The 50,458-nt window shown below is 58.4% G+C and carries 42 protein-coding genes and 1 pseudogene; 28 read left to right on the top strand and 15 right to left on the bottom strand.

The genetic code is table 11. The features are described 5' to 3' along the window. Positions 1–107 precede the first annotated feature (107 nt). Together ACODS3_RS25825 and ACODS3_RS25820 are read left to right on the top strand one after the other, a co-directional pair. Positions 108–2,375, top strand: coding sequence for a xanthine dehydrogenase family protein molybdopterin-binding subunit (locus ACODS3_RS25825; RefSeq protein WP_304575668.1), 2,268 nt, complete (start codon positions 108–110; stop codon positions 2,373–2,375). Between the two features lie 16 nt (positions 2,376–2,391). Beyond that, the gene (locus ACODS3_RS25820; RefSeq protein ID WP_201020283.1) at positions 2,392–3,759 is read left to right on the top strand and encodes a c-type cytochrome; all 1,368 of its coding nucleotides are present in this window, start codon (positions 2,392–2,394) and stop codon (positions 3,757–3,759) included. 91 nt (positions 3,760–3,850) lie between these two features. Here ACODS3_RS25820 and ACODS3_RS25815 read toward each other — a convergent pair whose 3' ends face one another. The 4 genes from ACODS3_RS25815 to ACODS3_RS25800 all read right to left on the bottom strand — a co-directional run bounded on the left by ACODS3_RS25815 (position 3,851) and on the right by ACODS3_RS25800 (position 7,142). Continuing rightward, positions 3,851–5,704 (bottom strand): monovalent cation:proton antiporter-2 (CPA2) family protein, encoded by a 1,854-nt coding sequence (locus ACODS3_RS25815; RefSeq protein ID WP_201020284.1) that lies wholly within the window; start codon positions 5,702–5,704, stop codon positions 3,851–3,853. 90 nt (positions 5,705–5,794) lie between these two features. After that, the gene (locus ACODS3_RS25810) at positions 5,795–6,130 is read right to left on the bottom strand and encodes a putative quinol monooxygenase (RefSeq protein ID WP_489036867.1); all 336 of its coding nucleotides are present in this window, start codon (positions 6,128–6,130) and stop codon (positions 5,795–5,797) included. A 114-nt stretch (positions 6,131–6,244) separates the two neighbouring features. Beyond that, positions 6,245–6,544: a superoxide dismutase gene (locus ACODS3_RS25805; protein WP_201020286.1), complete on the bottom strand. Its 300-nt coding sequence runs from the start codon at positions 6,542–6,544 to the stop codon at positions 6,245–6,247. A 28-nt stretch (positions 6,545–6,572) separates the two neighbouring features. Further along, the gene (locus tag ACODS3_RS25800) at positions 6,573–7,142 is read right to left on the bottom strand and encodes a flavodoxin family protein (RefSeq protein WP_489036865.1); all 570 of its coding nucleotides are present in this window, start codon (positions 7,140–7,142) and stop codon (positions 6,573–6,575) included. A gap of 183 nt (positions 7,143–7,325) precedes the next feature. On the opposite strand from ACODS3_RS25800, the gene ACODS3_RS25795 reads away from it, so the two are divergent. The 3 genes from ACODS3_RS25795 to ACODS3_RS25785 are packed head-to-tail and all read left to right on the top strand — an operon-like array spanning position 7,326 to position 9,089. Beyond that, positions 7,326–8,231, top strand: coding sequence for a LysR family transcriptional regulator (locus ACODS3_RS25795; RefSeq protein WP_489036863.1), 906 nt, complete (start codon positions 7,326–7,328; stop codon positions 8,229–8,231). Between the two features lie 43 nt (positions 8,232–8,274). Then, on the top strand, positions 8,275–8,664 hold the full coding sequence (locus tag ACODS3_RS25790; protein ID WP_025260352.1) for a putative quinol monooxygenase: 390 nt from the start codon (positions 8,275–8,277) through the stop codon (positions 8,662–8,664). Between the two features lie 32 nt (positions 8,665–8,696). After that, complete coding sequence (locus ACODS3_RS25785) at positions 8,697–9,089, top strand: DUF1330 domain-containing protein (protein ID WP_489036861.1); 393 nt, start codon at positions 8,697–8,699, stop codon at positions 9,087–9,089. 101 nt (positions 9,090–9,190) lie between these two features. Here ACODS3_RS25785 and ACODS3_RS25780 read toward each other — a convergent pair whose 3' ends face one another. Then, positions 9,191–10,156: an ABC transporter substrate-binding protein gene (locus ACODS3_RS25780; RefSeq protein WP_025260354.1), complete on the bottom strand. Its 966-nt coding sequence runs from the start codon at positions 10,154–10,156 to the stop codon at positions 9,191–9,193. 255 nt (positions 10,157–10,411) lie between these two features. Between ACODS3_RS25780 and ACODS3_RS25775 the strand changes: the two genes are divergently transcribed. The 4 genes from ACODS3_RS25775 to ACODS3_RS25760 all read left to right on the top strand — a co-directional run bounded on the left by ACODS3_RS25775 (position 10,412) and on the right by ACODS3_RS25760 (position 14,671). Further along, positions 10,412–11,371 (top strand): D-isomer specific 2-hydroxyacid dehydrogenase family protein, encoded by a 960-nt coding sequence (locus ACODS3_RS25775; protein WP_489036859.1) that lies wholly within the window; start codon positions 10,412–10,414, stop codon positions 11,369–11,371. Positions 11,372–11,546: 175 nt separating this feature from the next. Then, positions 11,547–13,694, top strand: a complete 2,148-nt coding sequence (locus tag ACODS3_RS25770) for a TonB-dependent receptor (RefSeq protein WP_489036857.1) — start codon at positions 11,547–11,549, stop codon at positions 13,692–13,694. A 163-nt stretch (positions 13,695–13,857) separates the two neighbouring features. Then, positions 13,858–14,022 (top strand): hypothetical protein, encoded by a 165-nt coding sequence (locus ACODS3_RS25765; protein ID WP_162883744.1) that lies wholly within the window; start codon positions 13,858–13,860, stop codon positions 14,020–14,022. Between the two features lie 4 nt (positions 14,023–14,026). After that, positions 14,027–14,671 (top strand): helix-turn-helix domain-containing protein, encoded by a 645-nt coding sequence (locus ACODS3_RS25760; protein ID WP_025260357.1) that lies wholly within the window; start codon positions 14,027–14,029, stop codon positions 14,669–14,671. Positions 14,672–14,694: 23 nt separating this feature from the next. Here ACODS3_RS25760 and ACODS3_RS25755 read toward each other — a convergent pair whose 3' ends face one another. Next, a complete protein-coding gene (locus ACODS3_RS25755; protein ID WP_236124344.1) occupies positions 14,695–15,201 on the bottom strand; it encodes a hypothetical protein in 507 nt (168 codons plus the stop codon). A 421-nt stretch (positions 15,202–15,622) separates the two neighbouring features. Between ACODS3_RS25755 and ACODS3_RS25750 the strand changes: the two genes are divergently transcribed. Then, entirely contained in the window at positions 15,623–16,408 is a 786-nt protein-coding gene (locus tag ACODS3_RS25750) for an IclR family transcriptional regulator (RefSeq protein ID WP_489036854.1), read from the top strand. On the opposite strand, the gene ACODS3_RS25745 is transcribed toward ACODS3_RS25750, so the two are convergent. Together ACODS3_RS25745 and ACODS3_RS25740 are read right to left on the bottom strand one after the other, a co-directional pair. Beyond that, positions 16,405–17,898, bottom strand: coding sequence for a class I adenylate-forming enzyme family protein (locus tag ACODS3_RS25745; protein WP_489036852.1), 1,494 nt, complete (start codon positions 17,896–17,898; stop codon positions 16,405–16,407). The genes ACODS3_RS25750 and ACODS3_RS25745 overlap by 4 nt on opposite strands. A 2-nt stretch (positions 17,899–17,900) precedes the next feature. Beyond that, entirely contained in the window at positions 17,901–18,923 is a 1,023-nt protein-coding gene (locus tag ACODS3_RS25740) for an alcohol dehydrogenase catalytic domain-containing protein (RefSeq protein ID WP_201020293.1), read from the bottom strand. A 111-nt stretch (positions 18,924–19,034) separates the two neighbouring features. Between ACODS3_RS25740 and ACODS3_RS25735 the strand changes: the two genes are divergently transcribed. From ACODS3_RS25735 to ACODS3_RS25715, 5 genes are all read left to right on the top strand, one after another. Continuing rightward, positions 19,035–19,772, top strand: a complete 738-nt coding sequence (locus tag ACODS3_RS25735) for an enoyl-CoA hydratase/isomerase family protein (RefSeq protein WP_489036850.1) — start codon at positions 19,035–19,037, stop codon at positions 19,770–19,772. Between the two features lie 90 nt (positions 19,773–19,862). After that, positions 19,863–22,376: a TonB-dependent receptor plug domain-containing protein gene (locus tag ACODS3_RS25730; RefSeq protein ID WP_489036848.1), complete on the top strand. Its 2,514-nt coding sequence runs from the start codon at positions 19,863–19,865 to the stop codon at positions 22,374–22,376. A gap of 5 nt (positions 22,377–22,381) precedes the next feature. Further along, positions 22,382–23,728, top strand: a complete 1,347-nt coding sequence (locus ACODS3_RS25725; RefSeq protein WP_236250275.1) for an MFS transporter — start codon at positions 22,382–22,384, stop codon at positions 23,726–23,728. A 20-nt stretch (positions 23,729–23,748) separates the two neighbouring features. Continuing rightward, the gene (locus ACODS3_RS25720; RefSeq protein WP_201020295.1) at positions 23,749–24,933 is read left to right on the top strand and encodes an acyl-CoA dehydrogenase family protein; all 1,185 of its coding nucleotides are present in this window, start codon (positions 23,749–23,751) and stop codon (positions 24,931–24,933) included. A gap of 15 nt (positions 24,934–24,948) precedes the next feature. After that, the gene (locus ACODS3_RS25715; RefSeq protein ID WP_201020296.1) at positions 24,949–26,295 is read left to right on the top strand and encodes an amidohydrolase; all 1,347 of its coding nucleotides are present in this window, start codon (positions 24,949–24,951) and stop codon (positions 26,293–26,295) included. Here the strand turns inward: ACODS3_RS25715 and ACODS3_RS25710 are convergent. Beyond that, positions 26,277–27,533: an MFS transporter gene (locus tag ACODS3_RS25710; protein ID WP_201020297.1), complete on the bottom strand. Its 1,257-nt coding sequence runs from the start codon at positions 27,531–27,533 to the stop codon at positions 26,277–26,279. The two genes, ACODS3_RS25715 and ACODS3_RS25710, sit on opposite strands and share 19 nt — an antisense overlap. Before the next feature lie 344 nt (positions 27,534–27,877). Here ACODS3_RS25710 and ACODS3_RS25705 point away from each other — a divergent pair, with 344 nt between their 5' ends. From ACODS3_RS25705 to ACODS3_RS25685, 5 genes are read left to right on the top strand one after another with little or no spacing between them, the layout of a single operon-like run. Further along, on the top strand, positions 27,878–29,485 hold the full coding sequence (locus ACODS3_RS25705) for an FAD-binding protein (RefSeq protein ID WP_489036845.1): 1,608 nt from the start codon (positions 27,878–27,880) through the stop codon (positions 29,483–29,485). Continuing rightward, positions 29,482–29,835 (top strand): 4Fe-4S dicluster domain-containing protein, encoded by a 354-nt coding sequence (locus ACODS3_RS25700; RefSeq protein WP_201020299.1) that lies wholly within the window; start codon positions 29,482–29,484, stop codon positions 29,833–29,835. Before ACODS3_RS25705 ends, ACODS3_RS25700 begins: the two co-directional genes overlap by 4 nt. A 36-nt stretch (positions 29,836–29,871) precedes the next feature. After that, positions 29,872–30,960, top strand: coding sequence for an alkene reductase (locus tag ACODS3_RS25695; protein WP_201020300.1), 1,089 nt, complete (start codon positions 29,872–29,874; stop codon positions 30,958–30,960). Between the two features lie 25 nt (positions 30,961–30,985). Next, entirely contained in the window at positions 30,986–31,678 is a 693-nt protein-coding gene (locus ACODS3_RS25690; protein WP_489036843.1) for a peroxiredoxin-like family protein, read from the top strand. A gap of 42 nt (positions 31,679–31,720) precedes the next feature. After that, complete coding sequence (locus tag ACODS3_RS25685) at positions 31,721–33,067, top strand: LLM class flavin-dependent oxidoreductase (RefSeq protein ID WP_201020302.1); 1,347 nt, start codon at positions 31,721–31,723, stop codon at positions 33,065–33,067. A gap of 69 nt (positions 33,068–33,136) precedes the next feature. Here the strand turns inward: ACODS3_RS25685 and ACODS3_RS25680 are convergent, their stop codons facing one another. After that, on the bottom strand, positions 33,137–34,042 hold the full coding sequence (locus tag ACODS3_RS25680; protein WP_201020303.1) for a LysR family transcriptional regulator: 906 nt from the start codon (positions 34,040–34,042) through the stop codon (positions 33,137–33,139). 87 nt (positions 34,043–34,129) lie between these two features. Here ACODS3_RS25680 and ACODS3_RS25675 point away from each other — a divergent pair, with 87 nt between their 5' ends. Further along, positions 34,130–35,146 (top strand): zinc-dependent alcohol dehydrogenase family protein, encoded by a 1,017-nt coding sequence (locus ACODS3_RS25675; RefSeq protein WP_489036840.1) that lies wholly within the window; start codon positions 34,130–34,132, stop codon positions 35,144–35,146. 120 nt (positions 35,147–35,266) lie between these two features. Here ACODS3_RS25675 and ACODS3_RS25670 read toward each other — a convergent pair whose 3' ends face one another. Then, a complete protein-coding gene (locus tag ACODS3_RS25670) occupies positions 35,267–36,160 on the bottom strand; it encodes a LysR family transcriptional regulator (protein ID WP_201006822.1) in 894 nt (297 codons plus the stop codon). A 144-nt stretch (positions 36,161–36,304) separates the two neighbouring features. On the opposite strand from ACODS3_RS25670, the gene ACODS3_RS25665 reads away from it, so the two are divergent. The 4 genes from ACODS3_RS25665 (at position 36,305) to ACODS3_RS25650 (ending at position 42,911) form a co-directional block, all read left to right on the top strand. After that, complete coding sequence (locus tag ACODS3_RS25665) at positions 36,305–37,396, top strand: alpha/beta hydrolase (RefSeq protein WP_201006844.1); 1,092 nt, start codon at positions 36,305–36,307, stop codon at positions 37,394–37,396. A gap of 160 nt (positions 37,397–37,556) precedes the next feature. After that, the gene (locus ACODS3_RS25660; protein ID WP_201006824.1) at positions 37,557–38,642 is read left to right on the top strand and encodes an SMP-30/gluconolactonase/LRE family protein; all 1,086 of its coding nucleotides are present in this window, start codon (positions 37,557–37,559) and stop codon (positions 38,640–38,642) included. Positions 38,643–38,879: 237 nt separating this feature from the next. Beyond that, the gene (locus tag ACODS3_RS25655) at positions 38,880–41,330 is read left to right on the top strand and encodes a membrane-bound PQQ-dependent dehydrogenase, glucose/quinate/shikimate family (protein WP_201020305.1); all 2,451 of its coding nucleotides are present in this window, start codon (positions 38,880–38,882) and stop codon (positions 41,328–41,330) included. Between the two features lie 387 nt (positions 41,331–41,717). Beyond that, positions 41,718–42,911, top strand: a complete 1,194-nt coding sequence (locus ACODS3_RS25650; RefSeq protein WP_201006828.1) for a hypothetical protein — start codon at positions 41,718–41,720, stop codon at positions 42,909–42,911. A gap of 51 nt (positions 42,912–42,962) precedes the next feature. Here the strand turns inward: ACODS3_RS25650 and tauD are convergent, their stop codons facing one another. From tauD to ACODS3_RS25630, 4 genes and pseudogenes are all read right to left on the bottom strand, one after another. Then, entirely contained in the window at positions 42,963–43,802 is an 840-nt protein-coding gene (tauD, locus tag ACODS3_RS25645) for a taurine dioxygenase (RefSeq protein WP_201020308.1), read from the bottom strand. A 15-nt stretch (positions 43,803–43,817) separates the two neighbouring features. Next, a complete protein-coding gene (gene tauA / locus ACODS3_RS25640) occupies positions 43,818–44,801 on the bottom strand; it encodes a taurine ABC transporter substrate-binding protein (RefSeq protein ID WP_201020322.1) in 984 nt (327 codons plus the stop codon). Between the two features lie 533 nt (positions 44,802–45,334). Next, complete coding sequence (locus tag ACODS3_RS25635) at positions 45,335–45,484, bottom strand: topoisomerase DNA-binding C4 zinc finger domain-containing protein (protein ID WP_268939682.1); 150 nt, start codon at positions 45,482–45,484, stop codon at positions 45,335–45,337. 513 nt (positions 45,485–45,997) lie between these two features. Continuing rightward, positions 45,998–46,573: pseudogene (locus ACODS3_RS25630) on the bottom strand (response regulator transcription factor). A gap of 550 nt (positions 46,574–47,123) precedes the next feature. On the opposite strand from ACODS3_RS25630, the gene ACODS3_RS25625 reads away from it, so the two are divergent. From ACODS3_RS25625 to ACODS3_RS25615, 3 genes are read left to right on the top strand one after another with little or no spacing between them, the layout of a single operon-like run. Continuing rightward, complete coding sequence (locus ACODS3_RS25625; protein WP_489036837.1) at positions 47,124–48,071, top strand: dialkylresorcinol condensing enzyme; 948 nt, start codon at positions 47,124–47,126, stop codon at positions 48,069–48,071. Further along, the gene (locus tag ACODS3_RS25620; protein ID WP_201020311.1) at positions 48,068–49,225 is read left to right on the top strand and encodes a beta-ketoacyl-ACP synthase III; all 1,158 of its coding nucleotides are present in this window, start codon (positions 48,068–48,070) and stop codon (positions 49,223–49,225) included. Before ACODS3_RS25625 ends, ACODS3_RS25620 begins: the two co-directional genes overlap by 4 nt. A gap of 36 nt (positions 49,226–49,261) precedes the next feature. Then, positions 49,262–50,335, top strand: a complete 1,074-nt coding sequence (locus ACODS3_RS25615; RefSeq protein ID WP_489036834.1) for a methyltransferase — start codon at positions 49,262–49,264, stop codon at positions 50,333–50,335. Positions 50,336–50,458 lie beyond the last annotated feature (123 nt).

Genomic DNA, 50,458 nt, shown 5'->3' with positions numbered 1-50,458 from the left:
AGCCTGTTTTTAACGCAGCATCACCGAGCGCAGCCACTTTTCGTACAAAGCCTAGAACCTGAGCAATGGATGCGTCTTGAAAGAGATGGCAGCCTGAGGAAATCATAATGACAACGTTGGCGAATAGTCCCGACGCAAGCGAGGCGTTTCCGACAGGGGAAGCGATCAATATCTCTCGGCGTCGCTTTCTGATTGCATCGGCCGGCACCATGGCAGGTGCTCTGGTCCTTGGTTTCGGCCTGCCGATGGGCCAGGCACGGGCTCAGGCCCGAGTGGCGGCAGAGGTTCCGGGAACGCGAGTCCCCGCCTTTCTCGAAATCCGCCCGGATAACACCATCCGCCTGCAAAGCCCTTTCATCGAAGGCGGCCAGGGCATTTTTACCGCCATGGCGCAGATTGTCGGTGAAGAACTGGATGCCGACCCGGCCACCTTTATCGTGGAAAACGCCTCTCCCGGCAGTGAATACGTGGTCCTGAGCAACGGCATGCGGATCACCGGCGGCAGCATGTCGGTACGCATGAGCTACCCCACCATGCGTCGTCTCGGAGCCCTGACCCGGGCGATGTTATTGCAGGCGGGTTCGGAACGTCTGGGTGTACCGGTCAGTGAACTCACCACCCAGCCTGGACAGGTCGTTCATGCGGCTTCGGGCAGGACGTTGAGCTACGGCGAACTGGCCTCACGCGCCATGGACCTGCCGGTCCCCGACCCGGACAGCGTCAAGCTCAAGGACCCGAGCCAGTTCCGCTGGATCGGTAAGTCGGTAAAACGTCTGGACGGCTACGAAAAGTCTACGGGCAAGACCGTCTACACCATCGACTGCAAGGTCGATGACATGCTCCACGCGGCCGTACAGCACGCCCCAAGGCTCGGCCTGACGGTCGGCACCATCCGTAACGAAGACCAGATCAAGGCCATGAAAGGCGTTCACTCCGTGCATCGCCTGCCCGGCGCGGTCGCCGTCGTCGCCGAGCGCTGGTGGACGGCCAAACGTGCGGTAGAAGCTGTGCAGGTGGACTGGAAAGAGCCAGGCCCGGATTCGGATCTGCGCTACATGCCGGCGGACTTTTCCAGCGCAGCCTTCAGCGAGCGACTGGCCAACGAACCCGGTGCAGGCAAGGACGACGAGGTTGTAGGCGAAGCCGGCAAGGCCCTGGACAGCGCCCATACCGTTGTCAGCGCTACTTATTACAGCCAGTTTGTCCATCACGCACAGCTGGAGCCGCCTTCTGCGCTGGCGCGTTTCAACCCGGACGGCACACTGGACCTGTGGCTGCCCAATCAGGCACCGGACCTGTTCCTGGCCGACGTGGCCAAGAGAACAGGCCTTGAACCGTCGAAGATCAACCTTCATTCCCCGGTACTTGGCGGCTTCTTCGGCAGACACTTCCTCTACAACAGCGCATCGCCTTACCCTCAGGCTATCCAGCTGGCCAAGGAAGTCGGGCGTCCGATCAAACTGATCTGGAGCCGCGAAGAAGAATTCCTGCGCGATGTACTGCGCCCCATGGCCGTCGTTCGCTTCCGTGGCGGACTCGATGCCAAAGGCATGCCTGTCGCACTGGAAGCCGTAAGCGCCACCGAAGGCCCAACCGAAGCCATCAGCAACAAACAGGGAGAGAAAATTGACCCCACGGCCCTTGAAGGGCTGGCCGGCAAGGTCTATTCGATCCCCAATCGCAGGATTGCCCAGCTGTATGTGAAGAGCCCGGTCATGCTTGGCTACTGGCGCTCGGTCGGCAACTCGATGAATGATTTCCTGTATGAAACCTTCCTCGACGAGCTGGCAGACAAGGGTGGACAAGACCCTTACGAGCTTCGACTGCACTTGCTCAAAGACAATGAGCGGCTGACCAACCTTCTGCGTGCCGTCGGTGATCTGGCTGGCGGCTGGAAACGTGGCCCTTTCACGGCCGAAGACGGCACGCTCCGCGCCCGTGGCGTTGCCATGGCGTCCCCTTTCGGCACCGAGGCAGCGGTCATCGCGGAGGTTTCGATCAAGAATGGTCAGGTCAAGGTACACGACATCTGGCAGGCCATCGATCCGGGCAGCATCGTCAACCCCGGCATCATCGAAGCCCAGGTCAACGGTGCCGTCGCGCTTGGGCTTTCACAGGTATTGCTTGAAGAAGCTGTGTACGAGAACGGCATCCCCGCCGCCCGCAACTACGACATGTATCCGATCCTGCCACCTGATCGCATGCCCCGCGTGCATGTAAAGATCATCGAGAGCGGCGCGAAAATGGGTGGTATCGGTGAGCCGCCGTTGCCCGCCGTTCCGCCAGCCGTGGCCAATGCGGTCGCCAGGCTGACTGGCCAGCGGATTCGCAGCATGCCGCTGTCTCGGTACACCTTCAAAGACCAACAAGCCTGACACCTAGGGATCACAGATGACTACAAGCAGACTCAAGAAAGTTGCTGCCATCCTGGTGCCGGTGAGTGTCGTGGCGGCAGCCGGCGTAGCCTGGTTCGTGACACGCACACCCGCCTCGCCCTTCGACGGCGTGGCCAGCCCTCCGAGTGCGCCCGCGCAGCTGATCCAGCGTGGCGAATACGTTGCCCGGCTCAGCGACTGCGTGGCATGCCATAGCACACCGAGCAGTGCGCCATTTGCCGGCGGCCTGGAGATGGCGACCCCCTTGGGGTCAATCTTTGCCACCAACATCACACCCGACAAGGAAACCGGGATCGGCAACTACAGCCTGGCGGAATTCGACCGGGCATTGCGTCTGGGCGTGGCCCGTGACGGCCACAGGCTTTATCCGGCAATGCCTTATCCCTCCTATGAAAAGCTCAGCGAGGACGACATACGTGCGCTCTATGCGTATTTCATGCAGGGCGTAAAACCCGTCAAGCAGGAAAACCAGCCGAGCGAAATCCCATGGCCACTGAACATGCGTTGGCCGCTGGCCTTGTGGAACGCGGTCTTCACGGATTCGGGAAGCTATATAAAGGCTGAAACCGCAAAAGACCCGCTGTGGCTTCGTGGCGCCTACATTGTGCAAGGTCCGGGGCATTGCGGCAGTTGCCACACCCCGCGCGGCCTCGCCATGAACGAGAAAGCCCTGGACGAACGCAGCCCGGCGTTCGTTTCCGGCGCACTGCTGGATGGCTGGTATGCGCCGAGCCTGCGCAACGATCCAAACACCGGGCTTGGACGCTGGAGCGAGGAAGACATCGCACGCTTCCTCAAGACAGGTCGTAACCAGCATGCCGTTGTTTTCGGCTCGATGACCGACGTATTCAACAACTCCACGCAGTTCATGACGGACGAAGACCTGAAGGCCGTTGCGCACTACCTCAAATCGCTGCCGGGGGACCCCAAGCGTGACGGCGAGCCATGGCAATACGATGCAAAATCCAATGCCAACCTGACGGTCAGCGAACAGTTGAAGGTTCCGGGTGCAAGCACCTACATGGCCAAATGCAGCTCCTGTCACGGGCCGGACGGACGTGGACAGGGAGAATGGGTTCCGCCTCTGGCAGGCGCCTCATCCTCACTGGCGAAGGAACATGCATCGTCGATCAACGTAACCCTGAACGGGTCGGGACGTATCGTTGCGGATGGAGTACCGGATGCCTATCGCATGCCGCCGTTCCGCAATCAGCTCTCGGATCAGGAAACCGCAGACGTCCTGACCTTTATCCGCACCTCCTGGGGTAACAAGGGCGGCCCGGTCACCGTGAAGGATGTGCAGGATCTTCGCGAACGGACCAATCCGGCAAGCAGTAATGTGATCATCTTGCAGATGCGGTAAGCCTCTTCGCGGATGAATCTGCTCCTACCCCAATGAAGGCTGCGTAGGAGCGACTCCGCTCATTCGCGAACAAGGCGAGCATCATCCCGCTTTAAAGAGGTGCTTCGTTTGAAGCCCTGCGCCTGCCCATCATCTGCTCCGTCTCTTCCTGATGAACCTGTTTCACCATTGCCACGTACGGAGGGTTCTCTGCCGGAGGGATCTGCGGGTCGTACAGTTGAGCAAGCATCCATAGCGCATGGCGATCACCCTTGACGAAGGCATCGGCAGTCTTTTGCGCCTCTCCGGGCTCCATACCCAACGCCTCCAGCGAGTTGCGACCTGCACGCACGGCGCTGTCGAAGGTTTCGCGGATAATCTCGTCACACCCGGCCTTGAACAGGTCATAGACATGCAGACGATCATAAGCCCGAGCCACCACATGCAAGTCGGGACGCACCCGCTTGGCATAGCGGACAATGGTCAACGCACGGGCGCGATCATCAATGGCAACCACCAGCAGACGCGCCTTCATCAGGCCCGCCGCCTCCAGAAGATCAGGACGCGACGCATCGCCGAAGAACGTCTTGATGTCAAATCGCGCCAGGGTTTCAACCACCTCGGCGCTGATGTCCAGAACCACCGTGCTATAGCCATTGGCGTTCAGCAGGCGATTGACGATCTGACCAAAACGCCCGCACCCGGCAATGATGACCGCCCCCTCGTCATCGATGGCATCAGCCTCACGGGCCTGTTTTTTTGCCTGACGCGGCAGGATCACCCGTTCCAGAAAAACGAATAACAGCGGCGCACAGAGCATCGAAAGCGCCACGACCAACAGCAGAAGCTCGGCCATGCCTTGCGCCAGCACACCGCTGCCCACGCTGAAAGACAGCAGGACAAAGGCAAACTCACCGCTTTGCGCCAGGCCCAGCGCAAGCAGCCATCGATCCATGCCCCGAAGCCGGAACAGACTGCCAATCGCCCAGAGCACCAGTGCTTTGGTGACAATCAACAGCAAGGTCAAACCGACAACCAGCCCAAGATGTTCAAACAGCAAGGCGAAGTCGATACTTGCGCCGACTGTTATAAAAAACAATCCCAGCAGCAGCCCCTTGAACGGCCCGATATCGCTTTCCAGTTCATGTCGATATTCGCTGTTGGCGAGCACGACACCGGCGAGAAAAGTCCCCAGCGCAGGCGACAGACCAACCAGACTCATGAGCAGCGCCGTGCCGACCACGAGCAGCAGCGCACTGGCCGTGAAGATTTCGCGCATTTGCGCCGTGGCGATAAAACGAAACAAAGGTCGCGTCAGGTAGTGCCCTCCGACCACCACCGACGCAACCGCCAGCAGCGTGACCACCCCGATCATCCAGCCCGGTAAACCGGTGAGTAACGTCGCGCCGGAACCATGAGCGACTTCGGTCTCGTTACCTGCGAGCAAACCGGGAACGGCCAGCAATGGCAGTAACGCCAGCATCGGGATCACTGAGATGTCCTGAAACAGCAACACCGAAAAGCTTGCCCGACCGCCATCGCTGTCAAGCAAGCGCTTCTCATCAAGGGTCTGCAACGCAATGGCCGTGGAGGAAGCCGTCGCAATCAGGCCGATGGCCAGCGCCGTTTTCCACTCCACGTCCATGGCAACAGCGATGCCCCAGACCGCCAGAGTGGTCAACAGTACCTGCAAACCACCAAGCCCCAACAGGCGATGACGCATTTCCCATAACTGTTGCGGTTGCAGTTCAAGGCCGACCAGAAAAAGCATCATCACGACACCGAATTCGGCGAAATGCTGCAAGCGCTCCGCCTCGGCACCCACCAGCCCCAGTAGCGGACCAATGATGATCCCGGCGATCAGATACCCCAATACCGAGCCCAACCCAAGCCGTTTGGCGACAGGTACAGCCAGCACGCCCGCGCACAGATAGAGAAAGGCATGAAACAGTGCATCGACCGTCATGCCTGCGCCCCCTGTCCATCGGGCAGCAGGCAGGTTGCAGAGGCCGGGTTAGCGAACAAAAACAGCATCATGCTATGCATGCCTCGCTTGTCATGAAGAAATGGCCACAACGTCGGTCTCGATCAGTTCAAGAGACTGGACCATGTGAGCCACTGTGGATTTGTAGGTCTTGAAATGAGGAGAATCCAGATGAGCGCAATAGGCTTCGGCATCCTGGTATACCTCGACCACAAAGAACCGGCCTGGCACCTCACGTACTTCAAGGGCATAGAAAGCAATCACTCCAGGCTCCAGCGCACCCGCAGCCTCCACGATTTTTCGGGAGGCTGTCCGATACTCATCGAGCTTTGCGGGATCAACCTCAATCCGCGCAATGCGCACAAGTGGTGAGCGGCCTGGAGGAGCTGGTTGACTTGAATCAATCATGTCCATCTCCTCCTCGATCAAAACTCCTGCCACGTCAGGCGCAAGACGATTTCGTTGATGTCCATTTCTTAAGGCTGACTGATGGCAGGCGCAACGTAACGTGACTGATCCGTATCAGGCATTACCTGGCGCGAAGAGCATTTCCCAGTTGGTGAACGGACCCAGCGGGATGATTTCCCAATCGATGAGCCCGGCCTCGGCCAACGGGAATTCGCGCAGTGCCTGACGTGTAGCTTCAACCGATTCGCACTCGACAATCAGCGCAACACCGGGACGGTCCTGGCGGAAGTAAAAGTCGCGCACGATGCCGTTCTTGTAGAGCTGCCAGGCGTGACGTGCCTCGTCCAGCATATGAGGTTGGTACTTTTCCAGGCTGGCACCGGGCTGTGGAACATCGAGACAAAGTAGTTTCATGGGAGGGCTCGCCTAGTGAAGTTACGGGTCAGACCGGCTGGAATCGGCGCACTGTTTCGGCCACGCGCTGGCCCAGGTAGGCAGCGGTTTGCAGATCACTATTGACAGGAGCGTCATCCGGCCCCTGATCGCCGTTGGATTGCGCCATCGCGCCCAGCCAGCTACCCAGTCGGTTGAGGTCTTGCTCGCTGCCTGTGCTGATGTTGTTACCCGGCTTCAGATCGAGCCCTACCCACAACATCCCGTGCTGGGCGGCAAACAGCGCCATGGAGATCAGCGAATGCAGTTTGTCGCCGTTTTGCGCGCCCGAATTCGTAAAGCCGGCGGCAACCTTGTTGCCCCACTTCAAATCATTCCAGGCAAGCCGGGTGGAGTCCTCGCAGAACTGCTTGAAGCGGGCGCTGGGAGCACCGTTGTAGGTAGGCGAGCCAAAAATGATTGCATCACTGGCCTCAAGAACATCCCAGGCTATCGAGCCTTCGGATAGCGCGATCAACCGAGCCTCGGCACCGTCAACCCGGCGAACGCCCTCGGCCACGCTCTGAGCCTGCCTGGCGGTGTGGCCCCAGCCACTGTCATAAATGATGGAAATCAACATGCTTCATGAATCCTTCTTAAGCCATGGAGAGAAAGAAAAACGACGATGACAAGTCGCTGTACTGGCTCCGTGCAGGCACCAATAGCCACGGGAAGGAAGTTTATAGTAGAGTAATAATCACCATTTCCGATATTTATTCCTCTTTAAGTAGAACCACAGGCACCAATTGAGAGCCGAGAATTTATGAGAGATCCTCTGGATGGCATTGCCCTGTTCGTTGAAGTGGTCAATGCAGGCGGTTTTTCGCGTGCTGCGGAGCAGTTAGCGCTGACACGCTCTGCGGTGGGCAAAGCGATTGCCCGTGTGGAAGAACGGCTGGGTGTGCGTCTGTTCCATCGCACCACCCGCACCCAGAGCCTGACCGAGGATGGGCAGCTCTATTACGAACATTGCCTGCGCGCACTGGAAGAAGTCCGCTCAGCCCAGTCTCTGATCGAATCCGGCATGCACGAGATTGCCGGCCGCATGCGCGTGACCATGCCCGCCCTGTTCGGCCAATACTGTGCGACCCCGCTGCTGATGGAGCAGGCACGCGAACATCCAAAACTGGAACTTGATCTGCACCTGTCCGACCAGTCGGTTGACCTGATCGCCGAAGGTTTCGACCTGGCAATACGTTTTGGCCCACTGTCACAGTTGAACGGCCTGCAAGCCCAGCACCTGGCCGTACAACAGAAACTGTTGTGTGCATCGCCGGCTTATCTGGCAGAAAAGGGGCATCCACGCACCATCGCGCAGTTGATGGATCACAAAGCGGTTCTGTATCACCGGCGCGATTACACCCAGACCTGGCCGGTTTTCGACATGGATGGCCAACTCAAGAACCTGCCCCTTGCGCCGCGCATCCGGCTGAATGATCTGTCTTCAATCGCCGATGCAGTCGAAGCCGGAATGGGGGTCGGCTGGCTGCCTTCCTGGCTGATACGTGATCGTCTGCGCTCGGGCGCAATCGTCCAGCTTCTGGAAAACCACCCGCCTACAACCATGGATTGCCACGCCGTCTGGCCGCAGATGCGGCAGATGCCCAAGCGACTGCGCCATCTCATCGACGTGCTCGCGACACGATTACCGGAGGTGATGCTCCTTTGAATCACCCAAGCCAGAACCCCACCCATGACATCAAGGACCGACCATGAAACTTCGCCGTTTGTTTTCCACCTGCTCCATGACGCTTTGCCTGCTTGCATCAGGCTGGGCCAATGCACAACAGTTCCCGCCTTCGGTGGTGGTGCGTGTCGCACAGCTTGAGATCGATCCGCAGCAACTGGAACGCTACTCACAGATCGTCAAGGAAGAGATGGAAATTTCCGCACGGGACGAACCGGGCGTGCTCGCCATTTACTCCGTGGCCGAGAAGGATCAGCCCCACAAGCTCCACTTCTTTGAAATCTATGCCGACGAGCAGGCCTACAAGTCCCATATCGCCTCTGCGCATTTCAAACACTATGTAGAAGCAACCAAGGCAATGATTGTCTCGCGCAAGCTGATCGAGACGACACCGGTGCAATTGAGCGCGAAATAAACCATCAAGCGGTTTATCACCTGGAGAACCACATGAAGAAACTTGCCTGTCTGACGCTGCTGGCCGTTACCAGCCTTGCAATGGGTGCGGCATTCGCACAAACGCCTGCACCGGCCAAACCCATGGCGTATTACGTCGCCGAGTTCAAGCCCACCACGCCGGGGGCCATCAAACCTTATAGCGACCGGGTCGAAGACACCTTCAAACCGTTTGGCGGGCGCTTCATCGTACGCGGTGGAGAAGTCGATGCTCTGGAGGGTGAAAAACCCATGGGAAGAATGGTAGTCATTGCGTTCGACACTATCGAACAGGCCCGAGCGTGGTACCGCTCGCCAGCGTATGAAGCGATCAGGCCGATCCGCCACAAGGCAGGCAAAACCAACGTTTACATCGTGCAGGGAATACAAGCGCCACTACCCCAGTAAGAGCGAATTCATTCGCGAGAGGCCGGTACATCCCAAGAAAATGTATCGTCTGGAATACCGTCTCGCGAATGAATTCGCTCCTACGCGGGAGGTTTAACAGATCAAGGATTCTGCGTCACCGCATCAGCCGCAGGCAGTACGAAACCTGTGGCGAAGGTTGGTTTGACGTCCAGTGGCTTGGCGATCAGGCCATGGGCCTGGTAGAAGTCGGCCGTTTCCTGTTGCTCGGTGATGGTCTTGGCATCCACGGCCTGCCAGCGCAGTTTCCGGCGCTCGAATTGCAGGCGTGCAGCCTCCTGAGGGAAGCCGATGATCTGCGCCAGGGTTTTTGAATAGCTGTCGAGGTTCTGGTAAGCCCAGATCTGCGCATTGGCCAGCCGTACCAGATAATCCTGCAACGCTTCGCGACGGGCCGGGTCAGCCAGTGCCTTGTCGGTGGCGGCCAGGAAACTGTTGCCGCTGGACAGCCCGCGACCATTGACCAGCACCCTGCCCTGACCGCTGAGTTCAGCCAGCGCGGTGTAGGGTTCCCATGTAGCCCAGGCATCCACCGAACCATTGGCCAGTGCGACCTTGGCGTCCACCGGCCCGAGGAAACGGAACTCCACGTCCTTCTCGCTCAAACCGGCAGTAGCCAAGGCCTTGAGCGCGATATGGTGACCAATCGAGCCGCGCCCGGTGGCAATACGCTTGCCTTTCAGGTCCGCCGCCGTTTGCAGTGATGACTTGGGCTCGACCAGCACCGCCGTGCCGTAAGCGTCGGACTTGTCCACGGCAATGGCCTTGACCTGCGCCCCGGACGCCAGCGCGAACAGCAATGGCGCATCACCGATGATGCCCGCGTCAACGGCCCCGGCATTCAAGGCTTCGGCCAGCGGTGCAGCGGCCGGAAACTCCGCCCAGCGAATGTCGTAAGGCAGATCACGCAGAGCATCAGCGGCTTCAAGCTGGGCGCGCATATTGCCCTTCTGATCACCGATTCGCAGTTCGATACGTTGTTCGGCGAGGGTCGGGCCTGCCAGCAGCAGGGCGGCGCCAAGCGCCAGGATTCTTGCAAAAGGGGGCATCGCGGACATTCTCCGTGGCTGAGGTAGCCTGTGGTCAGGTTCTGGAGGATGACTGTACCGACAAGTTAATAATCAGTGAAATGCATTTTAGTCATATCCTAATATGCACATTATTTTAATTATTGCGATTAGCTTATATCAAAAAAGAATTTTACAGCGTAAACCACCAAGAATACGGTCATAAGCATCGCCCAACCTGGGCGGGATAACAGCGCCTGAAACGGGCGTTCCCGTGTTTCCTGTGATGAGTGCCTGATGAACCAGTCTTCTGCTACCACTGTTAGCGTGATCGCCAGCCAACTGGATGCCCAGACCAACGAATTGATCCGTCGGCAACTGCCTGAGCACCGGGTTCTGGACCTGACGCCCGATCAGTTCAATGCCGAACGTGCAGACGTGGTGATCCTGCGCCCGGTCAACGTACGCGGCCGTCGGGTGGATGAACCACCGCGCGGCTGGCCCTGGTCGCTGCGCTGGGTGCAACTGGTGTCCTCGGGCATCGATTTCTATCCAGACTGGCTGTTCCAGGGGCCACCGGTCACCAGCGGCAAGGGCAGCAATGCCGAGCAGGTCGCCGAGTTCGCGCTGGCAGCCGTATTTTCCGCAGCCAAACGCTTGCCGGACATATGGGTCAAGGATGACGACTGGAGCTTCAGCCAGTTACAACCGGTACGTGGCCGTACCTTGGGTATTCTGGGGTTAGGCAGCATCGGCCGCAGCCTGGCGACCAAGGCCACGGCGCTGGGTATGCGCGTGATCGCCCTTGGCCGACCAGAGCAACCGATGACCGAGTTGCCGCAGGTCGAAGTGGCTGAAAACCTCCATCACCTGTTTGCCGAATCCGACCATCTGGTGCTGGCTGCGCCCCTGACCTCGCAGACCCGCGGCCTGATCAGTCGTGAAGTACTGGCCAGCTCCAAGCCCGGTCTGCATTTGATCAATATTGCCCGTGGCGGGTTGCTTGATCAGCAGGCCCTGCTCGAAGCACTTGAAGCCGGCTGGATTGGCCGCGCCACACTGGATGTAACCGAACCCGAGCCACTGCCGGCAGGCCACCCGCTGTACAGCGACCCACGGGTATTTATCTCGCCACACACCTGTGCGCTGTCCACCGATGGCATTCAAGGCTTCGTCAACGATTTCGTCGAGAACTTCAAGCGCTATCGTCAGGGCCTGCCCCTGAACAACCTGGTGGATCACCAGCGCGGTTACTGAAGCTCGCGACAAACCAGACCACCCCATAAAAAAATACTGCCCATTTACAGACTGACCGACCCCGACCCGGCGGAGGCACAGGATTCCTGCACCCTCCCCGGCTCTCGTGCGTTTCCGTGGACGGTTGCAGGTTGCACACACCAACCGAGCATGTTGACCGTCAGGAACTCCGTCCATGGCCAAACCTACCTTGCGCTACAGCATTTCCCCGTTACTGCTGTCATTGCCTCTGAGTACCTTCGCCGCCAGCGACCCGCTGCCGGAAGAACGTCTGCCCAGCGTTACCGTCACCGCCGAACACCGTCAGGAAAACCTGCAGAAAACCCCACTGGCAATCAGCGCCTTCGATGAAAACACCCTGCGCGACCAGCAGATCAACAATATCCGCGACCTCTCCGGGCGGGTGCCGAACCTGACACTCAGCCGTCAGTCGATCTCCTACAGCGCACAGACCTATGGCATTCGCGGCATTGGCGAAACCGATCCGATCCAGGAAGCCGCTGTCGCGGTGTACGCCGACGATCTGTACATCCCCCGGGCGATTTCCTCGATGCTCGACTTCAACGATGTCGAGCGCGTCGAAGTATTGCGCGGTCCGCAAGGCACGCTGTATGGCCGTAACAGTGCGGCTGGTGCGATTCGGGTGATCACCCATGATCCGACCCAGGAAACCCGTGGCTTCGTCGAACTGGGTGCCGGGACTTACAACGCGCAAAGCAGCCGCCTGTTGATCAGCGGGCCGTTGGTGGACAACACCCTGTTCGGCAGTTTTTCTGCGCTGCGCCTGAGTCGCGACGGCACGGTGCGCAACCGCACTCGCGATACCGATGTGAACAATGTCGATATCCAGTCCTATCGCGGCAAGCTGCGCCTGGCACCGCTGGATTCGCCTTGGGACACGCAACTGACCCTGGCAGGCACCTTCGACCGTGGTGACACCACCAGCTACACGCCATTCGACCCGGCCACCGGCCGCTTCGACAAGTTCAAGACCTACAGCAGCCTCGATCCGAAGAACCGCCTCGATCAGGGCAGCGCCGTGCTGCGAGCCATCTACACCTTCGACGATCACCTGAACTTCAAGTCAGTCACCGGCTGGTCGGCCTTCGACCAACCCGTGGACTATGACAACTCCGGCGAAGCCAACAGCGGCAATGCCTCGCCGGTACAAAACAACCTGATCCGCTACAAACAGCGCTACGCCACTCAGGAATTCCAGCTCAATGGCGACTACGAACGCTTCAACTACACCCTCGGCGTCTACCTGTACAAAGAGCGCTTCCGTGCCGAACGCGACAGCCTCACTTATTCGGTAGCGGCTGATCGGGTCAATGCCAGCGGCCAGTACAGCACCACCGACACAGAAAGTTACGCGCTCTACGGCCAGGGTAACTACAAGCTGACCTCGCGCCTGTCGCTGACCGCTGGTCTGCGCTACACCAGCGAACACAAGAACTTCGATTACAAGAACTACAGGATCACCACCGCTCGGGAGATCACCGGGCTCAACTTCAGCGCAGAAACCAGCGACAGCTGGGCCTCCGTAAGCCCGAAAGTGGGTCTGGAATATGCCTGGAGCGAGAACCTGACCCAATACGGCTACGTGGCCAAGGGCTTCAAGGCCGGTGGCTTCGACAACCGGGCACCGACCCTCGCCGCCGCCCAGCAGGGCTTCGAGCCGGAAAACGTGATCACCTATGAAACCGGCTTCAAGGGCGATTACCTCGGTGGCCGTCTGCGCAGCAACGTCGCGGTGTTCTACAACGACTACCGCGACCTGCAGACCAATGCCTGGGACCCGGCCATCAGCGCCAACCTGCGAACCAACGTCGGCAGCGCACACAGTTACGGCGTCGAGCTGGAAAATACCGCACTGCTCAACCGCGACCTGACCCTGACCGCCAACCTGGGTTACCTCAAGGCCCAGTACGACGACTTCAAGAACGCCGCAGGTGCGGGAGTGGATGCCGATGGCAACTGGATGGTCTTCGCCCCGCGCTGGAACGCATCACTGGGCCTGAACTGGACCGTACCGGTGAATGTGCCCGGCGCTCTGGTGGCTGGCACCGACTGGCAGTTCCAGACCAAGTCCTACGCCAACGCCGTGAATGGCGATATCTACGAAGTCCCTCAGCAGAGCTTCTGGAACGCCAACACCAGCTACAGCAGCGGCGACGGTCACTGGACCACCACCCTGGCAGTGAAGAACCTGCTCAACCGCGCCTACCCGCAAAGCATCGCCTATTCAGCGGCAAGCAGCACGGCGTACTACGCGGTCAACGACCCACGCACCATCACTCTGAGCGTGCGCTACGACCTGTAACCGAGAACGTGATCAGCCTGCATCGACACCCAGAGGCGGTGCAGGCAGTTCCTGAATTACATATTCCAGAATCGAATCAATACATGAAAACAAATTATTTATCGTTCTATAAAAAAACCCTTAGTCTCAACCCATGCCCAGCTTCGCAAACAAGGATTCCTTCATGAGCCACTCCGCACAGATCATCGACCTAGGCCTGTTTCGCAAACGCAAGCACGCACAGCAGTTGGGCCGTCTGATGTGGGCGATGTACGCTCATCAGGCAGGAATCGTGACGCAACCGGGAAGCGATGGCCTCGCGTCACCGAAAACACCTCGTCAAGCGTAACGCCATGACGACATCGGAGCGTTTCCTGGCAACATCGATTGACACCCCACTTGACCTTGGACAAGAGGCGGCCACCAACGAAGACGACCTGATCGGCTCTCGCGTCGCACAGAACCTGCAACGCCTGCGCAGCAAACGCCAGTTATCGCTGGATGCCCTGGCAAGATTGAGCGGGGTGAGCCGGGCGATGCTGGCACAGATCGAGTCCGGGCGCAGCGTGCCGTCGATCAAGGTACTGTTCAAGATCGCCAAGGCTGTCAGGGTTTCGGTTGCAGCCTTTCTGGAAAACCGCGAATGCGAAGGTGTGACCGTGATGCCGGCACGCGACAGCAAGCGCCTGGTCAGTGCCAGCGGCGACTTTATCAGCCGGGCGCTCTACCCGTACGACACATCGCGTCATGTTGAATTCTATGAGTTGCGGATCAGCCCGCTGGGGGAAGAACATTCCGCCGAGCATGGGCCGGGCGTGCAGGAGAATCTGGTAGTCGCGCAGGGTGCGCTGGAGATCAGTGTGAACGAAGAGCGTTTCCTGCTCTCAACGGGGGATTCGATCATGTTCTATGCAGACCAGCCCCACCGCTACCGAAACCCGGTAGACAGCGAGGCGGTGGCTTATCTGGTGGTCACCCACCCCGAGCGCCGCGACTGAGGTTCGCGACGTCCCGCATCAGATCAGCAGGTGCAGCACATCATCGGCATGCCGTTGCAGCTCATCATCATCGGCATGCTGCAATCGTTCATCATTTTCATCATCAGCATGCAGCAGTTGTTCATCATGTCCATGCTCATGCCAGCCATCGGCATCATCTTGCAGGTCATGCCGTCAGCCATCATGGTGCATTCCATCATGCACTTCATCATTGGCATGCCCATACCCATCGGCATCGACATCCCCATCATCGGCATGTTCATGGACATCGCCATGGCCGCTTCGGACATGCACATCATCGACATGTTGGCGCACTGCATCATGACCGGCATGCCGCAGTTCATCATCATCTGCATCATTTCGGCGTTGTTCTTGAACATGGCCATGTCCATGCCAGCCGCCGGCTTCATGGTGCACATCATGCCGTCTTCGACCATTTTGCAGGTCATGGTCGCCATCATCATCGGCATGCCCATCATTGGCATCATCGGCATGTTGGCGCTCATTGGCATCTGCATCGCGTTCATCATGGTGAAATCCTCTTCAATTTTGACGATAGGGTGTGGAGCTGATGGGGCCGATTCTAGGCTCAAGCGTGAGCACGGCAAGATGCTGGCAAAACAGCACCGGATGCTGCCAAGGCAAACGGTTTCATGCCAATTACCAGTGCATGAACTGTAGCAGCAGATAAATGGATGCCATTGCATCCATAGAGCACCACTTAACGACCGATACCACGCAATGGATATCGCCATTGGTTCCATGCTCATAACTCAAATGCATATTTGTTCTAAACACGATGCAAATAAATGCTCAAGCTGCGCTTTCCAATAAAGCCGATACAACGTCAGTTGGCTCTTCACCCGGCATCCGATCACGGCTAACCTTGGCGACCGGTCAGGCCAGCATTCGAGCCTGCCGATCAAAATGCTCTCGGAAAACACTGCCACGATGGATATCTCTTCGACTCACCCCGCACTCAATAGCAGCAAGGAAAACGCTGGCGGCGGGCGCGTTCAGGTCATTGACCGTTCGATTGTTCTGCTGCGCACCCTGGCTGGCCTCAAGAACGGTGCCAGCGCGCTGGACCTGGCGCGGCTGACCGGCATCGATCGCTCCACCATCCATCGTCTGCTCAAGACCCTGACCTACTGGAGCCTGATCGAATCCCAGGGCGCGACCTACCGGATCGGGCCTGAGAGCCTGATCTACTCGGCGGCCTATCTGAACCGCATGAACCTGCGCAAGATTGCCCTGCCCTACGCCATCGAACTGCAACGGGTGATCGGCGAACGCCAGGCAATCGTCTCGCTGTCGGTTCCAGTGGGTGATCAAGTGGTGTTGATCGAGAGGATGTGGACACCGACCACGCCACTCAACGTCATCGTCGATCTGGCCGATCAGTACCCCATCGATGGCAGCCCCAGCGGCCGCGCCGTGCTGTCCACCTACAGTGAAGATGCGGCGCTGAACATTCTGGGCCAGGAGCGCTACGCCAGAGTGTTGCCCGCACTGGAGAAGATCCGCAGCCAGCAGGACTTCGCCTTCGGTCATGGCGAGTTCAAGCCGGGCCTGTCGTCCGTGGCCTTTCCGATCCGCCTTGAGGCCGGCCTGGCTCTGGGCGCCGTGGTGGTGGCAGGCTTGGCAATGGAGGATGAAACCCATCCAGCCTCGTCACTGGCCAGCCATGTGCGCCGCGCCTGCGAGGGCATCGCGGCGCAACTCGGCAATCTTTAAGCCGGCAACTGTGGCCCAAGCGCCTCAAGCAGACGGTTTTTCTGCACCTTGCCGTAATGCGAACGCGGCAATTCGTCGATGAAGTAGATCTGTCGCGGGACCTTGTGCCGCGACAGGCTGGCGCGACAATGCTCGGCCAGTTGCTGGAACGACGGCGGGCTTGCCGGGTCAACCACCACTGCCGCACACACCTGCTCACCCCACTCGATATCCGCCAGACCGAACACATGGGCCTCCTTGACGCCCGGACAGCTCAGCAGGCTCTGCTCGACTTCGCCAGGTTGTACCGACTTGCCGCCACTGCGAATGATGTCCTTGCAGCGCCCTAGCACGACCAGTTGCCCATCGTCACGAATCCGTCCCAGGTCGCCACTGCGCAGCCAGCCGTTATCCAGCGCTTCGGCACTCTTGGCCTCCTGCTGCCAGTAGCCGCTCATCAATTGCGGCCCGCCCAGCAGAATCTCGCCCATGCCATTGGCGTCCGGCTGGTTAATGCGGATGGCCGCAGAAAACAATGGCCGCCCTACCACGCCTTCGGCACTTTCTCCGGCACGGCGTAACGCTGCCATTTGCGCGGCAGCGAGATAACAACTCCAGGGAGCCTCGGTCATGCCGTAAAGCACACTGATTCGCCCACTGAACAACTTGAAAGAGCCTTCCAGCACTTCACCGTTCAAGGCTGCTGCGCCGATATCCAGGCTCTTGAAGGCGGGCAATTTTGCGGGCTCGCTGCCATTCTCACGCAGCAACCGCAACAGCTGAGTCGGCACCAGAGAGCTGAAGGCAACCTGATGTTCACTCAACTGCGACAGGAAATTCCTGCTGTCGAAACGCCCACCCAGCACCACCTGCCCGCCGCTCAGCAGATGCGCCAGCACCGCTACCGCCGCAATCGGCCACAACGGACGGACATTGAGCAATACATCGCCCAGAATCGCACCACGGCCCATCACGATGTTCTGCAACACGGCACAGAGGCTGGCATGCCGGTGCATGACCGCCTTGGGCACACCTGTGGTGCCGCCGGTGTAGTTCAGTGAAGCCAGGGCCTGGGCCGGTTGTGCGGCGCGCGGCCCGATCTCGGCAGGCGCTGTTTCGGTAACCGAATCCAGCGAGCGGCAGGCAATGCCCGCCTGCGTCAGACCCTCGGCAACCGCCGCGTACTGCCCGGAAAACAACAGCAAGGCAGCACCTGCATCACGCAACTGGGCCAGCAGTTCATCAGGCGACAGTGCCGGATCAAGGGGTACGCGGACACGTCCATTGGCCATGCAGCCATAGTCGGCGATCAGATAATCGATACTGGCATCGGCCAGCAACGCCACCCGCGAACCGGGTGCGATATCGAGCCGGTCCAGCACCTGGCCGAATGCGGTAAGAGCACGGTCGAGTTCAAGAAAACTCAGGCTGCGAGCACTGGCCGGCTCGCTCAACGCTGGCAGATCAGGCCATTTAGAAGCGGCCTGCCCCAGCAAGGTACTGATATCCATATCTACCACCCACTCAAAACGATACGCCCATTGACCTGACGCGACTCCAGCAGCGCATGGGCTTCGCTCACTTGCTGAAACGGCAACACCCGGTCGATCAATGGCCGCACCTGACCGCTATGGATCAGCGCCAGCGCGACCCGCAGCTCTTCCACAGTGGCACTGCCCGATCCCTGAACCTTGAGCCGCCGACCGATCAGCAAGCCCGGGGGAATCGGCACACTCCCCGGCTGGACATTACCGAGCACCACAACGCGACCACCCAGGGTCATGCTGCGCAAGGTGTCTTCAAGGGTGTGCCCGAGGTTTTCCATCGCCACATCCACGCCGCGCTTGCCGGTCAGCTTCCAGACTTCGGCACTGTAGCTGCCGTCTGAAACCACCACTTCATGGGCACCCAGTTCGTGGAGAAAATCGCGCTTCGCGGCGCTGCCGGTCACGGCAATCACCCGCGCGCCCAGCGCCCGGGCCAACTGGATCTGATGCGCGCCCAGGCCACCACTGGCGCCGTTGATCAATACGGTCTCGCCCGGTTTGAGCGCCGCCTCGCCGTGCAATGCCCGCACGCTGGTAGCAATCGGGCAGGACGCCAGCGCCGCCAGGCTGTAATCCAGGCCGTCAGGCAATTCGATTGCAGAGATCGCCGGAATACGCAGGTATTGGGCGTAGGCACCTTCGGTATCCACCGACGGCAGGCCCAGCGCCCGACACAAATCCTGGCGCCCGCGCAGGCAATCGCGGCACTGGCCACAGAAACGTCGCTGATAGACCACAACCCTTGAGCCGACCACCAGTTGCAGAACGCCCGCGCCGACCTCAACCACCTCGCCAGCCACTTCATGGCCCAGCACCACGCCGGTATGCGCCCCGGGAAGATGCCCGGCACGGTGCAGCAAATCGTGATGGCAGACGCCTGCAGCGTGAACCTTGACCAGTACTTCACCCGGACCGATCTGTGGCGTAGGCACCTCTTCGACTTGCAGTTGCTCAGGCCCGCCGAAGGCTTTCAGGACTATCGCTTTCATTTTTTATAACCATTAGTGACCCACTAAGAATATGTTCATATAACAAACATGTTGTTTGCATTATGAACATCAATTAAGTTTTCCTCACTTTGGCGCGGACCTCAAGAGGCAATGCGTCTTTCTTTCACACTCAGCGAAATCGAAGTCATGACAGTCGAGTATCAACACCTTGGGGAAGGCGTTCTGCAGGTCACTCTCAACCGCCCCGAGCGTCTGAACGCCCTGGACAGCCAGGCCAAACGCGAACTGGGCGAAATCTGGCAGCGCGCCGGGGACGATCAGGCCGTACGCGCAATCGTTCTGCGCGGCGCTGGCGAGCGAGCGTTCTGCGCAGGCTCCGACCTCAAGGAAATCGAAGCCACTGGCGAAGCCGTGAGCAGCGAATTGCTCGCCCGCGCCCTGCCCGGCGTCGGCTTCGACCTGAACAAGCCGGTGATTGTCGCACTGCACGGCCACACTCTGGGCCTGGGCATCAGCCTGGCGATTCATTGCGACTTTCGCATTGCCCGACATGACACTCGTTTCAGCTTTCCGGAAGTGCAGCACGGCATGTTGTCGGGGTTCAGCGCCATCACCCTGCCAGGGCTGATCGGCGAAGCCGCGGCGCTGGACATCATGCTCAGTGCTCGCCCGTTCGATGCCTCGCAGGCGCTGGCCATGGGACTGGTCAACCAGCTCGCGGACGACGCCCATGCCAGCGCGCTGGAACTGGCCTCACGCCTGGCGGCTCATTCGCCCAAGGCGGTGGAGTGGACCAAGACCCTGCTGCTGGCCCAGCGAAAAGACCGTCTCAAGCAGTACATGGCCCTGGTCGACCAGGCCCGCCAGGACGTCATGCTCTACCGATAACCACAATAACCAACACTTTTCGCCTCGCCAGTACTGTCAGGAACACACACCACCAGGAATGGAAAGCGGCACCAGAATCGGAGCCTCACCATGTCTCGCCCCAATACTTTCCAGCCCAGGCTCAACCTGCTGACCGCAGCGACCCTCGGCCTTTGCGCCAACCAGCTGGCATTCGCCGCCGAAAGCACAATCGGCAGCACTGATACCGCTCTGCAGACTGTCGTTGTAACCGGTGCCCGCGATGAGGGCCGCACCGTGGCCAAGAGCCTGGCCCCAATCGACGTGATCAGCGCCGACGACCTGGCACGCTCGGGCAAACAGAACCTGCGCGATGCCCTGGCCGCCAGCGTGCCGTCCTATACCAATGCCGCCGGTTTTACCGGCGGCACCGGGCTTTCGGTGAAGTCCGCAACGTTGCGTGGCCTGGGCGGTAACCACGTGCTGGTGCTGGTCAACGGCAAACGCCGCCACAACACCTCGCTGATCTTCGTGCAGACCGCTGCTACCTCCAGCGGCCAGTCACCCGCCGACCTGGACCTGATCCCGGTCAGCGCAGTGGACCATATCGAAGTGCTGCGTGACGGTGCCGCTGCGCAATACGGCTCGGACGCCATCGCCGGGGTGATCAACATCATCCTCAAGACCAACCGCTCCGGCGGCAGCGCCAGCGCGCTGTACGGGCAATATAAAGAACGGGTCGGCGGCAAGGGCAACTTCGGCGCTCGTGGCCAGGGCCAGATCAATCAGGGTTTCGAGCTGCCCAATGACGGCTTCTTCAGCCTCAGCGCCGATATCGGCATTCAGGAAAGCTCCAACGTCGCGGGCGCAGTACCTGACCGCACCCGCATCTATTTCCCGCAGAACGGCAGTGCCGACCCACGGGAAACCAGCGAAAGCCGCTATCGCCAACAACTCGGCCAGCCTCGCTCACAAACCTATAACTTCGGCTACAACGCCGAGTTGCCGCTCAACGATGACGTCAGCCTCTACTCGTTCTCCACCCTCAGCCATCGCAACTCCACCAGTTGGGGGACTTACCGTACCGCCAACTCGCCGCAGAACATCGTCTCGGTATACCCGGACGGTTTCTCGCCGCGCTTTGTGGTGGAAGAGGACGACTTCCAGACAGTGTTCGGCGCACGCCATGAAAACCTGCTCGGCTGGCGCTGGGACCTGAGCACCAGCTATGGCCGCAACGATGCCAACACCCGCAACGAGCGTTCGCTGAACCCGTCGCTGGGCCCGGACAGCCCTCGCGACATGGATGGCGGCCATCTGATTGCCAGCCAGTGGACCAATAACCTGGACCTGACCCGTGGTTTCGATACCGGGCTGTTCGCCAAGCCCCTGAACGTTTCCACCGGGCTGGAATTCCGCCGCGACGGCTTCGCCATCGAAGCGGGCGAATACGCTTCATACGCCGATGGCGGCTACATCTTCCCCGTCGGTCATCCATTGGCCGGGCAACGCCCGAACCCTGGCGCACCGGGGCTGGTCGGTTTCACGCCGCAGGATGCACACAACTATTCACGCACCAACACCGCTGGCTACATCGACCTCAGCCAAAGCCTGACCGAGCAATGGGATGTCAGCCTGGCCGGACGTTTCGAGCATTACAGCGACTTTGGCGATACCGGCAGCGGCAAGTTCTCGACGCGCTATGCCTTTACGCCGCAGTTCGCCGTACGCGGCACCGTCAGCAACGGTTTCCGGGCGCCGTCGCTGCAACAACAGTATTACTCCTCGTCGCTCACCGCCTGGCGCACCAGCCCGCTGACCGGCCAACTGGAACAGGCAGTCACTCGCTATGTGACGGTGGATGATGCTGCCGGTCAGGCACTCGGCGCCAAGGAGCTGAAACCCGAACGTTCGATGAACTACAGCCTGGGCTTTGTCGCCACGCCGACGGAAAACCTCAATGTGACAGTCGATCTGTATCAGATCGATATCAAGGACCGCATCCTGCAGACCAGCAACCTGCAAGGCACCGCAGTCTCCAACCTGCTGGCGGCCAATGGCCTGGACCCGAACCAGATCGTGTCCTACTTCGGCAACCTGGCCGACACCCGCACCCGTGGTATCGACCTGGTGGCCGATTACCGCTATGACCTGGGTCGCTACGGCAAGACCAAATGGACTCTGCTGAGCAACCAGAGCCTGCAGACCATCGAGAAAATCAAGGAGCCCGAATCACTGGCCGGCACCGGCGTCAGCGCCGTGGGCCGTGATCGCCAGGGCAACCTGACCACGGCTTACCCGAAGAACGTCACGTCCCTGACCGCCGCCTGGCAACTGGGCGATTTCGACGTAACGCTCAAAGGCACCCGCTACTCGAAAGTCACCGGACGCAATCAGGTTTCCGCCAGCCGCGACGAGGAAATCCGCCCGGCACTCATCACCGACCTGAGTTTGGGTTACTGGCTGAGCGATGCCATAAAAGTGACCGTCGGCGGCGAGAACATCTTTGATCGCAGGCCACAACAGCTCAACGAAGAGGCCAAGCGTTTCTACTTCTTCCCCACCGACAACCCGACCTATAGCTGGTACTCGCCCTACGGACTGGAAGGTGCCTACTACTTCGCCAAACTTGACGTGAGCTGGTAACACCCATGAGCACTCCCGGCGCTTTACCCGCTAGCACACAACCTGCCACAGAAAACAATGAGGTGGTTTTCGACCAACGCCTGTACCGCAAGCTGGCGTGGCGAATCATGCCGTTCCTGTTTCTGTGTTTTGTCCTGAACTGGCTGGACAGGGTCAACATCAGTTTTGCCCACCTGCAATTCAAGACCGACCTGAACATCAGCGACGCCACCTTCGGCATCATCGTCGGGGTGTTCTCCATCGGCTATCTGCTGTTCGAGATCCCCAGCAACCTGCTGCTGGAGAAGTTCGGCGCGAAGAAAACCATGACCCGGATCATGATCCTCTGGGGCCTGGTGACCATTGCCACCGCCTTCGCCCAGACGCCCGCGCAATTCTATGTGTTGCGCATACTGCTGGGCGCGGCCGAGGCCGGGTTCTTCCCTGGCGTGATCCTGTACCTGACCTACTGGTTTCCGGCCAGCCATCGGGCGCGGATCACCTCGCGTTTCATCATGGCGATTGCCGTTTGCGGGATTATCGGCGGCCCGTTGTCGACCTGGATCATGAGCCACTTCGGTGGCCTTGGCGGCTTTACCGGCTGGCAATGGCTGTTTGTCGTCACCGGCATTCCACCGGTGCTGGCCGGGCTGTTCGCCTGGTACTGGCTGGACGATAAACCGGCCAATGCAAAATGGTTGAGCAGCGCCGAAAAGCAGGCCATCGCCAACGCCCTTGCCCATGAACGCAAGCAGCGTCAGCCAAGCGGCCATCAGCGCTTCGTCGAGGCGTTGAAAGACCGCAAGGTCTGGTTCATCACCCTGGCCTACTGCCTGACCATCATGTGTACCGGCAACGTCACCAATATCTGGGCGCCGTCGATCATCCGCGATTCGGGGGTCACCAACCTCGGGCATCTGGGACTGCTCTCGGCACTACCCTATGTCGTCGGTGTGTGCATGATGCTCTGGGCCTGCCGCCATTCGGACCTGCATCAGGAACGTCGCTGGCACTTCGCACTGGGCGGGCTGACCGCCGCACTGGCGATGGCGATCCTGCCGCAAATGCTGTTCAGCCCATGGTCGGCGATTGCCGTACTGACCGTGATGACCAGCGGCTATCTGGTGGCCACGTCGATTTTCTGGACCATCCCCACTTATTACCTGTCGGACGGTGCCAAGGCAGCCGGCCTGGCACTGGTCAACTGCTGCGGACAAGTCAGCAGCCTGCTGACGCCGATCATGATCGGCTCGATCAAGACCAACACAGGCAGTATCAGCCTGGCGCTCTACATAGTCGCAGCCCTGGTGGCCTGCGGCACCCTGATCCTTTTGCTCGGCGTTTCACGCCAGTCCTTGCGCGATGCAACCTGAACCCTTTTCGAGAGTTACACATGACTGATTACCTGGCACTGGCCCATGAACTGGCCACCCACATCCAACCCGGCGCAGCGGAACGCGATGCCAACCGCACCCTGCCCTACGCCCAGCTCGACCTGATCCGCGAGTCGGGGCTGGGGGCCGCTCGCGTGCCCACCGAACTGGGCGGCGGCGATATCAGCCAGTTGCAGGTGGCGCAGATCTTCATCGCCCTGGGCAAGGCCGACCCTTGCGTAGCCCAGGCACTGTTTCCGCATTTCGCCACCGTCGAACACCTGCGCCTGATCGCCAACCCCGAACAACAGCGCCGCTATCTCAGCGCCTTTGCCGACCGGCAATTATCCTCTGGCGCAGTCGCCGAGCGCAGCGGCACCTTTCGCGGCGAAATCCATACCCGCCTTGAGCGCCGTGGCGAACAGCTGATTCTCAATGGCAGCAAGTTCTACAGCACCGGCTGCCTGTTCGCCGATCTACTGAAGATCCAGGCGGTGGACGAGGAAGGCAACGCGCTTTACGTGATCCTGCCCGCCAACACGCCAGGCATCACCATGCTCGATGACTGGGACGGCATGGGCCAGCGCAGCACCGCCAGCGGCAGCACCTTGCTGGAGAATGTCATCGTGCAACCGGAACAGGTGATTCCTCTGGCCCAGTGGTATCAGCGGCGCAACTACGTCGGGGCCAGCGCGCAACTCATCCACTGCTCCATCGATATCGGCATTGGCCTGGCGGCGCTGGACGACGCCGTACACTGGGCACGCAACGGTTCGCGCCCGGTTCGCGAAAGCGGTGTCGACAAAGCTCGTAACGATCCGTACATCCTGCACACCATCGGCGACCTTTCGGCTGCGATCCATGGTGCCGAAGCGCTGGTTGAAAAGGCTGCGCTGAGTGTCGATCTCGCGGCCCGCACTCAATTGCAGGGCCTGCTGGCCGGCGAAGAACTGGACGCTCTGCTGGCGCGTTCCTCGATTGCCGTGGCCGAGGCCAAGATCGCCTCGACCCGCGCATCGCTGCATGTCTGCGAGCGGCTGTACGAAGTGGGCGGTGCTGCCACCACGCAATCGAGATACAACTTCGATCGTCACTGGCGCAATGCCCGGACCCACACCACACACGATGCCGTGGCCTACAAGTACAAGGCCATCGGTGATTACCTGCTCAACGGTAACTACCCGCCGATTGCCTTCACCTACTGACAGAGCAGGTTTCCCATGCAGCCGAATCGCAAGCCCTGTGCGCCCCTGATAGCAGGCGCCTCATTGTTGTTGACCTTGCTGTCGAGCCAGGTCCGGGCCGCTGAGCCGGCTGCCTGGGCTGATCTGGATGCGCAGATCGCCCGCGCCCTGCCCGGCGTGATCGAACTTCGCCATGGCATTCACCAACACCCGGAACTGGGCAACCGCGAATTCAACACCAGCAAACGCATTGCCCAAAGGCTGCGTGAGCTGGGTCTTGAGGTGCAGACCGGCATCGCCCATACCGGCGTGGTCGGCATACTTCGTGGCGGCAAGCCGGGACCGGTGGTTGCAATCAGAGCCGAACTGGATGCCCTGCCGCTGATCGAGCAGACCGGCCTGCCCTACGCCTCGACCGTGCGCGTTCAGGACCAGAGCGGCGACTTTCGCACCCGTGGCAAGGAAGTCAGCGTAATGCATGCCTGCGGCCACGACGCTCATATGGCCATGGCCCTGGGCGTAGCCGAAGTACTTGCCGCCCATCGCAGTGAACTGCCTGGCACCCTCAAGCTGATATTCCAGCCTGCCGAAGAAGGTCCGCCACTGGGCGAAAAAGGCGGTGCGCAATTGATGATCGAACAAGGTGTCCTGACCAACCCTGCACCTGCCGTGATCTTCGGCCTGCATGTCACTGCCGGCACTGCTGGCACCTTCACCCTGAGCCGTAACCGCACCACGGCGGCGGCCGATACCTTCGTCGCCCGTATCAAGGGCCGCCAGACCCACGCCGCATTCCCCTGGACCGGCATCGACCCGGTCCCCGTCGCCGCCCAGACCATCCTCGCCTGGCAGACCATTCCCAGCCGCCAGTCGAACCTGAGCCTGCTGCCCGCGCCGGTGATTTCGGTAGGCCGGATCGAAGCCGGAGACCGCCACAACATCATCCCTGCCGAAGTGCGCCTGGAAGGCTCGATCCGCACCGTCAGCGACGAACAGCGCGAAGACGTGCTGATGCGCATGCGCCGAAGCGCAGAGAAAATCGCCGAAGCTTCCGGCGCCACGGCAGAGATCGACTACCTGCCGGGCAACTACCGCGCAGGCCACAACGACACCGCACTGGTCGACCGATTGCTGCCAGTGCTGCAAGAAGTCTCCACCACACCCGTAAAAATCGACAACGGCACCTACGGCGCCGACGACTTCGCCGAGTATGCACGGCAGATTCCGGGGATCTTCATGCGCATGGGCGTCACGCCACCAGCACTGGAAGGCAAAGCCGTCTGGCCGACTCATTCACCGGGGTTTACCGTGGATGATCCAAGCCTTGCCGTGGGGATTCGGGCGCTGAGCCGGATGACGTTGAGTTATATGGTGGGCGGATAATCTCCATCCGCTGTTGTGGTGGGCAACTTGCTGGCACCAAGTGTTTCAGGCACCGCCACCCACAGCAGGACCAACGCTGCCGCAGCCACCGCAGCAAGGGTCAGAAACGCAGCGCTGTAACCGGCCTCCTGAACCACAAAGCCCGCCAGGCTGTTACTCAATGCCGCGCCAAGGCCAAAGACCGTCGAGAGCGCGCCAAGGCTGATATTGAAGTGCCCGGTGCCATAAGTGAGGTCTTTCACGATTACCGGAAACAGGGCACCGAAAATACCGGCGCCGATACCGTCCAGCAATTGCACGGCGACCAGCCAGTAAGGGTCGTCTGACAGGGTATAAAGCGCACCACGCAACGGCAGGATCAGGAAGCCGATCAGCAGCAACGGTTTACGCCCCCACACATCGGCTTTGGCTCCCACCAGCAAGGCGGCAGGTACCATGACCAGTTGCGCGGCAACGATGCAGGCTGACGTCAATGGCGTTGCCATCTGCAGATTGACCTGCGCCAGTTTCTGGCTCACCAGCGGCAGCATCGCGGCATTCGCCAGATGGAACAGCGCGCAGCAAATGCCGAACAGCAGCAATGGCCTGTTGGTGAGCAGCACGGAAAATCCCGAAGGCGGCTCAACGTGTCGCGCATCGCTTGTATCCAGGCCTCGGGCGAGGTCATGGTCAATGGCATCGGCCGAAACGAAGCTGATCGCAATCACACTGCCCAGCGCCATGACGGCCATCAGATAGAAGACTGCAACAGGCCCGAACAGGTAGGCGAAACCGCCAGCCAACAAAGCCGCGCAGGCATTACCGGCATGGTTGAAGGTTTCGTTGCGCCCGGTACGGCGGGTGAAAGCACGAGGCCCAGTGATGCCCAGAGTAATCGCGGCAATGGCCGGGGCAAAGACCGATGCAGCCACGGCACTCAGGGCCTGGGTCAGTGCGACCAGAGTGAATGAAGTCACGAAAGGCAGCAGCAGACAACTGCCGGTTACCAGCAATGCCGCAACCGCAATGATCGTCCGCTTGCCGCGAGCACTATCGACCAGTGCTCCAGCAGGAGTCTGCGTGATCAGCCCGGCTATACCGGCAATCGTCATCACCACACCAATGCTGGCGGGCTCCCAATGATGAACAGCCAACAGGTAAATCGCCAGGTAAGGCCCAAGCCCGTCGCGTACGTCCGCAAGGAAGAAATTGAGGCTATCGAGGGAGAGATTGTTGCGGCGTTCAGAATGACTGGCCAAGGCTGGCATCTTCAATATTGGAGGTTTTGCGACATGACCAACCTCTGCGAGGTTAATGACCAATCGCCTCCGGTTTTAGTTTCATGAAACCTCTCAAGACTCGGTAGGAGCCAATTCATTCGCGAACGCAGCTTTTTCGCGAATGAATTCGCTCCTGCCAAGACGCGCTTAAAATATATAAAACTGATCTTATAAACTGTCAACATAACGAAAATACATAATTAGCTTAGACCTAAAAAGACTTTCACAGACGTTTCTCAGGGGCCTATCGTCTATACCAGTCCGACCCCTTTCCTGGCGGAGGCCGTCTCCCCAACGACCTTCGCCAGGAGCTTTTTTCGTCCATGACTCCCCTGTTTCATAACGGCCCTGCCCCTTTGCACATCGACGCCGATGTGTTGGTGATAGGCGGTGGGCTGGCCGGTACCTGGGCTGCGGTGGCCGCTGCCCGTGAAGGTGCGCGGGTGGTCCTTGCAGAAAAGGGTTACTGCGGCACAAGTGGCGTAACAGCCAGTGCGGGGCCCGGCCATTGGTGGGTGCCTCCAGAGCAGCGCCAGGCTGCCATCGACAAACGTGTTGCCAGCGCTGCCGGGCTCGGTGACAGCCAGTGGATGGCGCGTATTCTCGATACCACCTGGCAGAGCCTGCCAGGCCTTGACCGGCTTTACGGATTCCCCCGCGACGAACGCGGCGACAAACAATATCGCGCCCTGCGCGGCCCGGAATACATGCGCGCCATGCGCCAGCTGGCGCTGGAGCACAATGTCACCCTGCTGGACCAGAGCCCGGCCCTTGAACTGCTCAAGGGCGATAACGGCGCACTGGCCGGTGCCCGTGGCTGGCAACGTCAGCAGCAGCGTGAATGGCAAGTGCAGGCGCCGGCCGTGGTGCTGGCTACTGGCGGCTGCGGTTTTCTTTCACGCCTGCTGGGCAGTCACACCAATACCGGCGACGGCTATCTGCTGGGTGTCGAAGCGGGTGCCGAACTGTCCGGCATGGAGTTCTCCAACTATTACTGCATCGCCCCGGCCGGCAGCACCATGACCCGCTCGATGGTCTACACCTTTGGCCGCTACTTCGATGCCGGTGGCCGAGAACTGGAGATCACTCAAGGGCCAGGTTTCAACGAAGCTCTGGCCCGCGCCCTGCTGCAAGGCCCGGTCTATTGCCGACTGGACCGGATTCCCGAAGACATCCGCGCACGTCTGCCCTACGTGCAGCCCAACCTGATGCTGCCCTTCGACCGTCTGGGCATTGATCCTTATCGCGACAAATTCCCGGTGACACTGCACGGCGAAGGCACCATTCGCGGGGTCGGCGGCCTTCGGGTGATCGATGAACACTGCCAGACCCGCGTACCCGGACTTTTTGCCGCTGGCGATGCAGCCAGTCGCGAGGCAGTGACCGGTGCGATTTCCGGGGGCGGCGCGGTGAATTCCTCCTGGGCTCTGTCCAGCGGTCAGTGGGCTGGCAGCGGCGCAGCGCATCATGCACTGACCCAGCCTTACCGCCCGACAACAAGCCAGGGCAGTGCCGAAGCCGGCTTGCTGAGCCTGGGTGCAAGCGGCGCCGATCACGCTGAAATAGTGCGAGCGGTGCAGAACGAATTGCACCCCTACGACAAGAATCTGTTTCGCAGCGGCACTCAGTTGCAGCGCTCGTTACAGGTGCTGGAAAACCAGTGGGACCAGTTGCGCGCCCAGCACAGCGTCGAAACTCCGGCAGCACTGCTGCGCTGGCGTGAAACCGCAGCGCTACTGGCCAGTGCCCGCTGGTGCTACAGCAGTGCTCTGGCGCGCAAGGAAAGCCGAGGCATGCATCAGCGCAGCGACACACCCGAACGCCTCGCCAGTTTCGATGCCCACCTGCGCAGCGGCGGCCTGGATACGCCGTGGGTTCGCAGAGATACGGTCGCTATGCAAGCCCGTGCCAGCCACGAGGTCCCGGCATGATCGAACTGATCTTCAGCGACCGTTGCAACGGCTGCAATCAATGCGTAACGGCGTGCCCCACCAATGTGCTGGCCAGCGGCAGCGACGGCAAACCCTATATCGCCGAACAGTCGGCCTGCCAGACCTGCTTCATGTGCGAGCTGTATTGCAGCAGCGATGCGCTCTACGTCCACCCCGACTGCGAACAGCCCGTGAGCCTCGACCCGCAACAGATACTGGCCAGCGGACTGCCCGGCCAGTACCGCCGCGACTCCGGCTGGGACGAATGGGCCAGCGACCCGCGCTACGCCAACCAGCACTGGCGCATGGAAGAGATTTTCGGCCTGGCCCGCAAGCTGGCCAGTATTTGAACCCCACAGGATCGATACCCTATTGAGGAAGCACCCATGAGTCTTTTCCAGAGCGCCTCTCTCGGCAACCTGACCTTGGCCAATCGCGTGATCATGGCACCTCTCGGTCGCGCTCGCGCCGATGAGCACAACCGCCAGCCGCTGCCACGAGTCGTGACGTACTATCGCCAGCGTGCCAGTGCAGGGCTGATCATTTCCGAGGCCACCCATGTATCTGCCGAAAGCGTCAGCCGTCCCGGTTGCTCGGCGATCCACGACGACGCTCAGGTAGAAGCCTGGAAGCCCGTCACCGCTGCCGTGCATGCCGAAGGCGGACGAATTTTCCAGCAATTGTTCCATCTTGGGCGCAAGGCACACCCTTCTCGCCTGCCAGGCAATGCCCAGCCCATTGCCCCTTCGGCAATTGCCGCCAAGGGTGAACTACAGACGCCTGATGGCCCTCAACCTTTCCCGGTTCCGAGGGCGCTGGACCGCGAAGAGATTCCGAAGCGTGTCGAGGACTTCCGCAGCGCCGTCCGCAACTCCGCACGGGCCGGTTTCGACGGAGTGGAGATTCACGCCGCCAACGGCTACCTGATCGATCAGTTTTTGCGTAATGGCGCCAACCAGCGCGACGATGATTACGGCGGTAGCGTGGAGAACCGGGCGCGCTTCCTGCTGGAGATCGTCGATGCTGCCATCGAAGAACTGGGGCCAGACCGCGTTGGGGTGCGTATTTCGCCCAATGCCGAGTACGACGGCATCCGAGACACTGATCCGCTCGCCCTATACAGCTATGTAGCCCTGGAGTTGCAAACTCGCGGGATTGTCTATCTGCATCTGATCGAGCCGGATTCGACACCTGAAGCCCGTAGGCTGGCACCACGCCTGCGCGAGCTATTCAAAGGCCCGCTGATCCTCGCGGGTGAGTTCGACCGCGACAGCGCACGCCAGGCACTGGAGCAAGGCCGGGCCGACTTCGTCTCCTTTGGCCGTCTGTTTATCGCCAACCCGGATCTGGTTGAGCGCTTTCGCCAGGGCGCACCGCTCAACACGCCGGATGAAGCCAGCTTCTACAGCGGTGGCGATCAGGGCTACATCGATTACCCCTTTCTTGAAACCCGCAGCGCAGCAGTTGCCAGCTGACTCTCATCGTTAACAGGAGCCTGTCATGAGCGAATCCCTCAACCATCTTTTGGCCGAACTGCATGCCGAGCGCGTGCGAACCTGGGCTCCCGAAGCCCTGAAGGTCAATATCGACCAGCGCCAGCGCCTGCTCGATGAAGCGCGACCGGACACCTTCGTCAAGGCTGGCGACAGCGTCGCGCCCTTTGAACTGCTCAAGGCCGAAGGCGGCACGCTCACCCTCGATCAACTGGTGGCTGACGGCCCGGCAGTCTTGGTGTTCTTCCGCTTTGCCGGTTGCCCTGCCTGCAACATTGCCATCCCTTACTACGAGCGCAATCTGCAGCCGGCACTGCGCCAGCGCGGCGTGCCGTTGGTGGCGGTCAGCCCTCAGGTGCCGGAGCGTCTGGTGGAGATCAAGGACAAACACCAATTGAGCCTGCAAGTGGCCAGCGACAAGGACAACCAGTTGGGGCAGCGCCTGGGCATTCTCTACAGCTTCGACGAAGCATCGCGCCAGGCCTCTCTGGCCAAAGGCCAGGGAATCGGCGCAATCACCGGCACCGGAACCTGGGAGCTGCCACAACCGACCGTGGTAGTGATTGGCCATGACCACAGCGTCCACTTCGCCGAAGTCAGCCCAGACTGGCTGGTGCGAAGCGAGGCGCAAGTCATCATCGATGCCGTGGACGCAGTACTGGATGCCGACAGCCAACCGGCCCGACAGGCACGGGCATGACAGCCACGAATCCCCCCTATTCCATCGAAAGGACTTGAACCCATGAGCAAACGCCAGCTGCACTTTGGCGCCATTCTGACCGGCGTCGGTACTGACCAGCAGGAATGGTTGCACCCGGATATTCCCGGCAATGCCAGCATCGATATCGACTGGTACAAACAGCAGGCCCGAGCGGCCGAGGCTGCGCATTTCGACTTTGTATTCATCGTCGACAGCCCCTACATCACCCCGGACTCGGCACCGCACTTTCTCAACCGCCTGGAACCGCTGACACTGCTCTCGGCGCTCGCCGGTGCCACCGACAAGATCGGACTGGTCGCGACCCTGACCACCTCCTATACCGAGCCATTCAACGTGGCCCGGCAGTTCGCCTCGCTGGATCAGATCAGCCACGGTCGTGCTGGCTGGAACGTGGTCACCACCGGGCTTGAAGGCGCGGCCGGCAACTTCGGTCGCGAACAGCACATCGACCACACCGAGCGTTATCGTCGGGCCAGCGAGCATGTCGCGGTGGTTCAAGGGTTATGGGACTCCTATGAAGATGACGCCTTCCCTCGCGACAAGGCCAGCAAGCGCTTTCTCGACCCCAGCAAGCAACACCGACTGGACCACCGTGGCGAGTTCTTTTCGGTCACCGGGCCGCTGAACATTTCCCGCTCACCACAGGGCCAGCCGGTGATCTTTCAGGCCGGGGTTTCCGAGTCCGGGCGCAAGCTGGCAGCGGAAATCGCCGAAGGCATCTTTGCCGGCGTCGATAATTTCGAGGACGCCCGGGAGTACTACGCCGATATCAAGCACCGTGCAGCAGCGGCAGGCCGTGATCCGGCGCAGGTGCTGCTGTTCCCCGGCATTACGCCGATCATTGCCGACACCGATGAACAGGCTCAGGCGATTCTGCTGGAACGCGAAGGCGAGCTAGATCTGAACAAGGCACTGGTGCAACTGGGCCGCCCGTTCAACTACCACGACTTCAGCCAGTACGACCTCGACGCACCGTTCCCCGAACTGGGCGAACTGGGCAGCAACGGCTATCGCGGCCATGCGGAGAAGATCAAACGAGTCGCCAGGGAAAAAGGCCTGACCCTGCGCGAAACCGCTCTTCGTTTTGCCCGTCCATTTACCGGGTTCGCAGGCTCAGCACTGACCGTCGCCAACGAGATCGAACGCTGGTTCAACGAAGGCGCCGTGGACGGCTTCAATATCCACGTCGGCGCACCGGCCAGCTTCGCCAGGTTTACCGACGAAGTACTGCCGATCCTGCGCGAACGCGGATTGTTCCGCAGCGAATACGAAACCAGCACCCTGCGCGGCCATCTGGGCATTGATGTGCCCCAGAATCGTTATACCCAACAGGTTGAGCAGGTTTCGGCGGTGGCAGAACCGGCGTGAGGCATTGAGAGTGATTCTTGTCGATGCCCGGGTTCACAAGGCCCGGGCGTCATTTTGAGGCAAAGAAGGCTAAATGGATTTGGAAAGCAGGTAATCAATAAAAACCCGCAACTTCGGTAAAACCGTTCGCCGACTGGGGAAGTACAGTGCCAGGCCCGGGAATGCTATGGAGTAAGCATCGAGAATGACTTCAAGTGTTCCCGCGTGAATGTTGCGAGCTACGAGGGAGCGCGGCAATTTGAACAGACCGACACCTTGTTCCGCCGCATGTATGCAGGCCGCTATGTCGTCAAGTATCAAAGGCCCGCTGACGGGAATGACACGCCTCTCTGCACCGACGTTGAAAACCCACTCATCAAGCAGAGTGCTGGCCTGACGAAAAACGATGCAGGGTATTTTCCCGATTTCATCCGGTGATGAGGGTCGCCCATAGCGCGCAAACAAGGCAGGTGAACCCACAACCACTTGTGGCTCTTCGGCGGTAATGGGAACTGCGACCATATCTGCCTGTACAAAACTCCTGGGCCGCACACCGGCATCACAGCCTTCAGCGACAATATCGACCATTCGGTCATCACCAATGAATTCGACCTGAACACCAGGATGCGCCTGCAGAAACTCTGTCAGAAAGCGCTCGGTCAGCATGAGCACGCTCGCCTTGGGCACACTGACTCGCAGCAAGCCGGTCACGGAGTTACCCAGGCTGCGAGCGGACTCTATACCTTGAAGCACTTGTTGAGCAGCAGGACCGACTTGAAGCAGCAACCGCTCGCCCGCCTCGGTCAAGCCGACGCTTCGTGTTGTGCGCAGCAACAAGGCGGCACCCACACGGTCCTCAAAGGCGCGGATCGCCTGGCTGACTGCAGATGGAGTAATACCGAGACGACGCGCAGCCGCCCGAAATCCTCTCTCCTCGGCGACAGCCAGGAAAACCACCACGCCATCCAGATCGCCACGCTTTATTGTGTAGTTCATCTACACAGTATGATCAGCTGAAGCTGGCTTCTCAAGCATACCCCAATAGACAAAGATAGCTTTCCTACCCCTTCACCAGGAAAGCTCATGAGCTCTGAAGCCAATAAATCCCGTGCCTTTACCTTCGACAAAATCGGCAGTGCCGATGCCTTGAAGCGCGGCGAAGCTCCGATCCCCACACCAGGCCCGGGGGAAGTGCTTGTCCGGGTTCGAGCTTCTTCACTTAACTATCGGGATGTCATCATTCTGGATGGCCATTATTTCTTGCCCGCACCTGCAGGCCGAATCCCTGTCTCGGACGGAGCTGGCGAGATCGTGGCCGTCGCGCCCGACGTGACGCGATTCAGCGTCGCAGATCGCGTCACCAATTCATTCTTCCCGGACCGGATCGACGGGCCTTATACCGGCAAGCACCTCCACTACAACATTGATTTGGACGGCTGGCTGACCGACTACCGTGCGATAGACGCAGAGTACCTGACCCACATCACCGACAGCCTGAGCTTTGAAGAAGCCGCGACTTTGCCCTGCGCGGGCGTTACCGCCTGGGTAGCACTCAAGGGCGTAAAACCGGGCGACACGGTGTTGACCCAGGGCACCGGCGGCGTTTCGCTATTTGCCATTCAGATAGCCAAGGCGCTGGGCGCACGGGTAATCGCGACAACCTCAAGTGACGCCAAGGCAGAACGCCTGAAGGCACTCGGCGCCGACGAAACCATCAATTACAAGGCCCAGCCAGAATGGTCGCAACAGGTTCGGATGCTGACTGACGGCAACGGAGCAGACCGCATCGTGGAAGTCGGCGGAGCCGGTACGCTGGAGCAGTCCGCAAAATCAATCGCTGTGGGCGGCCAGGTCACACTGGTAGGTGCCCTGTCCGGCTTGCAGGGTGGTGTCGAGTTCATGACCCTGTTCATGAGCCAGGCACGTTACCAGCCAATTGCCATTGGCAGCCGCAGTGACCTTGATGACCTTATACGGTTCATCACGCAACATGACATCCACCCCATCATCGACAGCACTTGGGATTTCGACGATGCAAAACTGGGGATTGAACGCCTGGTTACCCGCGATATCTTCGGGAAAGTAGTCATACGAAACTGATTGCTGACAGAGGTTGGTGCTACGGAAGTCAATCGTGCAACCGCAACGCTGAACAATCGCCTGAACGGTTGCCAGACCCTGCCCGGGAAACAGCCTGTTCGACATTGGCACTGGCTACCGTCAGCGAAGCACTCGAAGAGCGTTGACCACCAACGAGAATGCATGTGACGGTTGTCGGCGACTGGGGTAATACAGGTAATAGCCAGGAAAAGAAGGACACCAGTCGTCCAGCACCCGTACCAGATCACCTTGTTCGAGATACGGAGCAAACTCTTGCTCAGGTAGAAATGCGATACCCAGGCCCGCCAGCGCAGCATCTACCATGCCCGGCGAGGTATTGAAGGTCAGTTGCCCGCCTACCCTGACATTCAATGCCCGTCCTCGACGAGCGAATCCCCATACATAAAGACCGCCTGCCGTCTGCAGGCGCTGATTTATGCAGTTGTGCTTGATCAGGTCACTGGGCGTCCCGGGGATCGAATTGCGATCAAAGTATCCCGGCGACGCCACAACAGCCATGCGTAAAGGCGGTCCGATCGGTACGGCGATCATGTCCTTGTCAATGGTATCCCCCAGACGTACGCCCGCGTCATAGCGATCGGCGACAATGTCTCGGAATCCATAGTTGACGTCGAATTCAACCTCGATATCAGGGTACTCATGCAGTAACGCCGTGATCTTGGGCAATAGTGTTGTACGCAAGATATGTTCGCCACACGTGATACGAACCGTGCCAGCGGGCTTGTCACGCAAGTCCGACAGTTCATTCAACTCGGATTCGATCTCATCAAACCGGTGCCCGATTGAGTGGAGCAGGCGCTCGCCAGCAGCGGTAGGCGAGACACTGCGCGTCGTGCGTGTGAGCAAGCGAATATCCAGCCGCACTTCAAGACCACTGATGGCCTGGCTCAATGCCGACTGGCTTACCCCCAGAAGCGAAGCCGCGCGAGTAAAGCTGCCCTCACGCGCAACCATAACAAAGTAGAGGAGATCATTGAGGTTACGTCTGATCATTGGGCAAGTCTCACACGAAAATTGATTAGCAATACTTATAGCCTCTTTAAGTATTCATTAGCTAGTCACACCCCTGCACATGCGCGACGATGACAGCGACCTCAACCATCTGCCGGAAAAGCCATGAACGTATCCGCCCTGCCTATGCCCCCCAAAAAGCCACGTGTTTCCCTCAAAGGCTTTCTACAGAGTTCGATGTTCATTGCCCTGACGGCCATTCTGGGTGAACAGACGGTTCAGGCAGCAACAACATCCGGCACACGCGATACCAGCGGCCTGCAACTGACTCAGGAATGGGACAAGGTCTTTGCCAGGAGCGGCAAGGTCGATCACCAGAAAGTCACCTTCAAGAACCGCTACGGCATTACCCTGGCGGCCGATCTGTACTTGCCGAAAAATCGCACCGGCAGGAAATTGCCGGCGATTGTCATTAGCGGCCCATTCGGCGCGGTAAAGGAGCAGTCATCGGGCCTGTATGCACAAACCATGGCAGAACGTGGATTCGTAACATTGGCCTTTGATCCCTCGTATACAGGGGAAAGTGGGGGTGAGCCGCGCAACGTCGCCTCACCGGATATCAATACCGAAGACTTCAGTGCCGCAGTGGACTTCATCGGACTGCAAGGCTACGTCGATCGCGAACGCATTGGTGTCATCGGCATCTGCGGCTGGGGCGGCATGGCACTCAATGCCGTGGCAGTAGACAAGCGTGTCAAAGCCGTCGTCGCCAGCACCATGTATGACATGACCCGAGTCATGTCCAAGGGCTACAACGACAGCGTGACCGCCAAGCAACGCACGCAGGCTCTGGAGCAACTGAGCCGGCAGCGCTGGGATGACGCAGCGAACGGGAAGCCGGCCTATCAGCCTGCCTACAACAAGCTGAAAGGTGGCGAAGCTCAGTTTATGGTCGATTACGCCAGCTATTACATGACACCACGCGGCTACCACGCGCGAGCTGTCAACTCTGGCAACGCCTGGACGGTCACCACGCCACTGTCGTTCATGAACATGCCGATCCTGACCTACATAAAGGAGATTTCGCCGCGCCCCATCCTGTTCATCCACGGTGAAAACGCTCATTCGCGTTACTTCGCCGAGACAGCCTATGCGGCAGCCGAGCAGCCGAAGGAGCTTGTGATCATCAAGGGAGCCAATCACGTTGATCTGTACGACCAGGTAGACAAGATTCCGTTTGACAAAATAGCCGAGTTCTTCGTCTCAAACCTCAAGTGAGCGAAACCCATGTGAACGCTTCGTCGTCAGCAGGTACATCACTCCCTCAGCTCAGCGGGGCTTTCCCCTACTGAATCTGCTGGCCCTGCCCTGCAGACGACGACATTCAGCAACAACATCGTTGCTTTCGTGCTCGATCAACCCTGACAAGGATCTTGTCATGATCTCAGCATTTACCTGTTCGCCGGTCGGTCAGTATTACGGCCGTCCGGGCATCAAGACTCGAACGGTTCTTTTCGTTACCTGCCTGATCATGGGCGCGGGTTTCATATCTGAGTCTTCAGCCCGGCAAGGAAACGTTACAGGGCTGGCCTACGACGAGCAGACGCGCAGCGTTGTGCCCGTGCCACCAGCCGAGCGTGCCTTGCAGAGCGCGCTGGCCGAGCCATGGTTCAAAGTCTCGGACGAGGGCCGGATACTCGAAGGCGCAATCTTCGACCACAACGGCAACCTGCTGTTCTGCGATGTCAGTGGACGCCGTGTTTTGCGCCTGACGCCAGACAGGCAGTTGTCCACCGTCGTTACACTAGATGCACTCTCGCCGGGCGGCCTGGCCTTGCACCCTGACGGGCGCCTGTTTATCGCGGCACTGGATATTCCCAATAACCGCGGCGCGATAATAGCGGTGAACCAGGACGGCCTGAAGCAGCAGCCGATCATACCGCCAGAGGCGGGATATATGCCCAATGACCTGAGGTTTGATACGCACGGAGGCTTCTACTTCACCGATTTCAAGGGCAACTCGACCGAGCCAACGGGTGGCGTCTACTACACCGCTCCCGACTTGACCACTATCACTCCGGTACTACCCAACCTGTCGATGGCCAACGGCCTGGAGCTTAGCCCCGACGGCAAAACGCTATGGGCAACGGAGTTTGGCCGGAATCTGCTGCACCGCATCAAACTTACAGACGCCACTACCATTGCGCCGATCGGTTCGGCCATCGCCTACCACTTCACTGGCCCGGCACCAGACTCGATGCGCGCCGATGCCGACGGCAATGTGTACGTGGCGATCTACGGACAAGGCCGCGTGATGGCCTTCAACCGCAATGGCATCCCTATTGGACAAGTGTTACTGCCTGGGCGCGATAGCGGCCACAACCTGGCATCTACCAGCCTCGCCATCCACCCGGACAAAAACGACTTGTACGTCGTGACCAGCGACAACGACAAAGGCCAAGGCGCAACGATTTTTCACACCAAGGCGTTCAACAAAGGGCTGCCGCCCTCTTCATCTGACTGAACATCGCCGATCACGTAATTCGTCACCAGCGCAGCCGACGGCCTCGGCCATGCCACGGCGAAGACCCTGCTCAGCCACATGCACAGTTCCTGCTTCATCAGAAATACCCTCTCCGACATGGCCCCGATATCGGAGAACTGCTTACCGCTACGTATCGGCGAGTCGAAGAACTCAATAGCGACGCTACGGTACTGCTGACACTTACGACCCCCTTACCATCCACCGGGAGAACTGCCTATGAACTCATCTGACAATGCGACGCGGCCCCCAGGGGGCATAACCGTTGAAAGCCCTGCCCCGCAGGCGCATCGACCTTGGCCTCTGCGGATCACTGCGCTTATCCTGCTTGCCTTCGGCCTGCCACTCGCGGTCGGTGGTGTGATCCTGGCCGCAAATGGCGGTTCTCTTTATTACCTGATCACGGGTCTGGCTTACATTCTCAGCAGCGTCTTGCTCTGGCGCGGCGACGGGCGCGGTGTATGGATCTATGGTGCGACACTCGTCTGGACAGTGGCATGGAGCCTCTGGGAAGTCGGTTTCTCCGGCTGGCAGCTCGCACCCCGGTTGATCGCCCCCTTCGGCCTAGCCATATTATTGCTGCTGCCCTCGATCAGGCTGCTACCGTCGCCGTGGCGAGTATCAGGCAGGGCCACTTTCGCTGGTAGTCTGGTCGCAGCAGCGGTTGCGGGCAGCGTTGCCCATAGCCTGGGTGAAAACACCGAAGTCCCCTCGTTGCGGCGCGGTATACAGGCGCAAGCACCGGGACCACTGCCACAAGCTATGGCTACGATTGTTCGCGACGACTGGCAAGCCTATGGCAACGACCAGGGCGGCACGCGCTTCAGTCCACTCGACCAGATCAACACCTCCAACGTATCCGGTCTGACCAAGGTCTGGGAGGCAGAGATGACAGCGACGGTGCCTGGGGAGATGAACGCGCTGCAGACGACGCCCATCATGGTCGGTGACACGCTATACGCATGTGACGGCAATAACGGCGTGCATGCCTTCGACGCCGAGACCGGAGAAGTGCGCTGGCGGCGCAACGTCTCCGATGGGCAGGAACCGTCAGGCAAGCCATGCCGTGGCGTTGCCTATTACAAGGTGCCGGACGCTCAAAAGGGCAGCATGTGCGCCGAGCGCATCTTTGCGCCCAGCCACAACCCTACCCTGGCGGCCATTGATGCACATACTGGCGAACTTTGTCCTGCCTTCGGAAATAATGGCTTGGTGGATCTCCAACAGGGCATCGAACCCTATCCCCACGGCCTTTTCTACGTCAGCTCGGCACCGCAGGTGATTCGCGGCAAGGTGGTGGTAGGTGGCGGTATCCCTGACGGCCAGTACTGGGGCGGCCCCTCGGGAGTAATCCGCGCATTCGACGCAGTAACCGGCGAATTGGCCTGGGCCTTTGATGCTGGCGTACCGGAGCGCATCGGCGCGCCACCTGAGGGCGAGTTCTATACACCATCTCTGCCCAATAGCTGGGCGCCCATAAGTGCCGACGAAGAACTCGGCCTTGTCTACATGCCGATGGGCGGAGCAACGCCTGATGCTTACGGCGGCATGCGACGTCCGTTTGATGACGATATCGGCAGTGCTGTCGTCGCACTCGACGCCGAGACAGGGCGTATGCGCTGGCGGTTCCAGACTACCCACCACGATATCTGGGACTACGATGTCGCGTCACAACCAACCCTGGCCAACCTTCCTACACCGCAGGGCATTCGCCCGGCACTGATCCAGCCGACCAAGCGTGGCGAAATCTTTGTGCTCGACCGCGAGACAGGGAATCCGATCAAGACAGTTCGCGAATTGCCTGTGCCGCAGGGTGGCATCGCAGAGGGAGAGCGGTTGGCCCCGACCCAACCTGAGTCCAGCGACCTGCCAGCCTTCCGCGAGCCAGAACTGCAAGAAAAAGACATGTGGGGCATAACGCCGCTGGATCAGTTGATCTGCCGCATAGAGTTCAAGCGCTCGCGCTACGAGGGTATGTTTACCCCTGTCACGCTCGACAAGACCATCGTGATCGCGCCAGGCTCCATGGGTGGCGTCAACTGGAATGGCATATCGCTGGACGCTGATCGCGGCATCATGATCGTCAACTGGACACAGGTACCCGACAGACTCGAACTGATCACGCGCGAAGAGTCAACTCGTCGCAACTTCAAGATCGCTCCGGGCCTCGATGCGGGTGGCCAGACCGACCAACCGATGCTTGGCACTCCTTATGGTGCATACAGAACTCAGTTCCTTTCTCCTCTTGGCAGCCCATGTACAGCCCCACCATGGGGCCTGATAGCGGGCGTCGACCTGATGAGCGGCAAAACCATCTGGTCCAAGCCATTAGGCACCGGGCGCGACATAGGTCCGCTGAAGTTGGGTGTAAAGACAATGTTGCCTATCACAATAGGCACACCGACTGCCGGCGGCGCCGTGACCACTCGAGGAGGGCTTGTGTTCATTGGCGGGGCCGCTGAGCACACCTTCCGTGCATTGGATGCCGCGACCGGGCAGGAACTCTGGAATACCCGCCTCGCCACCAGCGCCAACGCCACGCCGATGACCTATCGCAGTCCGGCCAGCGGCAGGCAGTTCGTGGTGGTCGCCGAAGGCGGCAGGCCTGCTTACGGTACCCGACCGGGAACGAAGCTGGTCGCTTTTGCATTACCAGCAGTGCGGGAATGAGGAGTTCGTGCAAATCGGCAATGCAATGGCTGACCACCTTGTTTTCAACTGCTTACAGAATTCATTGGAGCCCTGCATGCCCATAATTGGCGCGAAAAAAACGCACAAACACAAACGCCACTCTTGAGTGGCGTTTGTGTGAATCCGGAGCGGGAAACGAAATTCGTATAAAGCCAATAGACAACAGGGTGCGGGGGATGCGTCGACGCTATCAAGTAACTGCACTTTGAGGAAGCCCGATCAAGGCACCGTCAACAGTGTCAGGAGCTTTAAAAAGAACACCACCGCCCAAGGATCGTGGTTTTAATTCAAATGGACACTCGCGGCAGTACTTGCCATCTTAACGGTTTCAGTCGGCTACCATCGGCCATACGGAGTTGGAAGTGAATGCCTAAACCTAAACTTGGGTTGGTGATTGCAAGCGAATGGAAGAACAGTCTTGATCGAAAGGATTTCGATAAGCGATCCACCAAGCCTGACCCGATCACCATTTTTGGTAATCCCACCCCCGCTACCGGGTTTCAGGCTGGCCTGGACGCAGAGCAGATGAAGCTCACCCGTCACCATGTCATACCGCACAGCTTACTCATTAATGCCTGGGAAATAGCTGTCGACTGTGACGATATGGAGCTTATAAAAGCCCTGACCGTCTGGGCCGGAAAGGATCCGGCACGCGATCTTCCCGCAACCTTTGCAAAAGGAAACCCCAGCCCACAGGCCGTACTGCGCAAAGTTGCGTGGAATCCTTTCAACATTGTGAGTGGGCCGCTGTCCGAACACCGGGTTGAAGACCCCGGCAATGAGTTTGACTCATTAGAGTTCCGAACCCTGGTACCTCACGGAGCAGCAGCCCCAACCACACCGGCAGAAAAACTCAAGCTGCAAACTGAAAACGTGGCCAGACAAGAGTTCAACCGGCATATTGGCGTTCTACGGCGTATCTATAACCTGCTGCAACGTTATATCAGCGATCAGGTAGCTGCCCAGGATGTCACCAGCCTCATCTCCCTGTTGAGATCCGATGTCCCGGAACGCTATCCAGCGCTTGGTCCCAAGTACCGCACCGGCGCCCTGCTCTCTCCTGACCTCTGGGGAGATTACTCGACCATACAAGCCACTGCTCCGGCGTCACAGTACGACTTTGCATCAAAGCGAGCAGTAGCTTTCAGCAAAGGGAAACCAAAGATAGTGCCCTGGAGTGCTGCAACATGGCTGCCGGAAGTCAACCTGGTGCTACCCAAGGCCGCAGCACTCGACATGACAGACAATACGGTCTGGACCGACGAAAAAACCGTACCCGGCCCCCCCTCCTCGTCAACACTCCCTCTGGGGGGGATGGACGAAGCAACTTTCCGTATAGCTGTCGTTCGAGCTATCCGCAAAGCTGGCAAGTTCGAGGCACAAGTAGCCTTGTCCGGACCATCTGGAACACTTTCAAATATGGCCCAATGGACAGCCTTCGAGGTGAAACAGTTGAATCGCGAAGGCTATAAAATCAAGATCAGCAGAACCATGCTCGATAGCCCCGCTCAAGAAGTACGGGTGTACAACATACCAAAGCCAGGGGCTGCTCCCGCCTGACGCTTTCACGGAACCAGAAAAACGCACAAACGGTAGCGTCCGACCAAATCATCAGGGCCCGAACGGTCGATCCCCGAGAATCGTCGCGCGGTGCATGATGCGCCTTTGCGGTCGGTAGTCGTCGCAGGCGTAGTGCTGCGTCAGGCGGTTGTCCCAGAAGGCCAGGTCGCCCTGGCGCCATTGCCAGCGAACGCTGAATTCCGGTTTGGCGATCTGCTTGAACAGCATCTTCAGCAGTGCATCACTTTCGTCGGGCTCCAGCTCGAGAATCCGGGTGGTGAAGGATTCGCTGACAAACAGCCCTTTGCGACCTGTTTCCGGGTGCACGCGCACTACGGGATGCGTCACAGGCGGATTGGCAGCCCGAGCGGCGTTCCATTTTTCCAATGCGTCGGGCGTATTGCCGAAGCGTTCCAGAGGAAACGAAAGGGTCAGGTCATGCACGGCGGTCAGGCCATCGAGCAAATGACGAATCCTGGCGGACAATCCCTCGTAAGCAGCCGAGCAACTGGCCCACAAGGTATCTCCACCGTGGGGAGGAACATGCCGTGCGCTGAGCAGCGAACCCATGGGTGGCGACTGGATGAAGGACACGTCTGAATGCCACAGAGCGTTGTCGCGCAGGTCGTTGAGGTCAGTATCCAGCAAGAGGATTTCCGGCTGGTCTTCGATCTTCGGATAGATGGGGTGTATATGCAGATCACCGAACAGAGCTGCTGCGTCCCGCTGCTGGCGTGGCGTCAGCAACTGATCACGCATGAACAGCACCTGATGCTCCATCAGCCCCTGGCGCAAAGTGGCGTAGCTTTCTGCACTCAGCGGGCGACTCAGGTCGACACCGCTCACGCGCGCGCCAAGAGCCTGGCCGATACGTTCAAATACGATGGTCATAGGTGTTTCTCTATATCACTGGGCCTGGCGTACGTACTCGGTGCTCACGTACTCCGAGTAGTCCGGCAACACGGCGGGAATGCGTTTCTGCTCCTTGAGGAATTCCGCGGTAGCGGCGATATCCTTGGCAGTGCCACCACCGAGCAGGTCGGCGCTGAGCTGTTGCTGGGCGTTCGGGTACACGGAACCGGCCAACAGTTCGGGAACGTCGGCAGCGTTGGCACCGACCAGCCTGGCGATCTTCCTGGCTTGTTCTGAGTCAGCGGTCCACTTGGCGGCATTGGCCTGATAGTCAGCGAAGGCGCTCAGGGTCACACCCGCGAACCTGGCCAGCACTTCAGGATGCTTTTCAGCGAAATCCTTGCGGGCGACCCAGACTTCAAAAGTCGGGGCGCCCCACTTGCCCACTTCAGCAGCGTCGGTCAGAACCTTGCCGTCACGCTTGATCTCACCCAGAGCCGGCGACCAGACAAAGGCACCGTCGATATCGCCACGCTTCCAGGCTGCATTGATTTCGGCGGGATTGAGATTGACGATCTTCACCTTGGTGGGATCGATCTTCCAGTGCTTCAGGGCACCGAGCAGACTGTAATGGGAGGTGGATACGAACGGCGTAGCAATGGTCTTGCCGATCAATTGCTCGGGTTTTTCGATGCCGCTGCTGTTGCGCACCACCAGCGCCTCGGCGGAGTTGATCTGCGCCGCCACCAGAAAGGTCACCAACGGCAGTTTGCGCGAGGCGGCCGCTGCCAGAGGGCTGGAACCCAGATTGCCGATCTGCACATCACCGGAGGCCAGTGCGGTCACCACTTCCGGACCTGCATTGAAACGACGCCAGTCGAGCTTCTGGCCAATGGCTTTTTCGTAGGCACCGTCGGCCTGGGCGACCTTGGACGGGTCCACACCGGTCTGGTAGCCAATTACGATATCGGCGCAATGCGCCTGGACGGCGGTTGCGGCAGCGACAGCTAGCAGCAGGGCTTTGATGGTGCGTTTCAGGGTCGATTCCTCGCAAATGGCACTGCTGCGGTTTATGCCAGGCGCCTGAGCGCTACCACAGCATTAGAGGAGAAAGAATTTATGGCTATAAAAAATATAAAACCAATAACATTTAACGCTTAGCTTAGAGCGGCCAGCAATAGCCTTGGGCCAGAGCTGCGGCGGTTGCTTGGGGGAGCATCGGAGGGAACGTGGCGGCCAGTGCCCTCGCAACATCACGCAGAGCAGGAGCTCTCGTAAGCTGATTTCAGGGGGCTTCTGTAAAATTTACGATTTCGATGGACAAAATTTCAGACTACTTTTTTGGCGTGACAAGCCTGTGAATCACGTTGCTTACCGCATTGGCTGCTCTCACCGTGCGCATCAGTTTTCCAGATACCGCAAAACACACCTCGTAATTTAACGCGGCGGTATCCTGGCACGTCCTTTGAGCTCGCCAAAGCCATTTTTTCTCTACGTTCTTCGCCTACCCAATGTTGATGAATAGCACTGATCCAATTGCCACCGACAAGAGCTGACTGTTGAGCTAAGCATTAGCTCCTTGTCCCTTTACAGACAGGAAATTTGGAGCACCCCCAGAACTGACGCCCTGCATACTTCCCCTTGCGTGCGGTACGACGCACCATGGAAGCGCCGCAGCTCGGACAAGCGTTCGTTGCAGATGAGCGCGTGGTAGTCGACACCGACGAACGTGGGGGTATCGGTGTTGGATTAGCTCTGCTGGGCTGTATCTGCGTTCTTTTGGGAATATCAATGGTGATTGCAGTTGGTACAGGCACGCTAACCCCCAACGCAGCACAATCGTATTGTGCGATAGCACGGTCTTGGAGTGCTTGCGTGAGCGCCTGATCTGGTGCGCTTTTGGCAGAAAGGCAGCGTGATATAGCGGCTTGCAAAGTACTATACCCGACTGAATTTTTCTTTGGAGCTCGATCTGTTTGGTTGCGAACGCTAGCTAAACAAACGCGTCACATGTACCTCACCTCAGTTCCTCACATCAACATCCCCCTCTAATTCGCCTCATCCGAAAGCCAAAAGCACTCGCTGGATTGTCGCGCTTGCGCATTTTCAGCTGGAGCTGCTTGACGCCCTCCGGGGGAACGACCAACAGTTGCTTCTCCATATCGAATTGATCAGGAGGGGCTGGCGCAGGCGCAGACTCATGAGTTTGCCGCCAACGCACCGAGCCGATAACCCTAGCCGCGCACTGTCTCGACAATGCTGCTCCCAATTTGCGACGCAGATGAAAGATATGGACGTTCAAGGCGTTGCTCTCGACCTAATCACCGAAGCCGTACGCGCTGTCTTTCAACTGTTCGATGGAGAGCACCCGCCCCGATTGTTGAGCAATGCCTGCTCACGGCGCGAAAGATCGATGGCCTCACCTTCCAGCCAGGTTTCTCGGGTGCAGGGATCGTAGGGACGGCCACATGCTCAATGAGATTGACCGCACGGCCTGCAACGCGGCGTAACAGCGTATGCAGGCGAGCATACAGCTCTCTCAGATCAAAGGGCTTGAGCAGGTAATCATCAGCGCCCGCTTGCAGCCCTTTGACGCGGTCATCCACATCATCGCGTGCGGTCAGAATCAATACCGGTATCGCCTGCCCCATAAGCCGCAAACGCCGCAACAAACTAATCCCGTCTTCATCAGGCAAGCCCAGATCAAGAATCATCACATCGAACTGCGCGACATCCAGCAGGGCATAAGCGGCGGATGCCGAAGCCACACGGTCGACGTTAAGACCCTGGGCGTTCAAGCCGGCGACGATGCCACTGGCGTAGCAAAATGCCTATGGTTCAACTGCCAGGCTTTTCATCCGTCTCTTGAGGTTTAGTATTTGGCTTGGAAGCACTTGTGGCGCCTGATTCTTTTCAGTCTTTTCCTGAGCCTTGGCCAGATTTTCACGCGCTTGCTGGCGCTCAAGGGCGGCAGGCTTGCAGCGTCAAGTAGCTGCACTTTGAGGGAGTTCGATTAAGGCATCGTTAACAAGGTCGGGGATTTTGAAAAAATCACACCTTCAAAGATCGTGGTTAACAGGATGACTCGATCGTGGCATAAAGACCCGCGCCCCGGAAGCGTATCACTGAAAAACGAGGAAATAACCGATCACATCCCTGAGGCAGTTACCAAAGAACAAAATCGAAGGTCGAAAAACTTGACGACTATCCGATCCCTCTTAAACTTACCCAATATTTCATTGACAATCTAAAATCAATTTTCATATCAGAGCATACTACGCTCGACGTCACACAGCATTCTTTTAGTTATTATCCTTTAGCTGCAGGAAATCTCACTAAAAACGCTGCAGGTCAATAGCCATGAAACGTATACTAGTGGTCTATTTTTCACAAACAGGACAATTGAAACGTGTAGCGGATTCATTTGTTCGCGCCCTGATTGAAGACAATCGCGTGCTCGTAGAGTTCGAGGAGCTTACCCCTCTCAGACCCTATCCATTCCCTTGGCCATTTGTCGAGTTCTTCGACCAGTTCCCAGAAGCAGTTCACTTATATCCATCGCGCATGCGCCCTTCCAAGATTGATATAAAAAAAAGGTATGACCTTGTTATTATTGCATACACCGTCTGGTTCTTGTCACCCAGCCCTCCCATTACAGCATTTTTAAAGTCTGCAAAAGGGAAAATCATTCTTCGTAACACAGCAGTTATAACAATTATCACATGCAGAAACATGTGGATACAAGCACAGGAACAAGTAAAAAACCTATTAATTCAAGCCAATGCCCGACTTCTGGACAATGTTGTGCTCACCGATAGGGGAAGCCCTCTAAAAACGCTTGTAACAACACCCCGCTGGATGTTCACTGGAAATCGTGAAGCCTTTTGGGGATTCTTTCCACGGGCAGGCTTGACGGACGAAGATATTCTATCCGCACAAAGATTTGGCAGGGCTCTTCTTTCTGAAATAGTAAACGGTCGCACGGAACAAAACTTTCCATTATTGAAAGGTCTGAAAGCCGTCAGCGTTGATCCACGACTCATCCATAGCGAAAAAATTGCTCGCCGTAGCTTTCTGCTCTGGGGGAAACTGTTTCTAACAATAGGCCCTCAAGGACATCCTCACAGAAAACTTGCTGCCTTCGTGTACGGAATTTTCATGATCTGTATGGTGGCCACCGTCATTCCAGTAATGATGGGATTGAGGACATTTATAAAACCAATGCGCGGGCACGTACTTGAAAAGCAATGTCGTTATTTTGAGGAGCCTTCTGGGTCCAGCGACTTTCGCATGAGGGAACAATCATGACCCCATCAGTTTATATCAACCGGGTTGCTACTTTTTTGCCTGGTGCCCCTGTCTCGAACGATGAAATGGAAAATATTCTTGGTACTGTAGCAGGAAAAAAATCACGCGTACGGCAAAAAATCCTGAGCAGTAACGGAATCCTAAACCGTCATTACGCCATTGACCGGGCAACTCATCGACCTACCCATAACAACGCACAACTCACTGCCGAGGCAGTTCGCAATCTCTGGATTGAAAACCCTGTGCTGCCTCCCTTGGAATTACTCTGTTGTGGCACCAGCAGTCCAGACCAGATTTTCCCCAGTCACGCCTCGATGGTCCATGGAGAGCTTGCTTGCCCGCCCTGCGAGCTGGCGTCATTCAGCGGAGTCTGTCTGTCTGGACTGTCTCCTATCAAATATGGATACGTGTCGATTCTTGCAGGCTTGAGGCATCAGGCTATTGCAACTGGCTCCGAGCTAGCCTCCACATTCATGCAGGGAAAACATTTCACGGAAGAATCCGAATCAGCCATTCACGAATTTGAATCACAGCCTGAAATCGCTTTTGAAAAAGACTTTCTCCGCTGGATGCTATCGGATGGGGCAGGTGCGATGCTCTTGAGCGATAAGCCAAATCCAAGCGCTATTTCTCTGAAGATCGACTGGATCGAGATACTTTCCTATGCCAACTTGCTGCCGGCCTGCATGTACGCTGGCGCGATAAAAAACACAAAGGGAACACTCACCGGATGGCGAGAATTCAATTCATACAAAGAACTTGGGGAACACTCCGTATTCGCAATAAAGCAGGACGTCAAACTTCTCAATGAGCATGTTGTGAATATCACTGTTACCAAGGGACTTAAGGATATTCTTGAAAAAAGAGAGCTGAAACCGAAGGCAGTCGACTGGTTTCTACCCCACTACTCATCCAACTTTTTTCGCCAACGGATATACGACGCCTTGCAATCCATAGACTTTGAAATACCCAATGAACGCTGGTATACAAATCTGGAGCGTGTCGGAAATATAGGAGCCGCAGCCATTTACTTCATGCTTGCAGACCTTATTAGCAGCGAAAAGCTGAATCATGGCGACGGTATTTTGTGTTTCGTACCTGAAAGCGGAAGGTTTTCAACGGGGTTTATGAAAATGACAGCCATTTATCAATAACTGGCGTACACAACCTCTTTTTATCAGAGCTTTTACATGAACAAGCATTCACAAAAAAGCGCACTGCCAACACCTGAGCAGCCATCACCCGAAACACAACTATTGAGCTTGATCACCGGAGCCTGGGTTTCTCACGCCGTATATGCCACGACCCGATCAGGATTAATCGACAAAATACAAAGTGGCATTCACCGCACAGAAAACCTGGCATGTGGGGTAGGTGTCAAAGAAAAGCAATTACGTCGCTTACTGGATACAATCGAGGCTATTGGACTTATCAGCGGATGCGCCGAAAATCATATTGAACTGACGGAAATGGGTAGCCTGCTCAGTGCCAGCAGCAACTCGCTTCGTCCGTTTGCGCTGTTCTGCGCTCAGGACTGGCACACAAAAACATGGGAGCATTTACTCGAAAGGCTAAGTATGGACAAACCAGCCTTCGACCACATCATGGGAATGCCGCTATTTGAATATTTGCAGGGTACACCTGATGACAGGGCATTGTTTGACAGTGCAATGGACAGCCTATCTTTACTCTGGGGGCCGAAGATAGTTGAACACATGAAGCTTTCAGACGCGAGATCAGTCATCGATATCGGCGGCGGAAGAGGCATATTTCTTGCGGAGATTCTATCGCAACACCCTCACCTGAAAGGCTGCCTGCTCGACCTGCCCGAAGCTCTCAAACAGGCTCGATACACTCCGTATCTGCAAGACTTCATCTTTCAGGATCGCTGCAAACTAGTTGAAGGCTCATTTTTCGCCAGACTATCTACTCATGCAGATACGCATGTGATGAAGTTCATCATGCATGATTGGGGGGATCAAGATGCTCTGACGATCCTTGAAAATAGTCGACAGGCGTTACCGCAGGATGGGCAGCTTTTTATCGTAGAGCAAATCATTGATCCGGCTAAAAAATCACCATTTACTCAACTCTGTGATATTGAAATGCTGCTCTTTGGCAACGGAAAAGAACGTACCACAGAGGAGTTCAATCAACTGCTTGAGCGCGCTGGCTTCACGATTGAAGATATCAGTGAAACTACTACACCCTTTTCGATCATTCAGGCAAAACCATCCAGAACATCTCAGACGGAAAAGCAATAGAAAAATTAAAGTGAGTAACTTTGGTCAAACATGTCTAGTCCTGAAATAGGTTTACACCTATCCGATACGTTATGTCTGCAACCCAGACCTGTTCGGGTCCACTGACCACTACTTGGTCCGGGC

The sequence above is a fragment of the Pseudomonas sp. FG43 genome (assembly GCF_057809175.1).
This window is presented reverse-complemented; position numbering and strand designations above follow the sequence as displayed.

What these genes read in the sequence shown, in the direction of transcription:
- ACODS3_RS25775 (WP_489036859.1), top strand. Translation starts at nt 10,412, where the DNA reads ATGAACCAGTCTTCTGCTACCACTGTTAGCGTGATCGCCAGCCAACTG.
- ACODS3_RS25780 (WP_025260354.1), bottom strand. Translation starts at nt 10,156, where the DNA reads ATGCCCCCTTTTGCAAGAATCCTGGCGCTTGGCGCCGCCCTGCTGCTG.
- ACODS3_RS25720 (WP_201020295.1), top strand. Translation starts at nt 23,749, where the DNA reads ATGACTGATTACCTGGCACTGGCCCATGAACTGGCCACCCACATCCAA.
- ACODS3_RS25765 (WP_162883744.1), top strand. Translation starts at nt 13,858, where the DNA reads ATGAGCCACTCCGCACAGATCATCGACCTAGGCCTGTTTCGCAAACGC.
- ACODS3_RS25800 (WP_489036865.1), bottom strand. Translation starts at nt 7,142, where the DNA reads ATGTTGATTTCCATCATTTATGACAGTGGCTGGGGCCACACCGCCAGG.
- ACODS3_RS25760 (WP_025260357.1), top strand. Translation starts at nt 14,027, where the DNA reads ATGACGACATCGGAGCGTTTCCTGGCAACATCGATTGACACCCCACTT.
- ACODS3_RS25750 (WP_489036854.1), top strand. Translation starts at nt 15,623, where the DNA reads ATGGATATCTCTTCGACTCACCCCGCACTCAATAGCAGCAAGGAAAAC.
- ACODS3_RS25675 (WP_489036840.1), top strand. Translation starts at nt 34,130, where the DNA reads ATGAGCTCTGAAGCCAATAAATCCCGTGCCTTTACCTTCGACAAAATC.
- ACODS3_RS25650 (WP_201006828.1), top strand. Translation starts at nt 41,718, where the DNA reads ATGCCTAAACCTAAACTTGGGTTGGTGATTGCAAGCGAATGGAAGAAC.
- ACODS3_RS25615 (WP_489036834.1), top strand. Translation starts at nt 49,262, where the DNA reads ATGAACAAGCATTCACAAAAAAGCGCACTGCCAACACCTGAGCAGCCA.
- tauD (WP_201020308.1), bottom strand. Translation starts at nt 43,802, where the DNA reads ATGACCATCGTATTTGAACGTATCGGCCAGGCTCTTGGCGCGCGCGTG.
- ACODS3_RS25705 (WP_489036845.1), top strand. Translation starts at nt 27,878, where the DNA reads ATGACTCCCCTGTTTCATAACGGCCCTGCCCCTTTGCACATCGACGCC.
- ACODS3_RS25680 (WP_201020303.1), bottom strand. Translation starts at nt 34,042, where the DNA reads ATGAACTACACAATAAAGCGTGGCGATCTGGATGGCGTGGTGGTTTTC.
- ACODS3_RS25695 (WP_201020300.1), top strand. Translation starts at nt 29,872, where the DNA reads ATGAGTCTTTTCCAGAGCGCCTCTCTCGGCAACCTGACCTTGGCCAAT.
- ACODS3_RS25740 (WP_201020293.1), bottom strand. Translation starts at nt 18,923, where the DNA reads ATGAAAGCGATAGTCCTGAAAGCCTTCGGCGGGCCTGAGCAACTGCAA.
- ACODS3_RS25655 (WP_201020305.1), top strand. Translation starts at nt 38,880, where the DNA reads ATGAACTCATCTGACAATGCGACGCGGCCCCCAGGGGGCATAACCGTT.
- ACODS3_RS25625 (WP_489036837.1), top strand. Translation starts at nt 47,124, where the DNA reads ATGAAACGTATACTAGTGGTCTATTTTTCACAAACAGGACAATTGAAA.
- ACODS3_RS25735 (WP_489036850.1), top strand. Translation starts at nt 19,035, where the DNA reads ATGCGTCTTTCTTTCACACTCAGCGAAATCGAAGTCATGACAGTCGAG.
- ACODS3_RS25725 (WP_236250275.1), top strand. Translation starts at nt 22,382, where the DNA reads ATGAGCACTCCCGGCGCTTTACCCGCTAGCACACAACCTGCCACAGAA.
- ACODS3_RS25790 (WP_025260352.1), top strand. Translation starts at nt 8,275, where the DNA reads ATGAAACTTCGCCGTTTGTTTTCCACCTGCTCCATGACGCTTTGCCTG.
- ACODS3_RS25730 (WP_489036848.1), top strand. Translation starts at nt 19,863, where the DNA reads ATGTCTCGCCCCAATACTTTCCAGCCCAGGCTCAACCTGCTGACCGCA.
- ACODS3_RS25785 (WP_489036861.1), top strand. Translation starts at nt 8,697, where the DNA reads ATGAAGAAACTTGCCTGTCTGACGCTGCTGGCCGTTACCAGCCTTGCA.
- ACODS3_RS25825 (WP_304575668.1), top strand. Translation starts at nt 108, where the DNA reads ATGACAACGTTGGCGAATAGTCCCGACGCAAGCGAGGCGTTTCCGACA.
- ACODS3_RS25620 (WP_201020311.1), top strand. Translation starts at nt 48,068, where the DNA reads ATGACCCCATCAGTTTATATCAACCGGGTTGCTACTTTTTTGCCTGGT.
- ACODS3_RS25715 (WP_201020296.1), top strand. Translation starts at nt 24,949, where the DNA reads ATGCAGCCGAATCGCAAGCCCTGTGCGCCCCTGATAGCAGGCGCCTCA.
- ACODS3_RS25815 (WP_201020284.1), bottom strand. Translation starts at nt 5,704, where the DNA reads ATGACGGTCGATGCACTGTTTCATGCCTTTCTCTATCTGTGCGCGGGC.
- ACODS3_RS25745 (WP_489036852.1), bottom strand. Translation starts at nt 17,898, where the DNA reads ATGGATATCAGTACCTTGCTGGGGCAGGCCGCTTCTAAATGGCCTGAT.
- ACODS3_RS25660 (WP_201006824.1), top strand. Translation starts at nt 37,557, where the DNA reads ATGATCTCAGCATTTACCTGTTCGCCGGTCGGTCAGTATTACGGCCGT.
- ACODS3_RS25690 (WP_489036843.1), top strand. Translation starts at nt 30,986, where the DNA reads ATGAGCGAATCCCTCAACCATCTTTTGGCCGAACTGCATGCCGAGCGC.
- ACODS3_RS25820 (WP_201020283.1), top strand. Translation starts at nt 2,392, where the DNA reads ATGACTACAAGCAGACTCAAGAAAGTTGCTGCCATCCTGGTGCCGGTG.
- ACODS3_RS25700 (WP_201020299.1), top strand. Translation starts at nt 29,482, where the DNA reads ATGATCGAACTGATCTTCAGCGACCGTTGCAACGGCTGCAATCAATGC.
- ACODS3_RS25805 (WP_201020286.1), bottom strand. Translation starts at nt 6,544, where the DNA reads ATGAAACTACTTTGTCTCGATGTTCCACAGCCCGGTGCCAGCCTGGAA.
- ACODS3_RS25670 (WP_201006822.1), bottom strand. Translation starts at nt 36,160, where the DNA reads ATGATCAGACGTAACCTCAATGATCTCCTCTACTTTGTTATGGTTGCG.
- ACODS3_RS25770 (WP_489036857.1), top strand. Translation starts at nt 11,547, where the DNA reads ATGGCCAAACCTACCTTGCGCTACAGCATTTCCCCGTTACTGCTGTCA.
- ACODS3_RS25810 (WP_489036867.1), bottom strand. Translation starts at nt 6,130, where the DNA reads ATGATTGATTCAAGTCAACCAGCTCCTCCAGGCCGCTCACCACTTGTG.
- ACODS3_RS25755 (WP_236124344.1), bottom strand. Translation starts at nt 15,201, where the DNA reads ATGATGAACGCGATGCAGATGCCAATGAGCGCCAACATGCCGATGATG.
- ACODS3_RS25665 (WP_201006844.1), top strand. Translation starts at nt 36,305, where the DNA reads ATGCCCCCCAAAAAGCCACGTGTTTCCCTCAAAGGCTTTCTACAGAGT.
- ACODS3_RS25685 (WP_201020302.1), top strand. Translation starts at nt 31,721, where the DNA reads ATGAGCAAACGCCAGCTGCACTTTGGCGCCATTCTGACCGGCGTCGGT.
- ACODS3_RS25795 (WP_489036863.1), top strand. Translation starts at nt 7,326, where the DNA reads ATGAGAGATCCTCTGGATGGCATTGCCCTGTTCGTTGAAGTGGTCAAT.